The organism is Ensifer sp. LC384 (genome assembly GCF_001695865.1).
Classification (GTDB): Bacteria; Pseudomonadota; Alphaproteobacteria; order Rhizobiales; family Rhizobiaceae; genus Ensifer.
The window spans coordinates 114,847-172,371 of record NZ_MBST01000067.1; the positions used below are offsets into that span (position 1 = coordinate 114,847).

Here is a 57,525-nt window from a genome sequence, read left to right on the forward strand (position 1 = left end):
TCTATGACCGGATCACCATTCCCAACAGCATCTGCTTTTCGCCGGATGGCACCGTTGCCTATTTCGTCGACACCGACATCAACCACCTGATGCGCGTCGATATCGATGCCGAGACGGGGCTGCCGAAGGGTGAGCCGAGCCTGCTTGTCGACGGCAGCGGCGAGGCCGGCGGCATCGACGGCTCGGTCTGCGATGCCGACGGTCTGATCTGGAATGCCCGCTGGGGCAGCGGCACGGTCGACGTTTACCGGCCTGACGGCGTGCGGATCGCGCGTTACGCGATGCCGACGACGCAGCCGAGCTGCACGGCCTTCATCGGGCCGAGGGCCGACCGCATGCTGGTGACGTCGGCTTGGCAGGACCTGGACGAGGCGGCGCGCGCGGCCGATCCGCATGCCGGCAAGACCTTCGATCTCGGCGTCAGCGTCAAGGGTCGGTTCGAACCGTCGTTCCGTCTCTGATCGGAAGCTCTTGGCGAAACGCCAATAAAAAGTCATACAATTCATCCACGCGATAAATCGCATGGTGAGGAGGAAGTTCGCATGAGCGACAAGAAGAAAGAACTGCGCAGCCGTCACTGGTACGGCGGCACCCACAAGGATGGTTTCATCCATCGCTCCTGGATGAAGAACCAGGGATTTCCGGACCATGTTTTCGACGGGCGTCCGATCATCGGCATCTGCAACACCTGGTCGGAACTGACCCCGTGCAACAGCCACCTGCGCATTCTGGCAGAGGGCGTGAAGCGCGGTGTCTGGGAGGCCGGCGGCTTTCCGGTCGAGTTTCCGGTTTCCTCGCTCGGCGAAACGCAGATGCGGCCGACGGCCATGCTGTTTCGCAACCTGCTCGCGATGGATGTCGAGGAGGCGATCCGCGCCCATGGCATCGACGGCGTCGTGCTGCTCGGCGGTTGCGACAAGACGACACCCGGCCAGTTGATGGGTGCAGCGTCGGTGGACCTGCCGACGATCGTCGTTTCCTCCGGACCGATGCTGAACGGCAAGTGGAAGGGCAAGGACATCGGCTCGGGCACCGACGTCTGGAAGTTTTCCGAAGCCGTGCGCGCCGGCGAGATGAGCGTTCAGGAGTTCATGGCGGCCGAGAGCGGCATGTCGCGCTCGCCGGGCGTCTGCATGACCATGGGCACGGCCACCACCATGGCTTCGATCGTCGAGGCGATGGGCCTGTCGCTTCCGACCAACGCCGCCCTTCCCGCCGTCGACGCGCGCCGCATGGCGCTGGCGCACATGACCGGCAAGCGCATCGTCGAAATGGTGCATGAGGACCTGCGCCTGTCGAAGATCCTGACCAAAAAGAACTTCGAGAACGGCATCATCGCCAACGCTGCGGTCGGCGGATCGACCAATGCGGTCGTGCATATGCTGGCGATCGCCGGCCGTGCCGGCGTCGATCTCTGTCTCGAGGACTTCGACCGCGTCGGCGGTCAGGTGCCCTGCATCGTCAACTGCATGCCATCCGGCAAATACCTGATCGAGGATCTCGCCTATGCCGGCGGCCTGCCCGCCGTGATGAACCGCATCCAGCATCTGCTGCATGCGGATGCGCCGACGGTCTTCGGCATGCCGATCAGCCGATACTGGGAAGACGCCGAAGTCTACAACGACGACGTCATCCGTCCGCTCGACAACCCGCTGCGGGCGGCAGCCGGCATTCGCGTGCTCAAGGGCAACCTGGCGCCGAACGGCGCGGTCATCAAGCCGTCGGCCGCCAGCGAACATCTGCTGGCGCATGAGGGCCCGGCCTATGTCTTCGAGACGATCGAAGATCTGAAGGCCAAGATCGACGATCCGGATCTGCCGGTGACAGAGGACACGATTCTCGTGCTCAAGGGCTGTGGCCCCAAGGGTTATCCCGGCATGGCGGAGGTCGGCAACATGCCGATCCCGCGCCGGCTGGTCGAAAAGGGCGTGCGCGACATGGTGCGCGTTTCGGACGCCCGCATGTCGGGCACGGCCTTCGGAACCGTCGTGCTGCATGTCAGCCCGGAATCGAACGCCGGCGGACCGCTGGCGATCGTGAGAACCGGCGACCGAATTCGGCTCGACGCAATGAAGGGCGAGCTCAACCTGATGATCAGCGAGGAAGAGTTTGCAGCCCGCATGGCTGCCTGGCAGCCGCCGGAGCAGAAGTGGACGCGCGGCTACTACAAGCTCTACCAGGACACGGTGCTGCAGGCCGACAAGGGCGCCGACTTGGACTTCCTCGTCGGCGGAAGCGGCAGCGAGGTTCTGCGCGAAAGCCACTGAAGACAGCCGTTGCTACGGCTGAGCTGTCCGACGTTCCTACTGCATAATTCCTTAAATCGGAATCGATCTAAGGACAAAATTATGCAGCAACTCAAAGTGTTACAGCGACCTTTGCGCGTCTAAATAGACGCGCGGCGCTGTAAAGGAACCCCGCCACTTCGGCGGGGTTTTCTTCTATCCTGCCATCGATCGGCGACCGATCCGCAACTCGTTAGAGCGTTTCCGGTCTGGATCGAGCTGCAGAAACACTCTCTAATTTTGCTTCTACGCATTTCCTGACGGAAAGCCGCTTCGCACTTTTCCGGGAAAAGCTCTTGCCGGCGCCGTCGAACGCAGACGCGACCAGGTCTCATAGCCATAGATGGCGAGGCCAACGGCAATGAAGAGTTCCTTATATTCGGTCGGATCCCAGATGCGCACGAGTTCGTGTGCCTGCAGCACGAACAGTTCCTGGATCGCGACGATCAGGATGGCGGCGCCGGTCAGCACGCTGAACTCCCGCCACAGCCCGCTCCGCAGCGCGAGATCGGCAATCACCAAGAGGATGATCACGGTCATCATCACCATCATCTGGGTCGGCAGCATGCTCCAATTGTCGCTGTTGAACGCCGCCATCGGTGCGCTTGCCGAAAGCACCAGAACGCTGGGCGCGAAGGCTTCGAGCCGTCCGAGCGCAAAGCCCTTGCGAAGGTAAAGCCAGATAAAGGGCGCGAGCGTCAACAGCAGGAAGCTGCCAGTATAATAAAGCAGCTCTGAAAAGCCTGTGGAGATGTTGTGCAGGTTCAATTCCTGCTGCTTGTTGAGGCCAAGCAATGCGTCCGGCGTGGAAATGCTGAACACGCGTTGCATCCAGGATATCTCTTCCATGCCGACGATGAAAAGGACAAGACTAAAGAACCCTGCAGCGCAGGCCGCGAGCCATGCGATGCGACCGGCTCCATCGTACGCGCAGCGAAACTGACCGATCGCCGCCAATGCGAAAAAGACACTTGAGGCAAAGATCAACAGGGCGGAAAGCCATTCGAAGATATTGTCCTCGCGGGCCAGGGCGCTGAAGGTCGCGGGATCGACGGTAAAAAGCAGGCCGGCCGCTGCCGAAAGGACCAACATGGCGAGGGAGATCCAGAGTTCGCGGCGCGAAGCCAGCCGTAGGACAGGCGTGCCCAACCAGGACGCATCACGCGTGAACCCCTGGATGGCCGCAAGCGACAGGCTGAGCGCCACCCATGCATGCCAAAGGTTGTAGGGCTCGACCTGTGGCATTCGCTCCGAAAAGTAGCGCACGCCGAACAGGCTGCGCTCAATCCCGACAAGGCAGACCATCACCAAAACGGAAAGCAGGGAAACGGAGAGAAATCGTCGTGGCAGAAACATGGGGGAACCGTCCAGATCAACAGGATGGATTATCCATGATAAGATCCCTGTCCTGCCTTCAGTAAGTATCGGCAAGAACACTCAAGATTTTGTGAATGTAATGAAGCAATCAATAAATCGCTAAAATACAAAGATGGGGCGATGGCGGGCGGACGTCTGGCAAAAAATGCGCCACGGCCGTCGGCGATGTTGATCGACGACCATCGGAAACCGGCGCATGACTTCCCGATTCCCGGCGCGATCATTTCAAAATTTTCTGGAACCGTTTCTGTCGTCGGGCGTTGCTTTGATATCACCGGTGCGGTGGAAACCTGGCGACAATCAGGACCGCGCCTTGATCGACAACGTCAAGGAAAGGCAGTTTGACATGACCAAGAAACTTGTATCTTCCGTTGCGGCCGGTGCGCTTATCGCGAGTGTTGCGTTCGCGCCGATGACCTTCGCTCAGGACGCCACCCAGCCTAAGCCGGCCGAGCCGCAGACGATGGAAATCCAGCCGGTTCCGGGTGCCGAAGCACCTGCCGACATGGCCAAGTCTCACGGGACTTACCTGACCGAGCAGGCCAGCGACCAGATCGCGACCAGCACCTATGTCGGCCAGACCGTCTACAATGCCGGCGACGAAAAGGTCGGCGAAATTAACGACCTGATCATCAAGAAGGACGGCGGCGTCGAAGCCGCGGTGATCGGTGTCGGCGGCTTCCTGGGCCTCGGCGAGAAGAACGTGGCGGTCCCGTTCGATCGCATTCAGATCTCCGAGCAGCCCAATACGGATGCCTTGAAGCTTACGACGACAGAAACCGCTGAAACCTTGAAGGCGGCTCCGGAGTTCAAGACCAAGGCGCAGCAGGTCGCCGAACAGAACGCCAACCAGCCGGTTGACACATCGACGACCTCCTCGACCACCGGAACGGTACCGGCAACCACGATGCAGCCGGCACCGGCTGAGGGTACCCAGCAGTAAGCTGGATCGATAGCCGACCAGGACTGGACCGATAGACGGCCAGGACTGGACCGATAGACGGCCAGGAGATGGAGCGGCGGCGTTTGCACTGCCGCTCTTTTATTCAGACCAGCACGCCGTAGCGCAGCGCATCATAGATGCCGGCATGGATGTTGCGGCTGGCGACGGCATCGCCGATGCGGAACATGTCGAAGCTCCCGCCCGGATTGCGAGGCTTAATCGGGTTTTCGCCCCGAAGCAGCGCCTTGTAGTCGACGGCGCCCAGATTGCTGGAAACCGGCTTCAGCTCGCGATAGAGATCGTCCATCGGCACGGTGCCGTGTTCGACCACCACCTGAGCCACGCGCCGTTCGCTTGATGCCGTATCGGAAAAATCGGAACCGAGCGTCGCCACAAGCCCATTGCCCTCCCGTCGAACCGATCTCAGGCGGGTATTGATCGTCACCCGGACATTGTGGTCGGCAAACGTCTTGGCGTAGGGCACATGGTTCATGCCGCCGACTTCGGGCGCGAACATGCGTTCGGGCGAAACGATTTCCAACTCGACGCCAGCATGCGCAATCAATTCGGCCGCAGTCATGCCGCTATGGGCGCCGTTGTCGTCATAAAACAGCACCGGCCCCTCCGGCTTGACCGTACCGGCAATGATATCCCAGCTCGACACGACCAGATCGCCCCCCGCCTCCAAAGCCGGATTTTGCGCGATGCCGCCTGTGGCGACGACGACGAGATCGGGGGAGCGCTCCAGAACATCGTCGGCACCGGCAAAGACGTTGTAGTGGATCGGCACGCCGAGCCTTTCCAGCTCCGACAGCCGCCAGTCGACGATGCCGATCAGTTCCTTGCGCCGCGGATTGCGCTGGGCAAGCAGGATCTGTCCGCCCGCTTGGCCGGTTGCCTCCAGGATTTCGACGGAATGGCCGCGCTCGGCAAGCACGCGCGCCGCCTCGAGGCCGGCCGGGCCGGCACCGACGACGACGGCCTTTCGCTTCGGCCCGCCGCTTTTGGAGATGACGTGCGGCACGATCGCCTCTCGCCCGGTCGCCGCATTGTGAATGCAGAGCGCACCTCCGCCCTCGTAGATGCGGTCGAGACAGTAGGTGGCGCCGACGCAGGGGCGTATCTGAGCCTCCCGGCCCTCTTCGATCTTCCTGACGATATGCGGGTCGGCGATATGGGCACGGGTCATGCCGACCATGTCGAGCTTGCCCTCGGCGATTGCGTGGCGTGCCGTTGCGACATCGGCGATGCGGGCCGCATGGAAAACCGGAAATTTCGTGGCCTCCCGCACTTCACCGGCAAAATCGAGATGCGGCGACGCGGCCATGCCCTGGATCGGGATGACCTTGGTCAGCGGCGCATCATGATCGATGTGCCCGCGGATGATGTTGAGGAAATCGACCTTGCCGGAGTTTGCCAGGCGGCGGGCGATCTCGATGCCCTCCTGCTTCGACAGCCCCTTGTCCCAATCCTCGTCTGCCACCATGCGCATGCCGACGATGAAGTCCGGCCCGACGGATTTGCGGATCGCATCGAGCACCATGTCGGTAAAGCGCAGGCGGTTGTCGAGCGAACCGCCGAAGTCATCGTCGCGATGGTTTGTCGCCGGCGACCAGAAGCCGTCCATCAGATGGCCGTAGGCCTCAAGCTCGATGCCATCAAGGCCTGCGGCCTGCATGCGGGCGGCGGCTGACGCATAGTCGCCGACAATGCGTTCAATGTCCCAATCCTCGATCTCCTTCGGAAAGGAGCGGTGTGCCGCTTCGCGCACCGGCGAGGCGGAGAGAACCGGCAGCCAGTCGCCCTTGTTCCAGCCGGTGCGACGGCCGAGATGGGTGAGCTGGATCATCACCGCGGTATCGTGCTCGTGACAGTCGTCGGCGATCTTCTTCAGCCAGGGCACGATCTCGTCGGAATAGGCGTGGAGATTGCCGAAGGCGGGTGGCGAATCCTCCGAGACGATGGCAGATCCCGCCGTCATCGTCAGCGCCATGCCGCCCTTGGCCTTCTCAAGGTGATAGAGGCGGTAGCGATCCTTCGGCATGCCATCTTCGGAATAGGCCGGCTCGTGCGAAGTCGACATGATCCGGTTCTTGAGCGTCAGATGTTTGAGGCGATAGGGCTGGAGCAGCGGGTCTTTCGGCAGCGTCATTTCTGTTCCCTTGAGCACCGCTTGTCCGCTGAAGTGGACCGGGGCACTCCATCATTCTTGTTCTGCACGTCCCCAGTGAGGGGGTGGCGTCGGCTCAGTACCAGGCGTCCGCCATGCCGTTCTTGCGGCGAGAGACATAGTCGATCAAAGCATCGTCGATCGCCACGTCCAACGGCGGCGCTTCGTATTCGGCCAGCGTCTTCTTCCAGCTCTGGTTGGCGCGGACCGCCATATCGGTTCCGCCCTCTTCCGCCCATTTCTCGAAAGGCTCGTTGTCGGACAGGGCCGAATCCCAGAAGGCGGTCTGGTAGTTGCGCATGGTGTGGTCGCAGCCGAGGAAATGGCTGCCCGGCCCGACCTGCAGGAAGGCGTCCATGGCCAGCGTGTTGTCGTCGACGACGACGCCGGCGAGATAGGAATGCAGCGCGCCGCAGAAATCCGTATCCATGACGAATTTTTCGTAGGACATCGCCAGCAGCCCATCGACGAAGCCGGCCGAATGCAAAATGAAGTTAGCGCCGCAATGCACCGCTGACAGCATCGACATGACGCCTTCCTGCATCGCTTGCGCATCCGGCAGTTTCGCGTTGGAAAAATTGCCGGCGCAACGCAGCGGCAGACCGAGCCGGCGCGCCAGTTGCCCGACAACCATGCTGCCGATCGCCGGCTCCGGCGTGCCGAAGGTCGGCGAGCCCGAGCGCAACGACATGGACGACAGGAAGTTGCCGAAGATAACCGGCGCGCCCTTGCGCTCGAGCTGGGTCAGGGCGCATCCGGCCAGCGTTTCGGCATAGGACTGGGCGATGGCGCCGGCAATGGTGACCGGCCCCATGGCACCGCCCAGGATGAAGGGCACGATGACCGCCGCCTGATTTGCCCGTGCATAGGCGCGCAACGACTTCGTCATGGTGCCGTCCCAGACGAGCGGCGAGTTGACGTTGACGTTGCCGAGGATGACGCAATTGGCATCGACGAAATCGCGGCCGAAGAGGATGCGCGCCATCTCGATCGAATCTTCGGCGCGATCCTCCGCGGTGATCGAACCCATGAAGGCCCGGTCGGAATATTTGATGTGGCTGTAGACCATATCGAGGTGGCGTTTGTTCACCGGCACATCGACCGGCTCGCAGATCGTTCCGCCAGAATGGTGCAGCCAGGGGCTCGACTGCGCCAGCTTGATCAGATTGCGGAAGTCCTCGATCGTGCCGTAACGCCGGCCGTTGTCGAGATCGGTGACGAAGGGCGAGCCGTAGGCCGGCGAGAACACGACATTGTTGCCGCCGATTTCGATGCTGCGGGCGGGATTGCGAGCATGCTGGGTAAACTGGCGCGGCGCCGAGCGCACGAGCTCCTTCAGCATTCCAGGTTCGAACGTCACCCGGACCCCATCCAGCTTGGCGCCGGCGCGTTTCCAATGATCGAGAGATGCCGGATCGTCGCGAAATTCGATGCCGACTTCGGCAAGGATGCGATCGGCGACCTTCTCGATGCGGGTCAGGCTTTCCTCACCCAGGATATCGTAGGTGGGGATGTTGCGAGTGATGTAGGGGACGCCAAGGCTCTTGGCGCTGACGCCGCCGCGCTGCGGCCTTGAGCCTCTTGTCCGTCTGGGCGCTTCGCCCGCTGTCACAGTCGTCATTTCCATCGACGTCCTCCCATCATTCAAGGTGATGGTATTGGTGAAAAATCACGTTGTAACGCTGGAAAAAATTGAGCCATGCGATAAGCATAAGTTATGGAAAACCTGCGTCGCCTGCTCCCGTCTGCAGCCAGCCTCATCGTGTTCGAGGCGGCCGGCCGCCATCAGAATTTTACCCGCGCCGCCAGCGAGCTCGGCATGACGCAGGCCGCCGTCTCCTACGCCATTCGCGGATTGGAAGAACAATTGGGCGTGCCGCTCTTCCACCGCGTGCATCGCGCCGTCGAACTGACGGAGGCGGGCGAGAAATTCCACGCCGACGTTTCCGTCGGGCTCTCGCGAATTCAGAAGTCGGCGGAAGACATCCGCGCCAAGGGGCGCGAGACCAATGTGACGCTTGCGGCATCAACCGCTTTTGCCTCGATGTGGATGCTGCCGCGCCTCAACCGGATGCGCGAGGACCTGCCGGAGATCGATCTCAGGATCCAGACGAGCGTGCGCGATCTCGACCTCGACGAGGAGCCGATCCCGCTTGGCATCCGCGGCGGAGATCCGAGCCATTGGCCGCGTTACCATGCGGCCCTTCTTGCCGAGGAGGTCGTCAATGCGGTGGCGACACCTGCCTATATCGAGCAGCATGGGCTGCCGAGCACGCCGGCCGACCTGCTGCGCCACAACCTCATTCATCTGGAGGAACCGGTCCGGCGCGCCTGCGACTGGACCGAATGGTTTTCCAGCGCCGGCCTCCCCTACCCACCTCAGGCGCGGCGCCTTGCCATCAACGACTATGTCCTGGTGATCCAGGCGGTGCTTGCCGGCGAAGGCGTGGCGCTCGGCTGGGAGCACCTGACCGATCCGCAGGTTCGCTCCGGCGCCCTGGTCCCCGTCGGCGGCCATGTGCTGAAGACCGGGCTGGCGTTTTACGTCGTCTGGCCGCGCTCGCGCGAGCTGAACAACCAGGCGCGCCGGGTGAGGGATTGGTTGCTGGCGGAAGGCACGAGAAACCGGGCGGAGGGCGCCAAGGACTGACGCCTGGCCTAGGGCAACACCTAGAGCTGAGCTGCGACGTCGCGATAGCGGTCCGAGAGGTAGCGCATTGTCGCGACAGCATCAGCCGGCTTGCCGTAGAAGTAGCCCTGGCCCATGCCGCAGCCGAGCGCCTTCAGCTTTAACGCTTCGGAAAAATCCTCGATGCCTTCGGCGACGACCTCAAGCTCCAGACCTTCGCACATCGAGACGATGGCCTTGATGATATGTTCAGAGGCCCGGTCGGCCGAAATCCGCGACACGAAGGCCCGATCGATCTTGACCTTGTCGAAGGAGAAGTCGCGAAGGCGTCCAAGGCTCGACTGGCCCGTGCCGAAATCGTCGAGGGAGACGCGAACGCCCGCCGCCCGCAACTCGTTCACGATCTTCTGGGCGGTCTCGGCATCGGCCATCACGGCCGTCTCGGTGATCTCCAGTTCCAGCCGCCGCGGATCGAGGCCGATCTGGTTGATAATCGTCAACAGCCGCTGGCTGGTGGCCGGATCCATCAACTGCGCCGACGACAGGTTGAACGACAGGAAGAGCTCCTTCGGCCAGGAAAGTGCCGCGTGCGCCGCCTTGCGCAGCAGCGTCTCGGCCAGCGATTCGATGAAACCGCGCTCCTCCGCCAAAGGCACGAAGACGGCCGGCGAGACATAACCGAGATCGGCATCGCACCACCGCGCCAAGGCCTCGAAGCCGACGACCGCGTCGTTACGCAGATCGACGATCGGCTGGAAATGCACATCCACCTCGTTGGCGATGATCGCATTGCGCAGCGCCTGTTCGAGCTGCGTCGCGCGCTTCATCTCCTGCGCAATTTCCTGGGAATAGACGGTGATCTGGCCGCGACCGCGGCGCTTGGAACGATAGAGCGCCGTGTCGGCGCTTTTCAGCAGATCTTCGAACACTTCGCCGGCGAAGGGATAGACGGCAAAACCGAAAGAAGCCGAAAGACGGACGTTGCGGTCGCCGAGATCGAAGGGCGCCGACAGCACCTCTTTCAGCATCAGGCCGACTTTCTCCGCGCCCTTGCGCTCGAAGACGAGCGGCAGGACGAAGGCGAATTCGTCGTTCTCGGAGCGGATGATCGTTGCGCCCTCTGGCGCGCAGGCTTGCAGCCGATGGGCGACCTGGCAGAGGATCTCGTCGCCGGCGCGTGGGCCGAAAAGGTCGTTGATCGGCTTGAAGCCATCGATATTGGCAAGGCCAATGGTAAAGGGAGCGGGATCGCTGGCGCGCTCTTCGGCCAGATCGCAAACGGTCTTGCGGAGCTGGCGCGCATTGCCGAGCCCGGTCAACGGATCGATCGAGCCGTCCACGACCAGAGGCTCCCTGCCGATGCGGTGATAGGGAGTTTCCCCCGACATCATCGGCCAAGTCCCCGGATCTGAAGTGAGCCCGGCCGTCCACGCCCGGTAGCCGACAAGGTAGGCCGGCCCGCGGAGCAGCGATGCGCTTCCGGCAAGGTTCCGACGTTGACGGCTGAGGGGTTGCGATGCATTCCTGCGGGGCTCTACACTTTTTGGCAATACGCTGCAGACGATCGCAATCGGGGGTTAACAATCCGATATCGCCTCGCTCCAAGATCTGCCATCGACATCCCCAATTCTAGCGAGTTGACACGATTTTCGATCAACCTGTCGTTCGCATCGCCTTTGCCGGCATGAATTTTCGCAGCACGGCCTCGATCATGTCGGGGCTGACCGGCTTCATGATGTGATCATCCATACCCGATGCCTTGCACTGTTGCAGGTCGATGTCGAGGGCCTGGGCGGTCACGGCGATGATCGGTGTTCTCACGCCTTTCACTTTTTCCGCGGTTCGAATGGCAACTGCCGCCTCGAAGCCGTTCATGACAGGCATGGACACGTCCATGAGCACCAGCGCCGGCTGAAGTTCATGCCAGAGTTCGACGGCTTCGCGGCCATTGGCGGCAATGCGGTGCGAGACACCGAGCCCTTCGAGGATCTGGGTAAAGACGAACTGGTTGATCTGGTTGTCCTCGGCAACGAGGACATCGACCTGTGAAACCGGAACGGCTGAAGCAGCTTCGTCCTCGAAGGAGAGCGACCAGTCCGATTGCAGGAGTGGCGAGGCTTGCGGGCGCTCGGCGCAAACACGGAATACCTCCGCAAGCACCGCCGCGGCATCCTGATCGGCTTCGACGGTAACGACGGGGCAGTTGCGCCAGGCCGTCGCGATATGCTCACCATCCGGAAAGGCGCCGTCGAGGAGCAGAACGTCGAGCTTCAGGCCGGCGCTGTCGGACGCCCTACCGAAGGCGGTCAATTCGTCGACGTTGCGCACTGCGCAGGCCTCGAGGCCCGAGCCGCGCAGGCGCGTCACCAGCCGTTCTTCCGTCAGCCGATCGGCAGTCGCAAGCAGAACGCGCAGGCCACGCGCCGGAAGCGTCTCGATCATCGATCCCGCTCCGACCAGTTGCTGCACGTTCAGCGCGCGAAACGGATCATAGAAATTCTGGGCCGGCGCAAAAATGCTGTAGTCGTTGATCTGGAGACCGCCGGAGGGGGCAGGCCCATCCTCGGAGCCATTGTACCAGCCGGCGATATCAGTCACGTCGTTCATGCAACTGACGACGAAATGGCGGCCGGGCATGCCGACGCGATATTTGCGGGTGAGAACCCAGAGATCGCTGCCATCGGCGCGCACGATATGTTCCGCTTCCGAATGCGGCTTGCCGGTTTCAAGCACGCGCCGATCGGACTGCTCGAAACGTTCGGCAAGATCGCTTTCAACCAGATCCCAGGCCGAACGTCCGAGGATCGCCTCCTGGGAAAGGTCGTGGATGAGGCAGAACGCCTTGTTGACGGCGATATAGTTGAGGTTGCGATCCTTGACGCAGATCGGATTGGGCTGAGCGTCGAGGATTTCCTCGGTCAACTCGACCCGCTCGAGATCCGTCTGCAGCTGCTCGTCGCGCTTCCTCTGGTCGGAAACGTCAGTGATCGACAGGATGCCGATACCGCTGGAGAGGCGGCGCTTGCGCATCGACACCCATCGGGTTCGGCCGGAACGCTCGACCTTCTCGTAGCGCTCGCGCCAGTGCAGCGCCATATGCTCGGCAATCCAGTCCTCGCGGTTCGTCCGCCGGCGGCTGTTTTCGGGAACGGTGCCGGGGCGAACGCCGGTGTCGTAGACGGCGCCGAGAAAATCGCGCAGGCGGGTTCCCGGCAGCAGCATCTCGGCAGGTACGGGGAAATATTGCAGCATGGTGCGACTGGCAAAGAGGATGGTGTCGTCCCGGCCGCAGACGAGCATCGCAAAGCCGAGCGCATCGCAGCTCGACTCGAGAATGATCCTGTTGATGTCCGCGCCGTTCGGCGCCCCATCGTTCATTGCGCTGTCCTCACTCGCCTACTGCATGTTTCCTTAGATCGTCTCCCGATTTAAGGAAACATGCAGCCATTCAAAGTGCCACAGCGACCTTGACGCGTCGAATAAGACGCGCGGCGCTGTTGCGGCGGTTTCATTTCGGGACATGCTGGGATGGCCTTGGAAGGCGTCTCTTCGAGCGGGGTGACACGACGTCCAGCAACGCCGCAGTGCTCCAAAGACAAAACCCGTGATCATTCAGGTTGTTGTGGAAAATCGCAGCAGAATGTTAAGGGGCAATTAAATCCTCGTCTCATTTTTTGGTGCACCAATGGGCTGCACAACCAGAATTTGGTGATCGGAGATGCCAGACGGGGACAGACCCGTATTTCCGCTTCCGTTCCGTCGCCGAATCCGGGAAAATAGAGCATGGCCATCAAGCAGCTCTCCGAGACCCTCATCAATCAGATCGCCGCCGGCGAAGTCATCGAACGTCCCGCCAGTGCCGCCAAGGAACTGATCGAGAACGCGCTCGACGCCGGCGCGACCAGGATCGAAATCGCCACCGCCGGCGGCGGCAAGACGCTGCTGCGCGTAACCGACAACGGCGCCGGCATGCAGCCGACCGACCTGGAGCTGGCGGTCAAGCGCCACTGCACGTCAAAACTCGACGACAACCTGTTCGACATCCGCACGCTCGGTTTTCGCGGCGAGGCCCTGCCCTCGATCGGATCGGTTTCCCGGCTTTCGATCACCACCCGGACGGCTGGTGCCACCGAGGGCGCCGTCATCACCATTGCCGGCGGCAGGACGGATTCCGTTCGCCCTTCGCCCGCCAATACCGGTACGGTCGTCGAGGTCCGCGACCTGTTCTTTGCGACCCCTGCCCGGCTCAAGTTCATGAAGTCGGAAAAGGCCGAGGCATCGGCAATTTCGGATGTGGTGCGCCGTATGGCGATTGCCTTTCCGAAGGTGCGTTTCGTACTGTCCGGATCGGATCGAACGACGTTGGAGTTTCCGGCGACGGGCGACGACCGGCTCGCCCGCATGGCGCAGGTGCTTGGCAAGGAGTTTCGCGACAACGCCATAGAGATCGATGCCGAGCGCGAGGACATCCAGCTGACCGGCTTTGCCGGGGTGCCGACCTACAACCGCGGCAACTCGCTGCAGCAATATGTCTTCGTCAACGGTCGTCCGGTCCAGGACAAGCAACTGTTGTCCGCCATTCGCGCGGCCTATTCCGAAACGATCCCGCATGGCCGCTATCCCGTGGCGGTGCTGTCGATCACGCTCGACCCGGCACTCGTCGACGTCAACGTGCATCCCGCGAAATCGGACGTTCGCTTCCGCGATCCGGGCCTCATTCGCGGGCTGATCATCGGTGCCATCCGTCAAGCTCTGGCGCGGGAGGGCGACCGGGCGTCGACGACGGGCGCGAGCGGGATGATGCAGGCGTTCCGCACCGAACCGTTCCGGCCGCGCCAGCCATGGAGCGCGGAAAGCTCGCCCTACCGGCCGACGCATTTCGAGACGATGGATCGCGGCCTGTCCGAGACGCCGCAGGCAAGCTTCGCCGCCTTCACCGCGCCCTCGGCCCGGACGGCAGCGCCTTTGCCCGAGCCTGAGCGGGCGATCGCAGACGCGCCGGCACCACAATCCTTTCCGCTCGGTGCCGTGCGCGCGCAACTTCACGAAAACTACATCGTCGCGCAGACGCAGGATGGCCTCGTCATCGTCGACCAGCATGCCGCCCATGAACGCCTCGTCTTCGAAACCATGCGAACGGCGCTGCATTCGAAGCCCGTCGCCGCCCAGGCTTTGCTGATCCCGGAAGTCGTCGACCTTTCCGAAGACGATTGCGACCGGCTGATGACGCATGCGGACGAACTGGGTCGCCTCGGCCTTGGCATCGAGCGCTTCGGACCCGGCGCCATCGCGGTGCGGGAAACGCCGGCGATGCTGGGCGAAATGGATGCCGCGGGGCTGGTGCGCCAGCTCGCGGACGAAATTGCCGAATGGGACACGGCCAACGGGCTTGCCAGCCGGCTTGAATATCTCGCCGCAACGATGGCCTGCCATGGATCGGTTCGTTCCGGCCGCCGGATGCGCACCGAGGAAATGAACGCTCTTCTGCGCCAGATGGAAGCAACGCCGGGCTCCGGCCAGTGCAATCATGGCCGGCCGACCTACATCGAGCTGAAGCTCTCCGACATTGAGCGGCTGTTCGGCAGGAGCTGACACTGTGAACGGGTCTGCGACGGCGAAATGCGCTGGCATTTTACCGGATGCCGGGCTAGATCAGAGAACCGACCAAGAAGACGAAACAGGCCTTGAAGATGATGAACCGGTTTGAAGGAAGCGCCTCGCGCGAAGCGAAGATCCGTTATCTCGACGGTGACTTTCAGATCGTTCTTGCCGGTTCGCATGTGATCTGCGCGATGACGGGCAAGACCATCCCGGTCGACGAACTGCGCTACTGGAGCGTTGCCCGCCAGGAGCCCTATGTCGACGCGGAAGCCTCTCTCGAAGCGGAGAAGCGCGCGGGCGCCCTGCCCAACCAGCGCCGCTAAAGCCTTTCCAGGGAAAGCGCGAAACGAAGTGATAGAGCGTGTCCAGGACTCCGTTTAAGACGGAAACGCTCTGCCGCGCCGATCAAACGTTATTTCTGCTCCGCTTCCCGCAGCTTGCGGGCGCGTGCCGCCGACAGCGCGGCTGTCACGATCTTCGCCGGCGCCGACGGATCGTCGAAGTGCACGTCGATTTCAATCACCCGGCTTGCCCCAGCCAATTCCGCTGCCCGACCATGACCGGGCTCCAGGCGAACCATGTCCTTGGCCGTGGTCACGAGGACGCAGCCGAGTGCTGAGGCGCGGTCGAGGAGGTCCGATATCTCGTCCTCTGAAAAATGATGATGGTCGGGGAAGCTGCGCGTTTCCTCAATTACGGCTCCGGTCTCACGCACGGTGCGATAGAATTTTTCCGGATCGGCGATACCGGCCCAGGCCAGCACCTTGACTCCGTTCAGCGAGCCGTCGTCGAGGCGCACGACTTCCGCCTCGTAGATCTGCTTGCCCGCCCGTGCGGCACGGCGGATCAGGGCGTCGGCCTCTACCCCGTCACCGATCTTCAACAGCGCCGTTGCGTGGCGCAACTGATTTGAAAGCGGCGCACGCACGGGACCTGACGGCACGAGGTAACCGTTGCCGATACCACGACGGGAATCGATGACGAGTAGCGCGAAGTCGAAGGCGAGCCGCGCGCTCTGGAAACCATCGTCCATGATGATGATATCCGCACCTTCGGCCACCAATCGGCGAGCTCCGTCGACGCGGCGCCGACACACCACCGTCAGCGCCTCGCGCGCCAGCAACAACGGCTCGTCGCCGACGTCACGCGCCCTGTGGTGCTCCAGATCGACGATCGTCGTCACGTCGAGCGACCCACCATAGCCGCGGCTGAGGAACCCCGGCTTCAGACCCTTGGCCCTGACGGCGCGCGCAAGCGCGATCGCCGTCGGCGTCTTGCCGGCACCGCCGACCGTGAAGTTGCCGATGCAGATGATCGGGACCGACACGGACGCCCGGTGGCCGCGATCCATGCGCAGGCCGGCAATACGCCCATAGATCCAGGAAAACGGCCACAAAGCACGGGCACGCCAATCCGCCTTGGTCCACCAGAACGGCGGCGCTTCCGATACCATCTTTGTTTCCGCAGCCCCCGGCCGTCTTTGTCCTTCTCGGAAGGACGGTGCATATCTTGCCTGCCGCTGCCCGAAAAACCATCGGCGGCATGCCTGCCGACAAAAAACGTCAGAACGCGGAAAAAGGCAAGCGGCACAAGACAATGCGGGGTTCCGTACACTTCCTTGGAAGCTTAGGCGGCGCTTTCGACCGCAAGGCCGGCCGCCTTCCAATCCGGAAATCCGCTCTCGAGCCGGCGAACGGCAAAGCCTTTATCCTGCAGTACCGTCACGGCATCGGCTGTCGGCGTTGGTTTTATCGACCCTCTGGTGATCATAGGGCCACGTTAGCAGCCCTTCAGAGTGGCCGCGAAAGAAATGCGGCTCAGCGAAAAACCTAGAGGACGGCTTCGAGTTCGGTGATATCGGCCAGGCAATGGTCGGAGGCATCGGCCAGCGACTGGCGCGAGCCGGTGCCCGTCAGGACAGCGACGGTCATGCCCACGCCGGCGCTGCGGCCCATATGCATGTCGTGATTGTTGTCGCCGACGACCACGACCTGTTGCGGATCGAGCCCCGTGGCCGCGCAGAAGCCGAGCACCATGCCAGGCTGCGGCTTGACACCGTAGCCGCTGTCGTAGCCGGCGATATAATGCAGATAGCCGTCGAAGCCGAAGCGCCTGGCGGTTTCGCGGATAGAGCGCTCATTGTCGCTGGATGCCACACCGAGGCGATAACCCTTGGCATGCAGACCGGCAAAGAACGAACCGAGGTCGGTGACCGGCACCGCATATTCGGCCGAACGGGCAAATAACCCGTCAAACAGCGTCGTCAACGCCTCCACGGTAAACGGCGCGCCGGCAGCGACGAAGCCGGTTGCGATCTCGACCGTGTTTCCGGCGGCAAGCAGGCTGTCGGGCAGCACATGGCCGGTGTCCGGATCCATGCCGCCCGCCTTGAGCAGCGTGCGGGCCAGGGCTTCGTCGCCCTTGGCCGCTATCTTCGCCAGCTCGTAGTTCACCGGCACCCAGCTCTTGGCATAGTCGAGAAGCGTTCCGTCCTTGTCGAACAGGATACCGGCGATGGCTGTCGGTGCGCTCATGGTGATCTTACGTCTCCCGATGCGGTCAGAGGTCGTTGCGCGGTTCAAGCCGCGCCTTTACGACGAGCGGATTGATATAGGGCTCGAGCCCCTTCATCGTCGCCGACAGCGCTCCGCGCATCTCTTGCACGGTTTCAAGGCCGGCATCGATCATCGAACGACGCATATCGTCGTTGGCGAGCAGATAGTTGACGCCCTTGGCCAGCATCTCGACGTCGCGGACGATCTTAGCGCTGCCGTTCTTGGCAAGCATCTGATAGGTCTCGCGAAAGTTCTGGACGTTGCCGCCCGAAAGAACGGCGCAGCCGAGCATTGCCGGCTCCAGCGGGTTCTGCCCGCCTTCGGCAAACAGCGAGCGGCCGACAAAGGCAACCTCGGTCAGACGCAGATAGAGCCCCATCTCGCCGATCGTGTCGCCAAGGAAGACATCGACGTCCGATGTCAGCGGATCGCGGCGGGTGCGGCGCGCGACCTTCAGGCCCTTGGCCGTCAGCGCCGCCTCGATCGCGTCGCTGCGCTCGGGGTGGCGCGGGACGATGATGGTCAACAGGCCGGTGCGCTCCTTGAGGGCACGATGCACGACCCCGGCAGCACTTTCTTCGCCGTCGAAGGTCGAGATCGCCGCCCAGGTCTTGCGGGTGCCGATCTGCTGACGATACTCCTTCAGCGCCTGCGGGTCGTGCGGCGGCGCGTCGGTATCGACCTTCAGGTTGCCCGACACCATCACCGGCAGGGCGCCCAGCGTGCGAAAGCGCTCGGCGTCGACATCCGATTGGGCGATGACGAGCGCCAGGTTCTCAAACAGCGCGTCTGCAAGCGCCGGCCGCTTCTTCCAGCGCGCAAACGTACGGTCGGAAAGGCGGCCGTTGACCAGAACCTGGGGAATGTGGCGTCGCCCAAGCTCGAGGATGGTCATCGGCCAGATCTCGGATTCGGCGATGATGGCCAGATCCGGCTGCCAGTATTCGAGGAAGCGGTTGACCGCCGGCTTGAAATCGAGCGGCACATACTGGTGAATGACCGCCGAGCCGAGGCGCCCGGCCGCGACCCGCGCCGAGGTCGTCGTGCCGGTCGTCAAGACGACATTGATGCCGCGACGATGGATTTCCTTGATCAGCGGGATGACCGCATTGGTCTCTCCGACACTTGCGGCATGGAACCAGACGAGCGGACCTTGCGGGCGCGGCACGCTGGCATGGCCGTAGCGCTCGCGGCGGCGCGCCGGATCCTCCTTGCCCTTCGCAGCGCGCAGGGCAAGATAGGACCACACGAAGGGATAGATCGCCGAACCGATCCAGCGGTAGCTGGAGAGCGCCAGCCGGGCGCGAAAGCTGCTCATGGCCTCAGTCCCCCGCCCAATGGAACGATCGGGCGACGGTCAGGTGCAGCGCGCGCGCGGGAGCGCGCCACGCATGCCGACGGCATCGGCATCAATCGTTTTCCGGATCAAGCAGGCGATGCATATGAACGATGAAATAACGCATATGCGCATTGTCGACGGTCATCTGTGCCTTCGACTTCCAGGCAATGTGCGCGCTTTCGTAGTCAGGATAAATGCCGACGATATCGAGTTTGTCCAGGTCACGGAAATGAACATCGGTGAGGGTGGTCAGTTCACCACCAAAGACCAAATGCAGACGTTGTTTCTTCTCGGAGTCGTGAGCCATTGGAGTTCCATTTTCTTATAGGGTATGGGCGTTGGTTTGCGGCATTCGGCTCGAAAGGTCAATGGCCCTCAAGGGTCCTCGACGCAGCGAGCAATCCCGGCAACGCCGCCGTCGACGCCGCGCAAAGAAGGCCATGAACGACATTGGGGCGATTGTAGGACAGGGCTTGAGATTCAAGCGTCTTGAGCCCCCCGCCTGCCCGTTCGAGAATGAGGTCGGCGGCGGCAAGATCCCAATCGTGAGAGTTCTTCTTGACCACCGTGCCGTCGATCCGCCCGTCCGCAACCATTGCCAGCCGGTAGGCGAGCGAAGGCACATGCGGGACCCGCACGATGCCGTTGCGGTAGGACGGCGCCAAGCTCGCGACGATGTCCTCGGCAACCGCCACATGCAGCGCCCCGCCGTCCTGGACGTCGCGCACGCGAATGCTTGCGCCGTTCTTCAGTGCCGGTCCGTCTGCGGTTGCCTGGAAGATCTCGTCCAACGCCGGCGCATAAAGGACGCCGGCGACGGGCGTACCGCGGTGAACGACGGCAACGCTCACGCACCAGAGATCCTTGCCCGCAATGAAGGCGCGGGTGCCGTCGATCGGATCGACGACGAAGACCGTTTCACAGGACAGGCGGCTGCGATCGTCGTCGGTCTCTTCCGAGAGCCAGCCGTAGTTCGGCCGGGCGAGAAGCAGACGTTCCTTGAGAATGTCGTTGGCGGCGATATCGGCCGCACTCACCGGTGAGCGCCCCATGTTCTTCCAGCGCACGTCGGGCTCGTTTCGGAAGTAACCCAGTGCCGTTTCGCCGGCGGCGATCGCGGCAGCGAGGATCAGATCCAGATCTTCTTTCCACGTCGCGATCGATGTTGCCTTGTCTGACATTCAAATCCTTACGCGCCGGCACATCGCCGAACGCTTTTGTCATGGACGTTTGCGGTTCAGAGACCGGCGAGCGTCATGCCTTCGATGGCGAGCGTCGGTGCGGCAACGCCGAACTTCCTGTCGATGTCGTCGGCCGGCGTGATCGCCATGAACATCTGCTTGAGGTTAGACGCGATCGTGACTTCGGACACGGCAAAGGACAACTCGCCGTTCTCGATCCAGAAACCGGAAGCGCCGCGGCTATATTCGCCAGTCACCATGTTGACGCCCTGGCCGATAAGCTCGGTCACGTAAAAGCCGGTTCCGACACTGCGGATCAGGTCTTCGCGTGAAATCGAACCCGGTTCGAGCGCCAGGTTGGTCGAGGCCGGATTGACCGTCGGACCGCCACGCACGCCGCGGCCGTTGGTCTCAAGGCCAAGTTCGCGCGCTGCCGAGGTCGACAGGAACCAATGGTTCAGCGCGCCATCCTCGACCATCGTCAGCTTGGATCCGCTGACGCCTTCGCCGTCGAATGGACGCGAAGACGAGCCCCGGACGATCAACGGGTCGTCGGTCACCGACAGCCCCGCTTTCATGATCTGCTTGCCCATCATGTCGCGCAGAAAACTGGTCTTGCGGGCGACGGATGCACCGTTGATGGCGCCGGCGAGATGTCCGACGAAACCACGCGCCATGCGCGGATCGAAAACGACCGTGACGTTCCTGGCGGTCGGCACCTGGCGGGGGTTGATCCGCGCCACGGCACGCTCGCCCGCCACCCGGCCGATGTCATCGGCGGCGCGCAGATCGTCGAAATAGATGCGGCTGTCGTAATCGTAGTCGCGCTCCATCTTCGTGCCTTCGCCGGCGATCGCGCTTACCGAGCGGCCGAAGCGGGTCGCCATGTAGGAGCCGGAGAAGCCATGAGAGGTCACGAGCACGAGCCCGCCCATGCCAGCGGAAGCACCGGCTCCGCTGGAATTGGTGACGCCCGACACCGCCAGCGCCGCCTGTTCCGCCGCGAGCGCTGCTTCGGTGAGCGCCTCGGTAGATACTTCGCGATCGTCGAACAGTTCCAGATCCGGGTAGGATTTCGCCAATCGATCCGGATCGGCTAGCGAAGCGAAAGGGTCCTCCGGCGAGGCCTTGGCCATCGCCACCGCCCGCTCGGCCAGTACCTTCGGGTCGAAGCCGGGATTGGCCGAAACGCTGGCGACGCGGTTGCCGACGAAGACACGCAGCGAGAAGTCGTCGCTTTCGGACGCCTCGGTGGCTTCAACCTTGCCGAGGCGAACCGAGACGGAACGGGAACGCCCGCGAACGACAACGGCGTCAGCCGCATCGGCGCCCGCCTTGCGGGCAAGGTCCACCAGTTCGGCGGCGCGTTTTTCGAGGGAGGCGAAATCGATCGTTTCTGACATGATGTGGCCTTTCATTCCTGCCCCATTTATTGTGCACTGAAGCATGCATCAAGGGCATTGGCATGATTCCCGCCCATACACTGCCCGATACACTGCAATGATACTCCCGCCGAAACCTCCGTCCGCCCGGGCAGGACGAGGCAATATCGAAAGCCGCACGCATGACGACGACCCCGATCATCTACTCCCAGGCGCTGATGCTGCTCGGTGGCGCCGTGCTTGCTGCACCGTTGTTCAAGCGTCTCGGGCTCGGCACTATCCTCGGCTATCTCGCGGCTGGCATCCTGATCGGCCCGGTTGCCCAGAGGATCACCGAAGGCGAAGAGATCCTGCATGTCTCCGAGCTTGGCGTCGTCTTCCTGCTGTTCATCATCGGGCTGGAACTGAAGCCTTCGCGGCTCTGGCAGATGCGGCGCGATATCTTTGGCCTCGGCACGGCGCAAGTCCTGCTGACCGGCGTGATCCTCTCCTACGGGATCGCCTTGACCGGACTGCTCGATCATGCCGGCAGCATCGTTGCCGGCTTCGGCCTGGCGCTGTCTTCCACGGCCTTCGCCATGCAGATCCTCGACGAAGGCAACGACCGCAACACGCGCTTCGGTCAGCGCGCCTTCTCGATCCTGTTGCTGCAGGATCTGGCGATCGTTCCCCTGCTTGCCCTGATCCCGCTGCTGGCTGCGCAAATGCCGGAGGATACGACGACACCACTCGAAGACTTCGCAATCGCGATCACGGCGGTCGCTATTCTTGTGGCCGCCGGCCGCTATCTGCTCAATCCACTGTTCCAGATCATCGCCCGTACCGGCGCGCGCGACGTGATGATTGCTGCCGCTCTGCTGGTGGTCATGGGCGCGGCAACGCTGATGCAGCTGGCCGGCCTCTCCATGGCCATGGGCGCCTTTCTTGCCGGCGTACTCCTGGCCGAATCCTCCTACCGCCACGAGCTCGAGGCCGACATCGAGCCGTTTCGCGGTATTCTGCAGGCGCTGTTCTTCATGGCCGTTGGCCTGTCGCTGCAGCTCGGCGTCATCATCGACAAATATTTGGTGATCATCGTCGCCGTACCGCTGCTGATGCTGGTGAAAAGCTTCGTGCTCTACTGGCTTAGCCGGCTGGCGCGCTCCCATCACAACGACGCGGTGCGCATCAGCCTGCTGCTGCCGCAGGGCGGAGAGTTCGGTTTCGTGCTGTTCACGGCGGCGGCGGCAGCCGGCGTCTTCTCACAGGGCGACGCCTCGCTGCTCGTCGCTATCGTTACGCTCTCGATGGCGTTGACACCGATCGCCTCCATGCTCGCACCGCGGCTGATGCGCGAACAGGACGAGATGACCGACGAAATGGAAGAGGACTTCGAAGGTGCGGACGCCGACGTGCTGATGATCGGCTTTTCGCGCTTCGGTCAGATCGCCGCGCAAATCCTGCTTGCCGGCGGTCGCGACGTCACGATCATCGACCACTCGGCCGCCCGAGTTCGCCAGGCAGCGACCTTCGGCTTCCGCATCTACTTCGGCGACGGCAATCGGCTCGACGTGCTGCGCGCCGCCGGCATCGAGCGGGCAAAGCTCATCGCCGTCTGCACGCAGAAGAAGGAAACCACCGACAGGATCGTCGATCTGGTCCAGGCCGAGTATCCCGATGCCCGTATCTTCGCTCGCTCCTACGACCGACTGCATACGCTCGAACTGAGGGCAAAGGGCGTCGACTACGAACTGCGCGAAACCTTCGAGTCCGGCCTGCTGTTCGGCCGAAAGACACTGGAGGCACTTGGGGTCGGAGACGACGAGGCGATTGCCATCATGGACGATATCCGCAAGCGCGACGAGGCGCGCCTGGTGCTGCAGGAGGCGGAGGGCATCACCGCCGGCCGCGACATGCTGCATTCGCAGCCCGTGCGTCCCGAGCCGCTGGTCAAGCCCAAGCGCGATGTCGATCATTCCTCGGAAACGGGAGAAAGCATCCTGCCGGATTTGCCGGCCGACGCGCGGGAAAGTGCCTAACCGGGATCGGGACCGGTCGCGACCTCATCCGGAGACGCTGGCTGCCTTCATTCGCTCTTCCAGCGTCCGCTTGAATTGATCCTTGACGACGGCAGTCGCCGCCAACACTTCCTTTGCGCGCAGAAAATCCATGACCCGGTAGCGACCGACGTCCGGCCGCAGCAGGATATCCGGCGCACCTTCCTTCAGTTTCATGGCGATGATCGACTGCATCATCAGCTGGCTGGCGCCAAACAGGCTGTCGATGCGGCTGGGGATCGTCTTGCCATCGCCGTCCGGGCCACCGACGACGTCGACGGCGACAACGATCTCGGCAAGGCCGCGCAGATGATCGAAGGGAATGGGATTGTAGATGCCGCCATCGATCATCACCCGTCCTGCGATCTTCACCGGCATGAAGACCGCCGGCAGAGCCGCCGTTGCGGCCAGCGCCTTTTGCAGATCGCCTGTCTCGCAGATATGTTCCGTCTGGCCATAATAGTCGGTGACGACAACCTTGAGCGGGATATCCAGTTCTGAAAACGTCGCGGGGATGGCTTCGGGCAGGAACGCCTTCAACACGCGTTCGATGTTGAACTGACCGAAACGAAAGCCGGTGTTCATCGCTTCCGACCAGCTTGCCGGCCGCAGCCGCCACAAACGATTGACGACCTCGCGACGGTGACCGATCGTTGCAAGCGTGTGCTCGCGGATTGCCTCACCGCTGAGGCCCGCCGCCATGCCGGCACCCATGATGGCGCCGATCGACGAACCAGCGATCACGACCGGGCGAATGCCCAACTCGTCGAGGGCCTCGATGACATGGATATGGGCAAGCCCGCGGGCACCGCCGCCGCCGAGCGCCAGCGCGACCGACGGTTCACTCGCACTTGGCGGCGACATATCCGCGGTGGAAACGTCCTGCTTCATCGACCTGCATCCCAGTTCAATCGGCAGTCTAGCCTTGCAAGCGAATCAAAAGTGTGACGTCAGACGCCACGGAAGCGGTAGAAATGCATGCGGGTATCGCCGAACACCCTGACGTCCAACCGTTCGAAAACGGCGGTTGGTGCCGGCTGAACGTCTGCACGCTCCTCCAGCACGACAAGGGCACCGGGAACCAGCCAGTTGCCGAGAGCCGCCGATTCCAGCGCCCTCTCCCCCAATCCCTTTGCATAGGGTGGATCGGCAAAAACCAGATGGAACGGTTCCATCGTGCCGACGGAACCGAGACTGGTGGCGTCCCGACGGAAGACCTTGGCACGTCCCTGAAGACCGAATGCCTCGATATTGTTTTGCAGGAGGCCCCGCCCCTCGACGCCCTGCTCGACGAAGAGTGCCTGGCGGCACCCCCGTGACAGGGCCTCGAGGCCCACGGCCCCGGTGCCGGCAAAGAGATCCAGCACGCGCGTGCCATCGAGAGCCTCCGGATAGGAATGGCTCAGGATGTTGAACAGGCTTTCGCGCGTCCGATCGGTCGTCGGGCGGATATCATTCGACTTGGGCGTGGCCAGACTGCGGCCACGGAACTCTCCGCCGACGATGCGCACGGCCGCTTAGTTTCCTCTGCCGCGCGGCTTGCCGCCGGCCGGACGTCCACCGCCGCCAGGACGGCCGCCACCACCGGGCCTGCCGCCGCCGCCAGCTGGTTTTCCGCCACCGGGCTTGCCGCCACGCGGAGCGCCCGAGCGTTCACCAAAGGATTTGCCGCCAGACGGCTTGCCGCCGAAGGACTTGCCGCGGGGCTTGTCGCCGAACGGGCGATCACCACCTTCGCGGCGGGCCGGACGATCGCCCTCGGCGCGCGGGGTTCTCGGCTTGTCGGAATAGCTGCGTGGCCCCCCTTCGGCGCGGGCCGGGCGATCGCCACGCGGGCGGTCGCCGCCCTCGCGGCGCGCGGGCCTGTCGCCCTCGGCGCGCGGGAACCGCGGCTTGTCGGAATAACTGCGCGGGCCGCCTTCTGAGCGGGCAGGCCGGTCGCCGCCTTCGCGGCGCGCAGGACGGTCACCATGATCGCGCGACCTGCGGTCGCCGGCATCGCCCGACTTGCGCCGGCCGAAGCCGCCATCGCGACCTTCATCCTTGCCGCGACGTGCGGGTTCGCTGGCGCTGATCCATTCGCCCTCTTCGTCCCGACGCTTGACCGGTGCGGCGGACGCCGGACGGTCGGCGCGGTCGAAGTCCCTGGATGCGCCGCCCTTGCGGTCCGGATCGAACTTGCCGGATGACTTCGTCGCAAAACCATCCTTCGTGCGGCCATAGCGCTTGGTCTTCGGAGCGCCTTCGGGGCGCTCGCGACGGGCGGGCTTCGCCGTGGCATCGCCTTCAGCGGATTTCGACTTCTTCTCGGCCAGCGGACGGGCGCCCGGCGCCATCCAGACATTGGCCGTACGGGCGCGCTGCGCCGGCGTGCGCTTCGGCCGATCCTCGAACTTGGCGTCGCCGCGGTCTTCGCGGGGGCCGCCCTTGCCACGGGGGCCCTCCTTGCCGCGACCACTGTCGCGGCGATCGTCACGACGGGTGTCGAGGCGGGAAAGCGCGCGTTCGCGCTTGTCTTCCGGCTTTTCCCAGCGGCCGGCGCGTTCGGGCTTGCGCGTATCGGAGCCTTCGGCCTCCGACGCTTCGCTTGCAACGGTTGCCGACTGATCGTTGTAGAGCGGCGCGTCGAAATTCGCCTTGGCGTCTTCGATCAGACGTGGTCCGAGCTGGTCGCGCAGCGTCCGGCCCCGGATTTCCTGCACGTGGCCTTCCGGCAATTCGCCGAGCTGGAACGGGCCGTAGGAAATACGGATGAGGCGGTTGACGTCGAGGCCGAGCGCGCCGAGCACGTTCTTGATCTCGCGGTTCTTGCCTTCGCGCAGGCCCATCGTGATCCAGACGTTCGAACCCTGCACACGGTCGAGCGTCGCTTCGATGCCGCCGTAGAGCACGCCGTCAACGGCGATGCCTTCCTTCAGCTTGTCCAATTCGTCCTGGTCGATTTCGCCATGGGCACGCACGCGGTAACGGCGCAGCCAGCCGGTCGACGGCAGTTCGAGCACGCGGGCAAGGCCGCCATCATTGGTCAGCAGCAGCAGGCCTTCAGTGTTGATGTCGAGGCGGCCGATCGAAAGAACGCGTGGCAGCTCGCCCGGCAGGTTGTCAAAAACCGTCGGGCGGCCTTCCGGGTCGGCATTGGTGGTCACCAGTCCGGCCGGCTTGTGGTAGAGCCACAGGCGTGTGCGCTCGATGCCACGGATCGGGTTTCCGTCGACTTCGATGTCGTCGGCGAGCGTCGCGTTGACAACAGGCGTATCGAGGATGACACCGTTGAGCTTGACCCGGCCTTCCATGATCATGCGCTCGATATCGCGGCGTGAAGCGACACCGGCGCGCGCCAGGATCTTGGAGATGCGCTGCGGTTCGTCGGCGCTTGCGGCGGCGGGTTTCGGGCCTGCCTTGGGCGGCCGCGAGGCACGGGCCTCAGGCGCTGCCGCCTTCTTGCCAGCGAAATGAGGTTTCTTGTCCCGGCCGGCGGGCTTGCCGCCAGGCCGCGTGGGCTTGTCTTTGGATGTCATTTGTGTTGCCTGCCTTTTGCGGCTGTCCTATCAGGTCGGAGCCCGTGGGTTAAGAGAAATTATTGTTTGAGCGATGACTGATACGACACGCTTCATGGATGCGGCCCTCGAAGAGGCAAAAAAAGCGGGCCAACGCGGCGAAGTGCCGATCGGCGCCGTCATCGTTTTCGATGGCGAAATCATCGCGCGCGCCGGAAACCGTACCCGCGAACTCAACGATATTACCGCTCATGCCGAGGTCGTGGCGATCCGCGAAGCTTCCATGGTGCTCAACGACGAAAGGCTGACGGGCGCCGATCTCTACGTCACCCTGGAGCCATGCACCATGTGCGCGGCGGCAATCTCCTTTGCCCGCATCCGTCGCCTCTATTACGGTGCCGAAGACCCCAAGGGCGGCGCGGTCGACAGCGGCGTGCGCTTTTACGGCTCGCCGACATGCCACCACGTGCCCGATGTCTATTCCGGGCTTGCCGAGCGTGAAGCCGCGGACATTCTCAGGGATTTCTTTGCCGATAAGCGGTGAGACGCCGATTATGCCGTGGCTTCAGCCGGCGGCAAAGGTCTCCAGTGCCGCGCCCGCAAGCCGGTAGCGCGTCCACTCCGACATCGGCTCGGCGCCGACTGCCTCGTAAACGCGGATTGCCGGCTCGTTCCAGTCAAGCACGCTCCACTCGAAGCGGCCACAGCCTTCCTCGACGGCGATCTTGGCGAGATGCTTCAACAACATCTTGCCGGCGCCGGAGCCGCGGCAATCCGGAGTGACATAGAGGTCTTCGAGATAGAGCCCCTTGCGCGCCTGCCAGGTGGAGTAGTTGTAGAACCACATGGCGAAACCGGCCGGCTTTCCGTCCATCTCGCAGATGACCGCGCGGGTGAGCGCGTTCGGGCCAAAAAGCGAGGCATGCAACTGCTCGACGGTCGCCTCGACTTCGTCGGGGGCCTTCTCGTAGATGGCAAGTTCAGTGATGAAGCGCAGGATGGTGTCCGCGTCTTCCGGTCGCGCGTCGCGAATGCTGATCGTCATGATTTAGAAGGGCCAGTACCACTTGCTGCCGGAATTCTTGACCTGCGCTTCCTTCTTGCGGCGGCGCTCCTTGACCTTCTCCGGTTCGCCCAGGTCAGCCTCGGCACCTTCCGGCAGGCGGCGGTATTCGAGCGGCGGATCGCTCAAGAAGCGGCGCTTGTCGGCGTAGGCGCCCATCTCGATCTTGCGCGCTTCGCGATAGGCTTCCTGCTGCTCCTTGGCCGAAAGACGGCGACCATTGGCGCTGGCCTTTGCAAGCGGCGAGACATAGTTCGGGTTGTTCTTGTTGGCGTCGGCTTCTTCGCGCAGGCGGTTGCGTGCCTCTTCCGGGGACTCGACCCATTCCGGATTCGCTTCGCGGCTTGCGAGCGACTTCTGCGGCTCCACGAGGGCGGTCTGTTGGCCGGACGGCGGCAGCACCAGGCCGGGGCGCGGCTGATACTTGACCTGGTTGCCCTGCTTCGGAGCAATGCTCACAGCGCTTCCGAGGTCGTCCATCAACTGTTCGCCGGCCGTCTTGTCGGTGCCGTAGGTCGGGCCGCCGATGCAGCCCGAAAGCACCAGGCCGCTCGTCATAATGGCGGCAACGCTAGCAAACAGTCGCAACTCTCGCGTCATTTCCATGAGATTCCTTCTAGCCGGCCACCGTCACGTGCGCGGCCATTCAGCGCCCATGGCGGAGAAATCCGCCAAATTTCGGGCAGGTTTTACCGGATGAATGCGGTAAGCGCAATTCATCCGGTAAATGATCCCTTAAGCCTTGAAGCCAAGTTCCCGCAGTGCGGCGGCATCACGGGCAGACACCTCAGGGTAGAGTGCATCCGAACCGACGTCGGTCGTGATCCGCCAGGAGCGGGCGCACTTGCGGCCAACGGCGCCCTTCGGCACGACGCTGACCTTGGCGACCTCAGGCAGACGGAAGGCGTCGGCCGGGCCTTCGCCCGCCTCGACAGTGATCGACGAGGTGATGCAGATCTCGGCGAAGTCTTCGCCTTCGAGCGCCTTCAACAGCTCCGGATCGGCGATGGAGACGACGGGAGCCGCCTCCAGCGACGAACCGATACGCTTCTCGCGACGTTCGATCTCAAGCGCGCCGGTCACGACCGTACGCACAGCGCGGATCTTTTCCCACTTCGCCTCAAGCGCGTCGTTCTTCCATTCCGCCGGGATCGCCGGGAACTGCTCGAGATGGACCGAGACCGCGTCAGGCTTGCGCGACAACCAGGCCTCTTCGCAGGTGAAGGGCAGCATCGGCGCAAGCCACAGCGCCAGGCAATCAAACAGCTTGCGGATCACGGCAAGCGCAGAGCGGCGGCGAAGGCTCGACGGTGCGTCGCAATAGAGCGCATCCTTGCGCACGTCGAAATAGAAGGCGGAGAGTTCGACGTTCGAGAAATCGATCAGCGCGCGCGCGATCCTCTTGAAGTCGAACGCGTCATAGCCCTCGCGAACGACCTGATCGAGCTCGGCCAGGCGATGCAGCATCAGCTTTTCCAGCTCGGGCAGATCGGCGTAGGCGATCTCCTCGCCCTTGTCGTGCGCCAGCGTGCCCAGCATCCAGCGGATGGTGTTGCGCAGCTTGCGATAGGCGTCGATATTGGTCTGGATGATCGTCTTGCCGAGGCGCTGGTCTTCCCAATAGTCCGTGGTCATGACCCAGAGGCGCAGGATGTCGGCGCCGGCATCCTTCATCACCTCCTGCGGCGTGACGGTATTGCCCTTCGACTTCGACATCTTCTCGCCCTTCTCGTCCATGGTGAAGCCATGGGTGACAACGGCGTTGTAGGGCGCACGACCGCGCGTCGCGCAGGATTCGAGCAGCGACGAGTGGAACCAGCCGCGATGCTGGTCGGAGCCTTCGAGGTAGACGTCGGCCGGCCACTTCAGGTCCGGACGGTCTTCGAGCGTGAAAGTATGGGTCGAGCCCGAGTCGAACCAGACGTCGAGAATGTCCATGACCTGATGCCACTTCTCGTGGTCGTGGTCGTTGCCGAGGAAGCGGTCCTTGGCACCGTCGGCAAACCAGGCATCGGCGCCTTCCTGCTCGAAGGCTTCGAGAATACGGGCATTGACGGCTTCGTCGACGAGGATCTCGCCCTGGTCGTCGGCAAAGATCGCGATCGGCACGCCCCAGGCGCGCTGGCGCGAGAGCACCCAGTCCGGGCGTCCCTCGATCATCGCACGCAGGCGGTTCTGGCCGGCACCCGGCACGAAGCGGGTGTCGTCGATCGCCGACAGTGCGCGCGAGCGCAGCGTCGTGCCGTCGCCGAAGCCCTTGTCCATGTAGACGAACCATTGCGGCGTGTTGCGGAAGATCACCGGCTTCTTGGAACGCCAGGAGTGCGGATAGGAGTGCTTCAGCCGGCCGCGGGCAAACAGCGCATGCCGGCCGATGAGCGCCTTGATGACGCGATCGTTGGCGTCGCCCTTCTTGCCCTTGTCGTCGAGCACGCGTCCGGCACCACCTTCGGCGTCCGGGCCGAAGCCATGGGCATCGGCGGTGAAGTAGCCGGCGTCGTCGACGGTAAACGGGATCGCCGACGAGATGCCGCGGGCTTCGAGCGCGCGGGCATTGTCCATCCAGGCGTCAAAGTCCTCGCGGCCGTGGCTGGGCGCCGTATGCACGAAGCCGGTGCCGGCGTCGTCGGTCACGTGGTCACCATCGAGCAGCGGCACCTTGAAGGCGTAGCCGCCACCGAGGCCATGCAGCGGGTGGGCGCAGGTGACGGCCGCCAATTCAGCGCCTTCGATATCGCGAACGAAATTGAAGCTGAGCTTGGCCTTGGCCGCGGACTCGTCAGCCAGACGCTTGGCGAAGATCAGCTTCTCGCCTGGCTGCGGGCCGAAGTCATTCTCGGCGGTCGCAACCTCATAGAGGCCGTACGCATACCGCGAGGAGAAGGCGATCGCGCGGTTGCCGGGGATGGTCCAGGGCGTGGTCGTCCAGATCACCACGAAGGTGCCGGCAAGGTCGTCCGGACCTTCGGTGACCGGGAACTTCACCCAGATCATGTCGCTCTCGACATCGGCATATTCGACTTCGGCTTCGGCCAGCGCCGTGCGCTCGACGACCGACCACATCACCGGCTTGGAGCCGCGATAGAGCTGGCCCATCTTGGCGATCTTCATCAGTTCGCCGGCGATGCGGGCTTCGGCATGGAAGTTCATCGTCGTGTAGGGGTTGTCGAAGTCGCCCTCGATGCCGAGGCGCTTGAACTCTTCCGCCTGGATCTGGATCCAGCCGGCGGCGAAGTCGCGGCATTCCTTGCGGAACTCGTTGACCGGAACCTCGTCCTTGTTCTGGCCCTTCTCGCGATACTTCTCCTCGATCTTCCACTCGATCGGCAGACCGTGGCAGTCCCAGCCGGGCACATAGTTGGCGTCGAAACCGCGCATCTGGAACGAGCGGTTGATGACGTCCTTGAGGATCTTGTTCAGCGCGTGGCCGATATGGATGTTGCCGTTGGCATAGGGAGGACCGTCATGCAGCACGAACTTTTCGCGGCCGGCGGCCGAGGCGCGCAGCTTCTTGTAGAGACCCATCTTCTGCCAGCGGGCAACCGTTTCCGGCTCCTTCTGCGGCAGGCCGGCGCGCATCGGAAACTCCGTCTGCGGCAGGTAGAGGGTGGAGGAATAGTCGATCTTCTCAGCGGTATCTGTCATGGTCTTTGCAATCATCTTTTCCGCGCGGATCGTCGCGCATGCGAAAGGGTGGTATCTGGCGCATGACCCGCAAATCGGGATCGATCTTCGGAAAGGATCATGCGCAGCTTCAAAGTGTTAGAGCGACCTTGGCGCGCTCAGGAGACGCGCGGCGCTCTAGAGATGACTGGGGCGTTGGAAACGCCGAAATCCCGGACCTTCCGGCGGCCTAGTGCGCGCGGAAAGCCGGGCCAATAATTCGCTGATCGATGGTCAATCGACGGTGCCGGGTCATGGTGGCCGGTTGTTTAAGGCGTTTTCGGCCTTTTGAAAAGGTCCGCCGCTTCGACGCGACGGATTTCTTTAGGCAAAGTTGATCCGGCGATCGATGTCGCTCAGGGGCGTGACACCGGAGAGCAGCGCCCTCGCCTCTTCTTCGTCCTGGCGGATCTGCGCAACCAGCGGGTCGAGCCCGTCGAACTTCAGCTCGTCGCGCAGGTGGCCGAAGAACGAAACCGAACAGACCTCACCGTAAAGATCGCCGGAAAAATCGAAGACGAAAGTTTCGAGCAGGGCCTCGCCGTCACTGTCGACTGTCGGGCGCCGGCCGAAGCTGGCAACGCCATCATAGAGCGAGCCGTCCGCCCGGCGGAAGCGCACGGCATAAATGCCGGTTCTAAGTTCGACCTCGGCGGGCAGGCGCATGTTCGCCGTGGGATAGCCGAGGCTACGTCCGAGCTTCTTGCCGTCGATCACTTCGGCCTCGACCGTGTAGCGATAGCCGAGCAGACCGGCTGCGTGTGAAACGTCGCCCTGCCCGAGCAGCGACCGGATGAAGCTCGACGAGATCACCGAAGCGTTCTCGTCGCGAAAGGCGTCGACCAGAGTGACGCCGAAACCGTTTTCACCACCCGCCGCCATCAGGAAGGCAGGACCGCCTTCGCGCCCCTTGCCGAAATGGAAATCGAAGCCGGTGACGACATGCGAGGCATGCAGCCATTCCAACAGCACCCGATGGATGAAATCGGACGCGGAAAGTTCGGAGAAGGTGCGATCGAACGGATATTCGATAACAGCGCCAAACCCCATGCCTTCGAGGATACGGGCCTTCAGCGGCGCGGGCGTCAGCCGGAACACCGGTGTATCCGGCCGAAAGACTGTGCGCGGGTGCGGCTCGAAAGTCAGCACCAGAGCGGGCACGCCGCGCGCCTTGGCTTCTTCCAGCGCTCGTTCCAGCACCGATTGGTGGCCGCGGTGCACACCGTCGAAATTGCCGATCGCGACAACGCCGCCGCGCAGGCGCTCGGGCAGCGGGTCACGGGTCTCGTTGCGATGAAAAACCGTCATCTCAATCTTCCCGTCAGGCGAGCCTGGGCATCCACCACTTCGGCGAGGCGCCCTCCTTTTTCAGGAAGGCTGCAAGCTTCACCTCGTCGGTCCTGCTTTCGTTCATGTATTCCTGGGCGTGAATGCCGGCACTGATGTAAAGCAGATCGAAGCCGGCATCCTGGGCGCCCTTGACGTCGGTCGGCATGCCGTCGCCGATGGCAATGACACGCGACAGATCGAGCGCACCGCGCACCGCCTTGGCTTCGCCGAGCGCCGCCCGATAGATGGCGATATAGGGCTTGCCGGCGATGCGCGCTTCGCCGCCGAGCTCTTCATAGAGCTTGGCAATGGCACCGGCACAGGGGATCAGCCGGTGGCCGCGCTCGACCACCAGGTCAGGATTGGCGCAGATGAACGGGATCTTGCGCTTGGCAAGACCGGTCAGTGTCGCGCGGTAGTGTTCCGGCGTTTCGGTTTCATCATCGTAGAAGCCGGCGCAGACGACGGTCTTGGCATCTTCCGACGACACGATCTCGGTACCAAGGCCCTCGAGTAAGGGCAGGTCGCGTTCAGCACCGATGAAGAAGATCTTCTTGTCGGCAGCAGCGATCAACGCGCGGGTCACATCGCCCGACGTGACGATGCGATCATAGGCTTCATCGGGAACGCCCAGCCCGCGGATCTGCACCTTGACGCTCGGGCTCGGCCGGGGCGAGTTGGTGATGAGAACAACCGTCAGTCCTGCAGCACGCGCTTCCGCCAGGGCCTCACAGGCCGACGCAAACGCCTGAACGCCGTTGTGCAGAACACCCCAGACGTCACAGAGCACGACGTCATAGCGCCCTGCGATTTCCCGAAAACTGTTGATCCTTGCGGCCATGCGGGCTTCCTGCAAACTCGGTTTCCGGCTTGCATCGCAAGGAAGGGGCGAGAATACAAGCCTCGGCCCCAGAAAAACGCCGCCATTCCCAAGGATTCGACGACCGGCTGCCCCTTCCGCCTCGAAGGGACCGACGGACAGCCGGACCTCGACAAGGCACTGCTTGCGCGGCGGAAACCTCGTCGGGCAACAGGACGAAACAAGCCTTCAAGACCAAGCTTCGCCCAAATTCCGACTGCTTCGCGCCGCAAGGATGCGCGCGTGCCCACCCCGGCCCGGCAGCCGTTCGTCTCCAGTCATGCCCCGCCGATAACCATGTCGCCTGAAATTTTTTGAACGGCCAATCCTTGACTCGTCCAGGACCCAGCCTTATCTCGGCCTCGCTAGCACTCGACAAAAGGGAGTGCTAACACCCATCCATCGGGTCGATGAGCGATCCGTAATGTCATTTGATCGAGGGATTAGACTAATGGCAAGCACCAATTTCCGCCCGCTGCACGACCGCGTTGTCGTCCGCCGCGTCGAGTCTGAGGAAAAGACCAAGGGCGGCATCATCATTCCGGACACCGCTAAGGAAAAGCCGCAGGAAGGCGAAATCGTCGCTGTTGGCTCGGGCGCCCGTGACGAAAGCGGCAAGGTTGTTGCTCTCGATGTCAAGGCTGGCGACCGCGTTCTGTTCGGCAAGTGGTCGGGCACCGAAGTCAAGATCAACGGCGAAGACCTTCTCATCATGAAGGAAGCCGACATCATGGGCATCATCGGCTGATCAGCCGTCGTCCACACCTTTCCATGACAACCAATGGGCAATGAGCCCAGGAGTTTTCTCAAATGGCTGCAAAAGAAATCAAGTTCGGCCGCACCGCGCGCGAAAAGATGCTGCGTGGCGTCGACATCCTCGCTGACGCGGTAAAGGTCACGCTCGGCCCGAAGGGTCGTAACGTCATCATCGACAAGTCCTTCGGCGCTCCGCGCATCACCAAGGACGGCGTATCGGTCGCCAAGGAAATCGAACTCGAAGACAAGTTCGAAAACATGGGCGCCCAGATGGTCCGCGAAGTTGCTTCGAAGACCAACGACATCGCTGGCGACGGCACCACGACTGCAACGGTTCTCGCCCAGGCTATCGTTCGCGAAGGCGCCAAGGCCGTTGCTGCCGGCATGAACCCGATGGACCTGAAGCGCGGTATCGACCTCGCTGTCACCGAAGTCGTCAAGGATCTCCAGGCCAAGGCCAAGAAGATCAACACCTCGGAAGAAGTCGCACAGGTCGGCACGATCTCGGCCAACGGCGAGCGTCAGATCGGCCTCGACATCGCAGAAGCGATGCAGAAGGTCGGCAACGAAGGCGTCATCACGGTTGAAGAAGCCAAGACCGCCGAAACCGAACTCGAAGTCGTCGAAGGCATGCAGTTCGACCGTGGCTACCTCAGCCCCTACTTCGTCACCAACCCGGAAAAGATGGTCGCTGACCTCGACGACGTCTTCGTTCTCCTCCACGAGAAGAAGCTGTCGAACCTCCAGGCCATGCTCCCGGTTCTCGAAGCCGTCGTTCAGACCGGCAAGCCGCTCCTCATCATCGCTGAAGACGTCGAAGGCGAAGCTCTTGCTACGCTCGTCGTCAACAAGCTGCGTGGCGGCCTGAAGATCGCGGCCGTCAAGGCTCCGGGCTTCGGCGATCGCCGCAAGGCCATGCTCGAAGACATCGCCATCCTGACCGGTGGTACCGTGATCTCCGAAGACCTCGGCATCAAGCTCGAAAACGTCACGCTCGACATGCTCGGCCGTGCGAAGAAGGTTTCGATCTCCAAGGAAAACACGACGATCGTCGACGGCGCCGGCCAGAAGAGCGACATCGAAGGCCGCGTTGCGCAGATCAAGGCCCAGATCGAAGAAACCACTTCCGACTACGACCGCGAAAAGCTGCAGGAACGTCTTGCCAAGCTCGCCGGCGGCGTTGCCGTGATCCGCGTTGGCGGTTCGACAGAAGTCGAAGTGAAGGAAAAGAAGGACCGCATCGACGACGCTCTCAACGCGACGCGCGCTGCTGTTCAGGAAGGCATCGTACCGGGCGGCGGCGTTGCCCTGCTGCGTTCTTCCGTCAAGATCACCGTCAAGGGTGTGAACGACGACCAGGAAGCCGGCATCAACATCGTTCGTCGCGCGCTGCAGGCTCCGGCCCGCCAGATCGCCGAGAACGCTGGTGACGAAGCTTCGATCGTTGTCGGCAAGATCCTCGACAAGGACCAGGACAACTTCGGCTACAACGCCCAGACCGGCGAATATGGCGACATGATCTCCATGGGCATCATCGACCCGGTCAAGGTCGTTCGCACCGCCCTTCAGGACGCAGCTTCGGTTGCTGGCCTCCTCGTCACGACGGAAGCCATGATCGCCGAACTGCCGAAGAAGGACGCTCCGGCAATGCCGGGCGGCATGGGCGGCATGGGCGGCATGGACATGATGTGATAGGGCGACAGCCCAATCGCAGCATCGTCCATAAAGCTTCGCCCATGCACTAAGAGCGGTTCAGCGCGCCAAGCGCGCTGAACGGGCGGCATGGACATGATGTGATAGGGCGACAGCCCAATCGCAGCATCGTCCATAAAGCTTCGCCCATGCTCTTATAGTGGTTCAGCGCGCCAAGCGCGCTGAACGGGCGGCATGGACATGATGTGATAGGGCGTCAGCCTTATCGCGGACCTGTTCAAGCAGATCCACGATGATCCATCCGGATCGGAAAGGGCGACCCTCGGGTCGCCCTTTCTTGTTTTTGCAGCAGTGCACCGGCTGCATCTCACGTGCACGTCAAAGCTGTCTGCCGGAAAAATTACCCGGCAGCTGCAGCGGCTCTAAAAAAGCGTTGAAGTCGAAAAAAAACGAACTATAACACCGCCCCAAGTGGACAGAGATTCACGAGAGACTGGATGACAGGCCTAAAGGGAGCGAAAAATCGCTCAAACTTTTCATATTAACTGTGTGTCCAAGCGCTCTTTGAGAACGTCACGCAAAGCATATAAGTATTTAATCGCAAATTAAGCCGGCCTTTCCTGCGAAATCATTTCGCTTGGCGAGCTACGTCACAGTTTTGTGACCTTTCCGTACAGAAAGACACAAACGACTTATCGTGCGTGTTCTTCCTCCTATGGGTCGATGGCTGGCGAGGGTTGTATATTGGGGATATGCCTGCCTGGTCGGACGACGACATTCGCCAGGGGCCGTTCTGGGGTAGACCGTGTTTAAGATCACGAGAACAAATTCAGTTCCCCTCGGTGTCCCCGGGCAGATGCATGCCGGCCTTCCGCGCCAGGAATTCCTGGAGCAGTTCTGCGTCTCCGAGGGTTGGTCTGGCGACCTGTCGACGGGCCTGTTCCGGTTGGGCGAGAAGGCTTCGGCGATTCACGGCCTCAATGAGAGCGAATGCGGTCTGCTCAACTTCGTGCGCTGCTACGACCCTGCCGACCGCAACCACGTGCTCGAGCTTTTCGAGCAGGCGGCAACCAGCTGCTCGTCCTTCTGCTTCTCGACGACGATCAGTCTCGAATCCGGCCACAAGCAGCCGGTGTTCTGCATCGGCGAATCCTCGGGCCTTGAGGAGCGCTATTCGGGCACGATCCACGGCATCTTCTTCTTCCCGCGCTTCCTTGTCGAAGGCGCCGGAAAGATGCTGCTGCGCCAGTAGGCGCATCCTCGACTTGAACTGATTTTTTTACTCCGCCAGAGACGTGTCGCAGGGGCGTAAAGGCGCGGCGAGCCTCAGGCTGCTGCCACCTTCACCTTACCTGTAACGAGGGTCGAGATCGGTGCCGGCCTGCCGAGCAGGTAACCCTGTGCCTCGTCACATCCTTCCGCCTGCAGGATATCGAGCTGCTTCTGCGTCTCGACGCCTTCGGCCAGGACGGGAACGGAGAGGCTCTGCCCGAGGGCCAGGATGGCGCGGACGATCGCCTTGGCCTGCGGGCTTGCCTCCACCTCCCACATGAAGCTCTTGTCGAGCTTGATCTTGTCGAACGGGAAGGACCGCAGCGTCTCGAGCGACGAATAGCCGGTGCCGAAGTCGTCGATCGCGATGGTGACCCCAAGCTCCTTGATCTGGCGAAGGGTCAGAAGCGCGCGCTCCTTGTCGTCGATGATCGTCGATTCGGTGATTTCGAGTTCCAGCCGCTTCGGGTCGAGCCCGGTTTCGGAAAGCACCTCCTCGACCAGGCTGACGATGTCGCCATTGGCAAGCTGTACGGGCGAGAGATTGACGGCGATCTTGTGGGTGCTTTGCCAACCCGCGGCCTCGCGGCAGGCCTCGCGCAGAACCCATTCGCCGATCGGCAGGATCGCGCCGCATTCCTCTGCAAGCGGAATGAACTCGTTCGGGGGCACCATGCCGCGTTCGGGATGGTGCCAGCGCAGAAGCACTTCATAACCGATGACGTCGCCGGTCATCACCGACTTCTGAACCTGATAATGCAGCGCCAGCTGTTTCTTCTCGATCGCATCCCACAGGTCGTTGGCAAGGCTACGCCTTTGGCGCGCCGCCTCATCCATCGAAACTTCGTAGAAGCAGACAGTCTGGTTCAGCGCAGCCTTGGCGCGGTACATCGCAAGGTCGGCATTGTTGATCAGCGTTTCCGCCGTCTCGGCGTCCTGCGGATAGATGGCGACACCCATGCTTCCGCCGGACTTCAACTCGAAGTCGCCGAACCGCATTTCCTCATGCAGGCTCTTCTCGATGCGGCGGAGGAAGTCGTTAAGTTCGGACAGTTCCTCGAAGCGCTTGACGGCTGCGAACTCATCGCCGCCGAAGCGTGCCACGAATTCGCCTTCCTGCAGCAGCGATTTCATCCGCTGGGCAATCGTCACCAGCACGAAATCGCCGGCGGCATGGCCGTGCAGATCGTTGACTTCCTTGAACTTGTTAAGGTCGAGACCGATCACGGCAACCTTGCGCGAGAACCAGGCGGCCGCATCGAGCTCTTCTTCCAGATAGCTGCTGAACTGCAGCCGGTTCGGAAGGCCCGTCAGGCTGTCGTGGCGCGCGAGGAACGAAATCTGCTCCTCGCTGTCCAGGCGTTCGGTAATGTCCTCATAGGTACTGACCCAGCCGCCATCGGCAAGGGTGCGATGCTTGGTCAGGATCGAGCGTCCGTTCGGCAGCTTTTCGACGATGTCGCCACCGCCCTTGCCGACCATGTCGACACGATGCTTCTGATAGAGCTCGTCCGACTTCGCCCGGGCGATTGCCGGGTCGGAGTAAGTGCGGGCAAAAACTTCGTCGAGGATCTGGCGGAACGTCAGGCCCTTTCCAGCCAGCGTCTCGGAGAAGCCGAAGATCTCGCGGCAACGCCGGTTCGAAAGCAGCAGATGGTCGCCGCTGTCGAAGAGGCAAATGCCTTGCGACATGTTCTCAAGCGCAATGTCGAGATTCTTGCTCACTTCGGCGATGCGATCCGCATCGACCTTCTCCTTGGTGATATCCTTGGCGATCTTGATGAAGCCCGCATGCGTGCCATCCTCGTGCAGGAAGGGGTCGATCACGACATGCGCCCAAAAGCGCGTGCCGTCTTTGCGATAGCGCCAGCCCTCAGACTCGAACTTGCCGTTAGCCCATGCTTCGTCGAGTGCCTGTTGCGGCACGCCTGCCCGCTGCTCTTCGGGCGAATAGAAGCAGGCGAAACTTTTGCCGATGATTTCGTCGGCTGTATAGCCCTTGTTGGCTTCGGCGCCGGCATTCCAGCTCGCGACGTGGCCTTTCACGTCGAGCATGTAGATAGCGTAGTCCTTGACGCTTCGCACGAAGCGGGCGAATTCGCGCTCGGAAGCGGCGGCCGAAAGCTCAGCATAGTGCGCAAAGCCCGCGGCAAGCAAAACCATGGTCAGCAGGAAGAAAGCGGTTCCGGCGATGACGAAGACCAGAAAATGCGGCTGTATCATGCCCTCGGGCGACGCCAACGACAAATCGGCCTCGATCGTCACGGCGCCCATCGCCGTGAAGTGCAAGGCGACGATGCCGAGCGTCATGAACAGCGTCGAAAGAATTTTCGCCTTCAGCGGCCGATCGATGTGGGTGATCGCCCGCAAGGCACCGATATCGAACAGGGAACCGGCGACGACGGAGACGGCGACAAGCGTCCAGTCCCAGCGGATGCTGCCTGGAACATCGAGCGCCGCCATGCCGAGGAAATGCATGCAGGCGACACCGGAGCCGAGAACGATGCCGCCAGCAATCCAGGCGACAGCGCCCTGCGCATAGGTGGCAATCAGCAGCGCCATCGTCGTCAGAACGACCGCGACGCCAAGCGACAGGGCCGTCAGATCGATCTGATAGCCGAGCACGACGCCTGGATCGTAGGCAAGCATGGCGATGAAGTGGGTGGCCCAGATGCCGAAGCCGCTGGCGATGCCGGCAGCCACTGCCCATATCGCCCTCGCCTTGCCCACGGAGGAGCGTCCTCGCTGAAGCAAGGTCACCGCGCCGTAGCTCGAAAGGAAGCAGATGAGGGCGGCGAGCACGACCAGCTTGGGATTATGCTCGACCACGAGGCATGTAAGAACCTTGAACATCGCCAAACGCCTAAATGAAACTTCTGGTCCGGAAAGGGATCTCCCACTTCCGGTTTATCGCTTCTGTTGGCATCGGGCGGTTTAAGGAATGATGAAAGTCAGCGCGCGACTGACGTTTCGAAACAGGACAGCGCTTTCGTCCTTAACGAAGGCTGAAATGCCACCGCCTTGTAGTTGAACATTTCAAACAGGCGCAATGACACCGTGACGGTCGCACCGCTAAGCCTAGGCCAGAAGCGCTTTCAGGTCCGATTGCGGATCGGCTATCACCGCCCTGTCCGGGTGGATGCCCGTCTCCAGAAGCTTCTTGCCGGTGACATAGGCCTTGGCGTCGTTGATCGCGTCGACGGCCAAGAGCTTTCCCTCCCGGAAGTACCAGACGGAAACGCTGCCCTCGCGCTGGCCGGGGCGAACGATGGTTTCGTCGTGACCGAGGCCAAAGCCGGCAATCTGCAGTTTCACGTCGTACTGGTCCGACCAGAACCACGGCTTGGGAGCATAGGGCTCGACCCCGCCGGCAATGACGGCCGCCACCGCCTCGGCCTGATCCACCGCATTCTGAACCGATTCAAGGCGGATGCGCATGTTGTCCCACGGCTGGACGGCGCAATCGCCCATCGCGAAAATTGCCGGATCGGCGGTGCGACCGTGGCTGTCGACAACGATGCCGCCGGCCGTTTCGAGGCCGGCGGCATGCGCCAGGTGATCGTTGGCCGTCACGCCGATGCCGACGATGACGAGGTCGACCGGAAGCACCGCCCCGTCGGACAGCTCGACACCGGTCACGCGATCGTTCTCGCCGACCAGCCGGTTGAGCCCTGTTCCCTCGCGGATATCGACACCGCGCGACTGATGGATCTCGCGCACGATGCCCGACGTCGCGGCGGACGCTACGCGCTGCAGGATGCGGTCCGCCATCTCGATCACGGTGACCTCAAGCCCGAGCGTGCGCGCAACCGCCGCGGCCTCGAGGCCGATATAGCCGCCGCCGACGACAAGCGCCCGCTTGCGCGGCTTCATCTCTTCGGCCAGCAAGTCGGCATCCCTGAAATCGCGGACGGTGAAAACGCCGGCGAGGTCGCCGCCGACCGAGGCCGGCAAACGACGTGGGGCGGCGCCGGTTGCAAATGCCAGGGTCTCGTAGTCGAGCAAAGCGCCGTCGCTCAGCGTCACGCGCCTGGCAGCGCGGTCGAGCTCCGTCACCGTGGTCGAAAGCCGGATATCGACGTTGTGCTCGCCGTACCAGGCTTCCGGCCGATAGAGCAACCGATCGAGGCTCATCTCACGAAGCAGGTACTTCTTGGAAAGCGGCGGGCGCTGATAGGGCAGGCTTGCCTCGGACGCGACCATGGTGATCGGTCTTTCGTCCTTCAGCGCCCGCAGTTTGGCGACCAACGCAAAGGCGGCCTGACCGCCACCGATAACAACAAGCCTTCCGGACACGCTCTCACCCGTCGTTTATTCGTTTGTACAACAAGGCGTAGCCTTTCCACCCGAGCCACGTCAACTCGCACGAACGGCCACACCGCCGGCCGCTCAGACCCTGGCCGGGATTTCCATCCCTTTTTGAGCCGCCGGGCGCGCCAGCCCGCGGTCGACCCAAGCCATCACATTCGGGAAACTCCTGTAGTCGAGCACGTCGGCGGCGCCGTAGAATCTGCGTGCGCCTTCGACCCACGGATAGGTGGCGATATCGGCGATCGTATACTCGTCGCCCATCAGCCATTGCCGTCCCTGAAGCCGTCCTTCCAGCACTCCGAGCAGCCGCTTCGATTCATCGCGGTAACGCTCGACCGGATAGGAATTGTTGGCAACCTTGTCGGCAGCGAATTTGAAGAAGTGGCCGAATTGCCCGAGCATCGGTCCGACGCCCCCCATCTGAAACATCACCCAGCAGATCGTCTCATAACGTCCGGCCGCGTCGGAAGGCAGAAGTCTTCCCGTTTTTTCCGCGAGATAGGTAAGGATGGCGCCAGACTCGAACAGTCCGATCGGCTTGCCGCCCGGACCGTTCGGATCGACGATCGCTGGAATGCGGCCATTGGGATTGAGCGAAAGGAACTCGGGCGATTTCTGCTCATTGCTGTCGAAGGCGACGCGATGCGCCTCATAGGGCAATCCCAGCTCTTCAAGCGCTATGGAGATCTTTACGCCGTTCGGCGTCGGCAGGGAATAGAGCTGGAGAATATCCGGGTTCTTCGCTGGCCAGCGCGTTGTAATCGGAAAGGCGGAAAGATCGGCCATGAAATTCTCCTCGAAACGAATGGCGGGAACGGTGTCCGCCGCCTGCGCGGCGTAGATAAGGTCATTCGCGGGCGTTTGTCAGCGGGTGAGGCAAAATTTACCGCGTTGCGGCAATCGCTGCGCCCGGGAGAGAACGATGCGCCGCGTTCGCCGGCGAGGATCGATGAGGAAGACATGACAGACAAGACCATCCGATGGCTCGCCCTTGTCGCACTGATGGCCCGCGCCCAGCCGCGGGCCACGATCGCGTGCTCGTGATGGACATCGATCGCGAGTGGTACGTGCCCTACTGGACCTCGACCGAAACGCTGTTCAAGGCCATGCGGCACCCTGCGCCGAAGGACCAGGGCGTGCTCGCCGGCGAGACGGGCGGCCGGGTGCACGTCTCGAAAAACCAACGGTCAGAGCGCCCCGCGCACGGCTGAGATGATCCTGTCGACGACCGGATCGCCATCGTGCGCCGGCTTGCGCGCGCGCACCAGGCAGGCTTCCGACCGCAGGATGACGCCGTCGGCAAGGATCTTCAGGTGGTTGGCGTGCAGGGTCGAGCCGGTCGAGGTGATATCGACGATGATATCGGCGGAGCCGGAGGCCGGCGCGCCCTCGGTCGCCCCAAGGCTCTCGACGATACGGTAGAGCTGGATACCGTGACTGCCCGAGAAATGGTTCTGCGTCAGCCGCCAGTATTTCGTGGCGATCGCCAGCCGCCGGCCATGGCGGGCGCGGAAGTCGGCAGCAACGTCACCGAGGTCAGCCATGGTATCGACGTCGTACCAGATCTCCGGAACCGCGACGACGACATCGGCATGACCGAAGCCGAGGCGGGCGCAGAACTCGACGCGGGCATCGGCATTGGCAAGGCCCTCGCGCACGAGGTCCTCCCCCGTGACGCCGAAATCGATCGAGCCGTTGCCGAGTTCGCGCGAAATCTCCGAGGCCGACAGGAAGGCGACCTCGACATCGTCCCAGCCTTCGACCCGGCCGCGATAGGAGCGGTCATTGCCGACGGCAACGATCTTCATGCCGGCGCGCTCGAAGATCGCGGAGGCGTCGTCCTTCATCCGCCCCTTGGACGGCAGTGCGATGGTGATGGTCATGCGGCACCTCCGCTGGCGGCGATCGCCGCTTCGATCCGGTCGAGCCAGAGCGAGAAGCCGACGGCCGGAATATGTTCCCGCGCGCCAAGCAAGGTCAGGAGCCGATCGAAGCGTCCGCCACCGGCAAGCACGGCCGGTGTCCCCTCGACTTCGACTTCGAAAACGAGGCCGGTATAATAATCGAGCGGGCGGCCGAAGGCGGCGCGGTAGCGAATGACACCGACATCGGCGCCGATATCGGCAAGCGCTGCCACCCGCGCATCAAAGCGCGCCAGCGCTCCATCGAGCGTCAGGCCGGTCTTCTCGGCAAAGCGGAAGAGCGCTGCCGGCGCTTCGCCAAGCGGCATATCGAGCGCCAGGAATTCGCGCACGAGGTCCAACGTTTCCGGATCGAGCCGGGTATTCGCCAGCTCCATCTTTTCTTTCAGGCGGCGGGCAATGTCCTGCGGCGAGCGGCTGGCATTGGTGGAATAGCCCGTCGCCTCCATGGTTTCGCCGATATGGGCGACAAGCCGCGCCTCGTCATCGAGCATGCCGCTGATCGCCAGCCGTTCGACCTCCGGGCCGAACACGCCGGCGGCCCTTGGATCGGCAAGCTCGGCAAGCAGCTTCTGCAGATGCTTCTGGTCGCCGAAGGCATGGATCAGCCGTTTCTGCCAGCCGCCCGGCAGGCCGCAGGCACCGACGACCGCTTCGAAGACGGACTGGTCGCCGAGCGTTACCGCCAGGCGCCGGCCAGGCAGACGATTGGCAACCACCCGCATGGCATTGCCGACCGCACGCGCGTCCGACGCGGCGATATCGGTATCACCGAGATCCTCGATGCCAGCCTGATAGAATTCATTGCCGCCTTCGCGGCGCTGGCGGAACACCTCGCCGAGATAGGCATAACGCTTGGGCGTGCCGGTCGCGGTTTCGATGTGGCGCAGGCAGACGGGAATGGTGAACTCCGGCCGCAGGCAGAGGCTCTCGCCGGTCTCGCTCTCGGTCATGAAGATGCGGCGGCGAAGGTCTTCGCCGGCCATGGCGAGAAACGGCTCCGCCGGCTGGATCACCGGCGTATCGACCCTGAGCGTGCCGAGACTTTCGAACTCGGCAAGCAGATCTGCGGAGAAGGCGGGAAGGTTGATCAGAGGCATCGCCGTCAGCCAGCCCTCGCCCGGTCCTCGGCCTGTGCCGCGAGCATTTCACGCACCTTTTCGACAAGGTCGCTGACGGGCACGGAGACCTGCGCGACCCGCGCCTCGCGCCATGCGGCGTTGTCCTCGATTTCGCCCGACAGGCGCTTGCCCTCGATCAGGTCCTTGATCTGCACCAGACCGGCCGCGCGCTCGTCACCGCCCTGGATGATCGCCAGTGGCGCCCCGCGGCGGTCGGCATATTTCAGCTGGTCGCCGAAATTCTTCTTGTTGCCCTGGTACATCTCGGCGCGGATGCCGGCATGGCGAAGCTGCTGCACGAAGCGCTGGTAGTGGCCCATGCTGTCGATGTCGCGGTCCATGACGCAGACGACGACCGGCGCGACCACCTCCGACGAACCGAGCTTGCCGAGGTTCTTGAGCGCGGTCATCAGGCGCGAGACACCAATCGAGAAACCGGTGGCCGGCACCGGCTGGCCCATGAAGCGCGAGACGAGACCATCGTAACGACCGCCGCCGCCGACCGAACCGAAGACGATTTTTTCGCCCTTTTCGTTGGTCACGGCAAACTGCAGCTCGGCCTCGAAAACCGGGCCGGTATAATATTCGAGACCGCGAACGACCGAGGGGTCGATCTTGATGCGGTCGGCCTCATAGCCGGCGCTCAGCACCAGGCTGCGGATGGTGTTGAGCTCGTCGACACCCTCGCCGCCCTTGGCCGTGCCGGCAACGAGCGCTGCGAGTTCGGCAGCACTTTCGGCGTAGTCCTTTATGCCGACGAAGAACAGAACCTTGTCGATCTGCTCGGCGGCCAGACCGGCGCCCTTGGTGAAATCGCCGCTCTCGTCCTTGCGACCTTCGCCGAGCAGCAGACGCACGCCTTCGGTGCCGAACTTGTCGAGCTTGTCGATGGCGCGCAGCACCGTCAGGCGCGCATTCGCCTTGTCGTCGCCGCCAAGCCCGATCGCCTCCATGACACCGTCGAGAACCTTGCGGTTGTTGACCCGGATCACGTAATCGCCGCGCTTGATGCCGAGCGCTTCCATGGTGTCGGCCATCATCATGCACATTTCGGCATCGGCCTGGACACCGGCGGCACCGACCGTATCAGCGTCGAACTGCATGAACTGGCGGAAGCGGCCCGGGCCCGGCTTTTCGTTGCGGAAGACGTAGCCGGCGCGATAGGTGCGGAAGGGAAGCTGGATCTCGTTGAAGTTTTCGGCCACGTGACGGGCGAGCGGCGCGGTCAGATCGTAGCGCAGCGACATCCACTGGTCGTCGTCATCCGTCAGCGAGAACACGCCCTCGTTCGGGCGATCGCTGTCGGGCAGGAACTTTCCGAGCGCATCGGTGTATTCGAACAGCGGCGTTTCGACCGGATCGAAACCATAACGCTCGTAGACTTCGCGGATCTTGACGATCATCTCGTCAGTTGCGCGAATATCGGCAGCCGTTCGATCGACAAAGCCGCGCGGCAGGCGCGCCTTGAGCTTCTGCGGTTTCTTTTGTTTCTCGGTCATGGGAAGCATTCCGGACTATCAGCAGGTTTGGAGCTTTCCCTATCGGATCAAGGCATGGGCGGCAAGGGTTTGCGCGGCGCAAAGCATCCCCTTGCGGGCAGCACTGGCTTTAGCAGCCTCGCCTGAGGGTCGCCATGGCACAGGCCGAACGCGAACACGGGAAGGATGACGTGTTCCGTGCAGGCGTCGTCAAACAGTCGATCTCAAATTCTCAGGCCATTTGAGCCATGGGCCGCGAGAGGCTCTGCCTCAACCCCTCGACCGCGCTCCGGCAATGGCAACCCTCGATATGATCGTTGACGAGGCCCATGGCCTGCATGAAGGCGTAGATCGTCGTCGGGCCGACAAAGGTCCAGCCGCGCTTCTTCAGGTCCTTGGAGATCCGCGTCGAGGTCGGCGTCGTCGGATTGGCGGCGATCACCTCGTAGCTGACGAATGTCGGCCGCTCGCCCGGGCCAGGTTCGTGCGACCAGAAATAGGCGGCAAGCGAACCGAACTCGGCCTGAAGCTCCTGGGCCCGCCTGGCGTTGTTGATGGTCGAGACGATCTTGCCGCGGTGACGCACAATGCCTGTATCGGCAAGGCAGCGTTCGATGTCGGCATCGCCGAACGTCGCGACCTTGTCGAAATCGAAGCCGGCGAAAGCGGCGCGAAAGGCCTCGCGCTTTCTCAAGATCGTCAGCCAGGAGAGGCCGGATTGAAACCCTTCCAGGCAGATCTTCTCGAAAAGGCGCCGGTCATCGGTGACCGGCCGTCCCCATTCCTCGTCGTGATAGCGCTTGTAGTCATCGAGATTGCTCTGCCAGGCGCAGCGCCCAAGGCCGTCATCACCGATCATTATGCCCTTGGTTGTCATCGTCCGCCCCGTTTCTTCCTGTTCTCAAGCATTTACCATTCACAAACCAGATTCCTAAAGCGACGGATAACCCTACCCAAAGCTTTATCGACGCTTCGGGCCTTTCACGGGCTGCCGTTTACCATTCCGTGGCGCCACGATGACACGATCGCGCCATTGCCAAGGCGCATGCCGTCCGTCCGAGCGTCCCGTTCCCCGGCTGGCCGCGCCCCTTTTTGATACGTTTCGGCGAAAGGTAGCGAGTCCGTCCGATGTTGAAAAAATCATTTCTTGTAGCCGCATCCATCCTCACCCTCGTCGCAGGCCAGGTGGAGGCCCAGGACCGGTATCAGAACCGACCGCCGGTGATCGTCAGCCCCGACCTGACCGCCCCATGGGTGATGCAGCTCGGCGGCCAGCCGCAGCAGGCGCGCCGGGTCATCTACCGTCAGCAGATTCCGACCACCACCCGAAAACAGTATTATCAGGGCCAGACCGTACGCCCACAGGCCAAGCGCCGTACTGGCGCGCCGCTGGTGCAACCGGTCAACGCCACGCGCGCCCAGCGCCCCATCAAGTCGAAGTTCGACCCGCAGTACCTGCCGCAGACCGTCGCCTACGACGGCAAGGAAAAGCCGGGCACTGTCGTCATCGATACCAACAACCGTTTCCTCTATCTCGTCACCGGTAACGGCCAGGCACGGCGTTACGGCGTCGGCGTCGGCAAGCCAGGGTTCGAGTGGGCCGGCGCGCACAAGGTCACACGCAAGGCGGAGTGGCCGAGCTGGACGCCGCCGAAGGAAATGATTTCGCGCGAAGCCGCCAAGGGGCACTACCTGCCGGCACGCATGGACGGCGGCCCTGAAAATCCGCTTGGCGCGCGCGCCATGTATCTCGGCTCGACGCTTTATCGCATCCACGGCACTAATGCGCCCTGGACGATCGGCTACGCGGTCTCCTCAGGCTGCATCCGCATGCGCAACGAGGACGTCGTCGATCTCTACGAACGGGTGAATGTCGGCACCAAGGTTATCGTCATATAATTGGCGCATTGCATAGAATATTCCCCTCCGCCCATACGTGTTGCGGTTGCCTGCTCGTGATCTTCAGGCAACAGGCGGGTCTCAAGATACAAAATCCGTCATCACGTTCGATCGATCGGATGTATCCCGGACTTGAACTTCGGGCCGTTTTGCATAGCCTGCCTGCAACGAGGGCTGAGAGGGAATCGTATATGAAACGTCATGCCAGCAATTTGGTCGCGATCGCCATCGCGACCAGCACTATTCTTGCCGCCGCCAGTGCCCAGGCTTTCGCGCCCGCGCCGACATCCGGAACCACTGCCAAGAACAGCGATGTCGTCCTCGTCGCGGCACAGAAAAAGCCGCCGAAACAATTCTGGCGCACCAAGGTTCGCTTCAGCACCGACGAAGCCCCCGGCACGATCATTGTCGATACCAATAACAAGTTTCTCTATTACATCGACGGCCCGAACCGCGCGACCCGATACGGCATCGGCGTCGGCCGCGAAGGCTTCGGTTGGTCCGGCGTGGTGAAGGTGGGACGCAAGGCGGAATGGCCGACCTGGACGCCGCCGGCAGAAATGCGCGTGCGCGAAGCGGCCAAGGGCCGCATCCTGCCGGTCACGCAGGAAGGCGGCATCGACAACCCGCTCGGCGCGCGCGCCATGTATCTCTACAAGGGCGGCCGCGACACCATCTTCCGCATCCATGGCACCAACCAGCCGTGGACGATCGGCCAGAACATGTCATCCGGCTGCATCCGCATGATGAACGCCGATGTCGAGCATCTCTACGACCGGGCCGACGTCGGCACCAAGGTGATCGTCATCGGCCCCGGCAGCAAGACCGGCGACACCTACTTCAACGATCGCGGCGTCGATATCTTCCGCCAGATCTTCGGCGGCTGATACTCTCGCCAGAGATGAAAATGCCGGCGCCTTACTGCATAATTCCTTAAATCGGGATCGATTTAAGGGCAAAATTATGCAGCAACTCAGAGTGTTGCAGCGACCTTTGCGCGTCTAAACAGACGCGCGGCGCTGCAGCGCGGGCATTTTTCGTTTCACAATCCCGCCGGTTTCGCTCCGCCATAGGCCCAATCGAGCAGTTCGACGGTATGGACGATGGGGATCGCCGTGCCGGTGGCGATCTGGGTGATGCAGCCGATATTGCCGGTGGCGATCACGTCGGGCTTCGTCGCCGCAAGGTTCTTGACCTTGCGGGCTTTGAGCTTTTGCGAGATCTCCGGCTGCAGGATGTTGTAGGTGCCGGCCGAACCGCAGCAGAGGTGGCCCTCGGCCGGTTCGCGCACGACGAAACCCGCCCGCTTCAACAATTGCTTCGGCGCCATGGTGATCTTCTGGCCATGCTGCATCGAACAGGCGGAATGATAGGTGACGGTGATGCCGCGCGGATCCTGCACCGGAAGATCGAGCGAGAACAGATACTCGGTAATGTCCTTCGCCATGGCCGAGACCCGTGCTGCCTTTTCCGCATAGGCGGGGTCGAGGCGCAGCATGTGGCCATAGTCCTTGATCGTCGTACCGCAACCGGATGCGGTGATGATGATCGCATCGAGAGACCCCTCATCCGCCACGCTCAGCCAGGCATCGACATTGCGCCGGGCTGCCTCGAGCGCCTGCTCCTCCCGCCCCATGTGGTGTACGAGGGCGCCGCAGCAGCCCTCCCCGGCTGAGACGACCACCTCTATGCCGAGACGGGTGAGAAGGCGGATCGTCGCCTCGTTGATCTCCGGCTTCAGCACTGGCTGCGCGCAGCCGTTCAAAAGCGCGACGCGGCCGATGCGCTTGCCGCTGGCGGCATGGGTGCCCGGCGTCGCGGTCGGTGACGGTTCCGGCACCGTCTTCGGCGCCAGATCGAGCATCACGCCGAAGGTCTTGAGGGCGGCCGCCCGTTTCAGGATGTTGGCAAAGGGCCGCCCGAGAGCGGCCGCCTTCAAGGCAAGGCGAAACCGCGCGGGATAGGGCAAGACCTGCGCGAGCACCGCGCGGACCAGCCTGTCTTTCAACGGCCGTTTGTAGGTCTTTTCGATATGGACACGGGCATGATCGACCAGATGCATGTAATCGACGCCCGACGGGCACGTGGTCGTGCAGGCGAGACAGGACAGACAGCGATCGATATGCGTTACCGTTTCCTTGTCGGCCGCCCGTCCATTCTCCAGCATGTCCTTGATGAGGTAGATGCGGCCACGCGGGCTGTCGAGCTCGTCGCCGAGCGTCACATAGGTGGGACAGGTGGCGGTGCAGAAGCCGCAATGCACGCATTTGCGCAGGATGGCCTCGGATTCGGCCACATGCGGATCGGCAAGCTGCGCGGGCGTAAAATTGGTCTGCAAACGCTTACTCCAATATCGGGGCTCTGCCCCTGAAGCGCGCGGCGATCTCTAGGGACGGCCTGCGGCACTTCAAGTTCTTGTTTTCGCATGTCGTTATCGCAAACCCGCTGCGCAGTTTTGCGCGAGATGCTTCAGATCATCCAGCTTTCGGGGTTGCTGATCGGTTCCTCGCGCGCGGCGCGCTGCAGGCCGACGATACAGCGCACGACGATCCACACCGCGGTGGCGATAAACCCCAGGAACCCGATCAGCAGCACCATCAGCAGCGTCGAGATGACGCTGAACAACAGCGCGATCCAGAACGTGCGGATTGCCCAGGTATAATGCGTCTGGACCCACACCGCACCCTTGCCGCGGTTGAGATAGGCGAGCACCACCCCGATGATAGCCGTGATCCCCACGGCGAACGCCACGAGATAGAGCACATAGATGACCTGGACGTTGACCTTCCCAGGTTCCAGCCAGCGATCGATCTCCCTGGGAAGCGGAGCCTGCGGACCATTGTCACCCATCGATACCTCCCTCTCTCGTCATTTCCCCGTGTCTCAGGAAACGGCCTGCATCCGGCCGGGATTGAAGATCCGCTGCGGATCGAACTTTTCCCGGACGCGTTCGCTCAAGAGCGCCGCGGGCGCGGGTTGCGGTTCAAACGATGGAATAGTCGCACGAAGGCCGTCGCTTGCGCGAACGAGCGTCGCATGGCCGCCGCCAAGCGCCTTGATATAGCGGCGCACCAGCGCCGCCTCGGGATCGGATTCCATGCGCAGCCACACGAGCCCGCCCTGCCAGTCGTAGAAGGCATCGACGCCCGTCTGCAGTCGCAAGGCGGCAACCAGCTGATGGCCGGCCGAGGGCGCGACCGAGACACGCCAGAGCGGCCGATCCGTGCCATCGGCATAGGGTCTCACATCACGGATCTCCGACCAGAGCGTCGCCGTCTGCGCCGCATCGAGCCGCGATACCGCACCAAACCTTTCGAGCGCCGTCGCCAGTTTCTCCGCACGGATCGAGACCGAGGCCTGCAGGCCTTCGAGCCGCAGCACCGTTGCCGCACCGTCCGGCAATCCACCGCCGACGAACCGGCCGCGCACGCTCTCGGCCAGATGGGCCGCGCCGGAAACCTCGACCGTTTGCGCCATGGCTTCCGCCATCACCGCCGCCGCTTCGGCATCGTTCAACCCGGATACCACAACCGTCTCGCTGGCTGGCGGCTTCGGCAGCACGCGGAATGTCACCTCGGTCAGAATTCCGAGCGTTCCGTGAGAGCCCGCCAGCAGTTTTACCAGATCGAGGCCGGTGACATTCTTCATCACCCGGCCGCCGGCCTTGATCGCGTCGCCCCTGCCATTGACGAAACGGACGCCGAGCAGGCTGTCGCGCGCGGCACCGGCGACGATGCGCCTAGGTCCCGAGACGTTCGCTGCGAAGACGCCGCCGATCGTCGGCTCTCCGCTCGTTGCAAAGATCGGGCGGTGGTCCATCGGCTCGAAGGAAAGCATCTGCCGGTTTTCGGAAAGGGCCGCCTCGATCTCGGCAAGCGGCGTGCCGGCGAGCGCACTGACGGTCATTTCCGCCGGATTGTAGCTGACAATACCGGAGAGGCGACGGGTGGACAGCACCCGGTCGGCACGCACGGGATTGCCGAGGCCGGATCGCGTGCCGCCGCCGATGACGGCAAGCGACGCCCTTTCGGTGGCCATCGCCCGGACGACGGTCGCGATACCCTCTTCGCTCGCGGGCTCGAAATGCACGATCATGCGGCGGGGCGTCCTTCGAGCGGAAAGACCTTGGACGGGTTCAGGATCCATTGCGGATCGAAGGCGGCGCGCGCCGCCATCTGCTGGTCCAGATCGGTCTGGGTGAACTGATGCAGCATGAGATCGCGCTTCTCGATACCGACGCCATGTTCGCCGGTCAGGCACCCGCCGGCATCGACGCAAAGCTTCAGGATGTCGTTACCGGCGCTTTCGGCACGCGCCGCATCCTCGGGATCGTTGATGTTGTAGAGGATCAGCGGATGCATATTGCCGTCACCGGCATGAAACACATTGGCGACGCGAAGGCCGTAGGCAGCGACGATCTCGCCGGTTCGGCGCAGAACATGGGAAAGCTGGCTGAGCGGCACGGTGCCGTCCATGCAGATATAGTCGGCGATGCGCCCGGTCGCGCCGAACGCCGATTTGCGCCCCTTCCAGATCAGCGCCGCCTCGAGCGCCGACTGGCTTTCCTTGATGGTGGTGACCCCATGGCGGCGGGCAACGTCGATAATGCTTGCCAGCATCGCGTCCATTTCGGCTTCCGAGCCTTCCACCTCGACGATCAGCAAGGCCTCCACATCCAAGGGATAGCCGGCATGGGCAAAGGCTTCGCAGATCTCGATTGCTGGCTTGTCCATGAATTCGATGGCGACCGGAATGATGCCCGAACCGATGACGTCGGCAACGCAGGCGCCAGCGGCCTCGGAGGAGGCAAAGCCGAACAGCACCGGGCGCGCGCCCTCGGGCTTGGCGATCAGCCGCACCGTCGCCTCGGTGACGATGCCGAGCTGTCCCTCGGAGCCGCAGACCAGACCGAGCAGGTCATAGCCGGCCGCATCCAGCGCCTTGCCGCCGAGATCGATGATCGTGCCGTCGAACAGCACCATCTTCACCCCCAGCAGATTGTTGGTGGTGACGCCGTATTTCAAGCAATGGGCGCCGCCGGAGTTCATGCCGATGTTGCCACCGATGGTGCAGGCCAGCTGCGAACTCGGGTCGGGGGCGTAGAAGAAGCCGTCGGCGGAGACGGCCTCGGAAATATTGAGATTGGTCACACCGGCCTGAACCGTCGCGGTGCGGTTGAAGAAATCGACATCGAGGATGCGCGACATCTTCGAAAGGCCGATCACCACAGCGTCTTCCTGCGGGATAGCGCCGCCGGAAAGAGAGGTGCCCGCGCCGCGCGGCACGACGGGAATGCCGTAGCGACTGCAATATTTGAGCACTGCGGCGACCTGTTCGGTCGTCTCGGGCAGGGCGACGGCGAGCGGCATGCGGCGATAGGCGATGAAGGCATCGGTCTCGAACGGCTTCAATCCGCGCTCGTCGCTGATGAGACACTCGGCCGGCAACAGATCTGCCAGATCCGCGGCGATCTCGCGGCGGCGGGCCATGACGGCTGGCCTTGGTTGCAGAAAGCCGATCGTTTCCGCCATCAAATCCTCCGTCCACATGTCAATTGGTTCATTTTCTTTACCACTAGGATAGCCCCCTCGCAAATGCTATTGAGCTTTTCCATTTCGGAAACAATGGCAACGATTGATGACGAATTTAGGCGATCTTGAGATTTTTGCACGCGTCGTTTCCTCCGGCAGCATGTCGGCCGCCGGGCGGGCGCTCGGATTTTCGCCGGCGGTCATCTCCAAGCGCATCAAGCGGCTGGAGGATCGGCTCGGCACCCGCCTCTTGCAGCGCACCACCCGGCAGATCTCGCTGACCGAGGCGGGCCAGGGCTTCTACGACCGTGTCCTCGGCATTCTGACAGGCATCGAGGAGGCAGAGGCCTATGCTTCGGGACGGTCGTCGCAGGCGCAGGGCGTGCTTCGCATTTCGGCGCCGACCTCCTTCGGCCGCATGCACATCGCGCCGCATCTGACGGGCTTCATGAAGGACCACCTGGACCTCAAGCTGCACATCGTCCTGACCGACGACTTCACCGATATCGTCGCCGAGGGCTTCGACATGGCGGTGCGCATCGGCGAGCTGACCGATTCGAGCCTGGTGGCGCGCAAGCTCGCGCCGGTCCGCCGACTGCTCTGCGCCTCGCCAGATTACGTTGCCCGCAACGGCGCCCCGAACGAGATCGGCGACCTCGCCAGGCATTTCTGCCTGCCCGCCCACAACAACGACAATTGGAAGCTCGAAGGCCCGGAGGGCTCGCTCGTCTGGCACCCCGAGGGACCGCTTGTGACCAACTCCTCGGAAATCGTGCGGGCGGCGGTGATCGCCGGCGCGGGGATCGCGCTCCGCTCCACCTGGGACATCGGCCCGGAACTGCGCAACGGCCAGCTGGTGCAGGTGCTGCCGCAATGGGAAGGCTCGAAGAACCTGACGCTTTCGGCCGTCTATCCGAGCCGCCAGTTTCTGCCGGCCAAGGTGCGCCTGTTCATCGATTATCTCGCCGCCCTTTACGGGCCCGTCCCCTATTGGGAGCAATAGGGGCTATTTGTGCTCGCCGTCGCCGTGATGGTGGCGAATGCGGCGAACGATCAGCCAGACGCCGACGACCGCGAAAGGCACGGCAAGTCCGGTCAAAAGGCCGGGATCGATCGGCAGCTCGTGGCTGACCGCCTTGGCGAGATAGCCGAACAGGCCGACGACATAATAGGAGATCGCGGCGACCGATAGGCCCTCGACGGTCTGCTGCAGCCGCAGCTGCAACTTTGCGCGCCGATCCATCGAGTTCAAGAGCGCGCTGTTCTGTCGTTCCAGTTCGACATCGACCCAGCTGCGCAGGAGCGCGGTGGCGCGCGCCAGCTTGCGCGACAGGTTCGCCTGTCGTTCTTCCACCGATTGACAGGTGCGCATCGCCGGCGCCAGACGACGCTCGAGAAAGGTGCCGATCGTCTCATAGCCTGGGAGCGCCGTCTCGGCCAGGGTCCGGATGCGTTCCTGGACGATGCCGTAATAGGCGCGGCTGGCGCCGAAGCGATAGAGGCTGAGTGCCGCACCTGCCTCCAGATCGGCAGCAAGCCGGGTGATCTCCGCCAGCATGTCGTCCGCCTCTTCGCGCACGTTCTCCTTCATGCGCTGGGTGATCGCCGTCAACCCGTCTTCGGTGCGCCTGATCTCCGGCGACAGCGATTGTGCCAGCGGCAGGCCGATCATCGCCAGCGTACGATAGGTTTCGATATCGAGCAGACGCTGGATCAGGGCGCCGGTGCCGGCCTCGGTCATGCCGCGGTCGATCACCAGGATCTGCGTCAGGCCGTCGCCGTTCTGGCGAAAATCGGTGACGAGGATCGCCTGGCCGTTTTTCGTCTCGCTGTAACAGAGGCTGGTCGGATCGAAGGCCTTGATCGCTTCGCGGGTCTCCGGCGAATCGGCGCGGATCTCGAGGCGGATACCCGAGATGAGTGAACCGGGTGGCGAAAAGCCGTCGCCGAACGGGTGGATCGCAACTTCGCCGCCGAACTGCTCCGGCGCCGGCCCATCCCAGAAATAGGTGGAGAACTCGGTGTGCCGCTCCCAACGCAGCGTGCCCTGCCCCCAGGCCATGGCGTGGTGGTTGGCGTCGCGCCCGGGCGGGGCGATGCCACGCGAACGGGACAATTCCGACAGCACCGCATGGTCGACGATCGAGCCGCCTTCGGTCATGAAGGCGAGCTGAAAGATCACGCGCGGCGTCGCCACCAGGGCATAAGGCCGCGAATGGACCTCGCCCAGTGCCTGCGCTCGCATCGGCGCGACCGGAAATGCAAAACTTCCCTTTGCCATGAAGCGCTTTGTCCCCCTCACGCGTTCATCATGACTTTCTTATCAACCGAACGAGCAAAAGCAAAAGGACGCATTGCCGCAGTTTGACTTTTGTCACAACGGCCGAAGTGGACAAGGAAATTGACCAGTTGGTCGCACATGCCTAGATTGCCCCGCATGGGAGACCCAAGCGTGACCGAAGACCAGATCGACCTCTATGCCCGCATCAGCCACAGCCGCACCGCGGACGAGGTGGTCCAGCAGATCGAGCTTCTCATCCTCGAAGGCATCCTGCGCGACGGCGACCGGCTGCCGGGCGAAAGGGAGCTGTCGAAGCGCTTCGACGTGTCGCGACCGATCCTGCGCGAAGCGTTGAAGGAACTGGAGACGCGCGGTCTCGTCGAGAGCCGCCACGGCGGCGGCACCTTCGTTGCCGATGTCGTCGGCGAAGTCTTCTCCAAGCCGCTGATCGAGCTGATCGGCCGCCATCACAAGGCGACGCAGGATTATCTCGAATATCGCCGCGAACTCGAAGGGTTGACCGCGGAACTGGCTGCGACGCGCGCCACCGATTTCGACCGGGACATCCTCACGCGCATCATCGAGCGCATGCGAACCGCGCACCGTAGTGGCGATTTCAACGACGAGCTGGCCTCCGACGTCGAATTGCACCAGGCGATCGGCGAAAGCGCCCACAATATCATCCTGATGCACACGTTGCGCGCCTGCTACCGGCTGCTGACGCAGGGGATCTTCTTTCACCGCAATTCGGTGTTCGATGCCCCGGGCGCACGCGACCGGCTGCTGGCGCAGCACGAAGCGATCTACGACGCGATCATGGCCGGCGACCCGAAAGCGGCCAAGGCGGCAGCCCAAAGCCATATCGATTTTGTCGCCGCCTCCACCCGCGAGGCGGAGCGCACCGGCGAGTGGGCTCGCATCGCCCGGCTGCGGCTGCAGCAACGCGACCAGGCGGGCTGAAGCCGGGCCAACGCCCGGTTGCCGCCTCACTGGCAATGCCGGCGCGAAGACACCATATTCTGTCGCATAGGGACCACAGTTTGCAGCGAAGCTGACCGCATATCCGGCAGCCGACGAGACGCGACATTTACACGCAACGCGACGCTGGCATACTGGCGGGAACGTCAAACGAATACTGATTCGCTAAGAGGAGAGCAAACGACCTTGAACTTCCTGAACCGGCTCGCATCCGATGTGCAGCTCATGCTGCGGCGACCGGCGCGCATGCAATATGCGGCGCTGTGTTTCCGGGTTCGCAAGAAGTCCAGGGCGCTTGAGATTCTCCTGATCACCAGCCGCGATACCGGCCGCTGGGTCATTCCCAAGGGATGGCCGATGCAGGGCAAACGCGCCCATGAGGTGGCCGAACGCGAAGCCTATGAAGAGGCGGGG

At 62.8% G+C, this 57,525-nt stretch carries 48 protein-coding genes and 1 pseudogene (2 of these 49 cut by a window edge); 18 read left to right on the forward strand and 31 right to left on the reverse strand.

Annotated features, from left to right (window positions below):
- Both BC363_RS29780 and BC363_RS29785 read left to right on the forward strand, forming a co-directional pair.
- Window positions 1–461, forward strand: the 3' portion of a protein-coding gene (locus BC363_RS29780) for an SMP-30/gluconolactonase/LRE family protein (protein WP_065782800.1). 424 nt of this gene lie to the left of the window's left edge; 461 of the gene's 885 nt are visible here — the last part of the coding sequence; its start codon lies off the left edge, out of view; its stop codon occupies window positions 459–461.
- A gap of 81 nt (window positions 462–542) precedes the next feature.
- Window positions 543–2,267 carry an IlvD/Edd family dehydratase gene (locus tag BC363_RS29785; protein ID WP_065782802.1) on the forward strand — a complete coding sequence of 575 codons (1,725 nt, stop codon included), beginning with the start codon at window positions 543–545 and terminating at the stop codon, window positions 2,265–2,267.
- 264 nt (window positions 2,268–2,531) lie between these two features.
- On the opposite strand, the gene BC363_RS29790 is transcribed toward BC363_RS29785, so the two are convergent.
- The gene (locus BC363_RS29790; RefSeq protein ID WP_065782805.1) at window positions 2,532–3,641 is read right to left on the reverse strand and encodes a hypothetical protein; all 1,110 of its coding nucleotides are present in this window, start codon (window positions 3,639–3,641) and stop codon (window positions 2,532–2,534) included.
- A gap of 141 nt (window positions 3,642–3,782) precedes the next feature.
- Here BC363_RS29790 and BC363_RS34905 point away from each other — a divergent pair, with 141 nt between their 5' ends.
- Both BC363_RS34905 and BC363_RS29795 read left to right on the forward strand, forming a co-directional pair.
- Window positions 3,783–4,007, forward strand: a complete 225-nt coding sequence (locus tag BC363_RS34905; protein WP_141690483.1) for a hypothetical protein — start codon at window positions 3,783–3,785, stop codon at window positions 4,005–4,007.
- Between the two features lies 1 nt (window position 4,008).
- Window positions 4,009–4,605, forward strand: a complete 597-nt coding sequence (locus BC363_RS29795; protein WP_065783038.1) for a PRC-barrel domain-containing protein — start codon at window positions 4,009–4,011, stop codon at window positions 4,603–4,605.
- A 103-nt stretch (window positions 4,606–4,708) separates the two neighbouring features.
- Here the strand turns inward: BC363_RS29795 and BC363_RS29800 are convergent, their stop codons facing one another.
- Window positions 4,709–6,757 carry an NADH:flavin oxidoreductase gene (locus BC363_RS29800; protein ID WP_065782806.1) on the reverse strand — a complete coding sequence of 683 codons (2,049 nt, stop codon included), beginning with the start codon at window positions 6,755–6,757 and terminating at the stop codon, window positions 4,709–4,711.
- 94 nt (window positions 6,758–6,851) lie between these two features.
- On the reverse strand, window positions 6,852–8,402 hold the full coding sequence (locus BC363_RS29805) for a trimethylamine methyltransferase family protein (RefSeq protein ID WP_065782807.1): 1,551 nt from the start codon (window positions 8,400–8,402) through the stop codon (window positions 6,852–6,854).
- Between the two features lie 90 nt (window positions 8,403–8,492).
- Between BC363_RS29805 and BC363_RS29810 the strand changes: the two genes are divergently transcribed.
- On the forward strand, window positions 8,493–9,425 hold the full coding sequence (locus BC363_RS29810) for a LysR substrate-binding domain-containing protein (RefSeq protein WP_065782808.1): 933 nt from the start codon (window positions 8,493–8,495) through the stop codon (window positions 9,423–9,425).
- Window positions 9,426–9,445: 20 nt separating this feature from the next.
- Here BC363_RS29810 and BC363_RS29815 read toward each other — a convergent pair.
- Together BC363_RS29815 and BC363_RS29820 are read right to left on the reverse strand one after the other, a co-directional pair.
- Window positions 9,446–10,729: pseudogene (locus BC363_RS29815) on the reverse strand (EAL domain-containing protein); the annotation flags it as partial.
- 328 nt (window positions 10,730–11,057) lie between these two features.
- The gene (locus BC363_RS29820) at window positions 11,058–12,782 is read right to left on the reverse strand and encodes a response regulator (protein WP_065782809.1); all 1,725 of its coding nucleotides are present in this window, start codon (window positions 12,780–12,782) and stop codon (window positions 11,058–11,060) included.
- A 405-nt stretch (window positions 12,783–13,187) separates the two neighbouring features.
- On the opposite strand from BC363_RS29820, the gene mutL reads away from it, so the two are divergent.
- Both mutL and BC363_RS29830 read left to right on the forward strand, forming a co-directional pair.
- The gene (mutL, locus tag BC363_RS29825) at window positions 13,188–14,996 is read left to right on the forward strand and encodes a DNA mismatch repair endonuclease MutL (RefSeq protein WP_065782810.1); all 1,809 of its coding nucleotides are present in this window, start codon (window positions 13,188–13,190) and stop codon (window positions 14,994–14,996) included.
- Between the two features lie 98 nt (window positions 14,997–15,094).
- Window positions 15,095–15,328, forward strand: a complete 234-nt coding sequence (locus BC363_RS29830) for a DUF2093 domain-containing protein (RefSeq protein ID WP_053250845.1) — start codon at window positions 15,095–15,097, stop codon at window positions 15,326–15,328.
- A gap of 89 nt (window positions 15,329–15,417) precedes the next feature.
- Here BC363_RS29830 and lpxK read toward each other — a convergent pair whose 3' ends face one another.
- The 6 genes from lpxK to BC363_RS29860 all read right to left on the reverse strand — a co-directional run bounded on the left by lpxK (window position 15,418) and on the right by BC363_RS29860 (window position 21,483).
- The gene (gene lpxK, locus BC363_RS29835) at window positions 15,418–16,458 is read right to left on the reverse strand and encodes a tetraacyldisaccharide 4'-kinase (protein WP_065782812.1); all 1,041 of its coding nucleotides are present in this window, start codon (window positions 16,456–16,458) and stop codon (window positions 15,418–15,420) included.
- 376 nt (window positions 16,459–16,834) lie between these two features.
- On the reverse strand, window positions 16,835–17,539 hold the full coding sequence (locus BC363_RS29840; RefSeq protein ID WP_065782818.1) for an HAD family hydrolase: 705 nt from the start codon (window positions 17,537–17,539) through the stop codon (window positions 16,835–16,837).
- 25 nt (window positions 17,540–17,564) lie between these two features.
- Window positions 17,565–18,878 carry a lipid IV(A) 3-deoxy-D-manno-octulosonic acid transferase gene (gene waaA, locus BC363_RS29845; RefSeq protein ID WP_065782820.1) on the reverse strand — a complete coding sequence of 438 codons (1,314 nt, stop codon included), beginning with the start codon at window positions 18,876–18,878 and terminating at the stop codon, window positions 17,565–17,567.
- A gap of 91 nt (window positions 18,879–18,969) precedes the next feature.
- A complete protein-coding gene (locus tag BC363_RS29850) occupies window positions 18,970–19,206 on the reverse strand; it encodes a DUF4170 domain-containing protein (RefSeq protein WP_053250851.1) in 237 nt (78 codons plus the stop codon).
- Window positions 19,207–19,264: 58 nt separating this feature from the next.
- A complete protein-coding gene (locus BC363_RS29855; RefSeq protein WP_065782822.1) occupies window positions 19,265–20,080 on the reverse strand; it encodes a 3'(2'),5'-bisphosphate nucleotidase CysQ in 816 nt (271 codons plus the stop codon).
- Window positions 20,081–20,136: 56 nt separating this feature from the next.
- Window positions 20,137–21,483 (reverse strand): TldD/PmbA family protein, encoded by a 1,347-nt coding sequence (locus BC363_RS29860; protein ID WP_065782824.1) that lies wholly within the window; start codon window positions 21,481–21,483, stop codon window positions 20,137–20,139.
- Between the two features lie 161 nt (window positions 21,484–21,644).
- Here BC363_RS29860 and BC363_RS29865 point away from each other — a divergent pair, with 161 nt between their 5' ends.
- The gene (locus tag BC363_RS29865; RefSeq protein ID WP_065782826.1) at window positions 21,645–23,480 is read left to right on the forward strand and encodes a monovalent cation:proton antiporter-2 (CPA2) family protein; all 1,836 of its coding nucleotides are present in this window, start codon (window positions 21,645–21,647) and stop codon (window positions 23,478–23,480) included.
- 24 nt (window positions 23,481–23,504) lie between these two features.
- Here the strand turns inward: BC363_RS29865 and BC363_RS29870 are convergent, their stop codons facing one another.
- From BC363_RS29870 to BC363_RS29880, 3 genes are read right to left on the reverse strand one after another with little or no spacing between them, the layout of a single operon-like run.
- Window positions 23,505–24,389, reverse strand: coding sequence for a patatin-like phospholipase family protein (locus BC363_RS29870; RefSeq protein ID WP_065782827.1), 885 nt, complete (start codon window positions 24,387–24,389; stop codon window positions 23,505–23,507).
- A 59-nt stretch (window positions 24,390–24,448) separates the two neighbouring features.
- Window positions 24,449–25,009, reverse strand: coding sequence for a 16S rRNA (guanine(966)-N(2))-methyltransferase RsmD (gene rsmD, locus BC363_RS29875; protein ID WP_065782829.1), 561 nt, complete (start codon window positions 25,007–25,009; stop codon window positions 24,449–24,451).
- Between the two features lie 6 nt (window positions 25,010–25,015).
- Entirely contained in the window at window positions 25,016–27,016 is a 2,001-nt protein-coding gene (locus tag BC363_RS29880) for a pseudouridine synthase (RefSeq protein WP_065782831.1), read from the reverse strand.
- 73 nt (window positions 27,017–27,089) lie between these two features.
- Between BC363_RS29880 and BC363_RS29885 the strand changes: the two genes are divergently transcribed.
- The gene (locus BC363_RS29885; RefSeq protein ID WP_053250858.1) at window positions 27,090–27,539 is read left to right on the forward strand and encodes a nucleoside deaminase; all 450 of its coding nucleotides are present in this window, start codon (window positions 27,090–27,092) and stop codon (window positions 27,537–27,539) included.
- Window positions 27,540–27,560: 21 nt separating this feature from the next.
- On the opposite strand, the gene BC363_RS29890 is transcribed toward BC363_RS29885, so the two are convergent.
- The 5 genes from BC363_RS29890 to BC363_RS29910 form a co-directional block, all read right to left on the reverse strand.
- Window positions 27,561–28,040, reverse strand: a complete 480-nt coding sequence (locus BC363_RS29890; RefSeq protein ID WP_065782833.1) for a GNAT family N-acetyltransferase — start codon at window positions 28,038–28,040, stop codon at window positions 27,561–27,563.
- Window positions 28,041–28,043: 3 nt separating this feature from the next.
- Window positions 28,044–28,664, reverse strand: a complete 621-nt coding sequence (locus BC363_RS29895) for a hypothetical protein (RefSeq protein WP_065782835.1) — start codon at window positions 28,662–28,664, stop codon at window positions 28,044–28,046.
- 129 nt (window positions 28,665–28,793) lie between these two features.
- Window positions 28,794–31,703: an isoleucine--tRNA ligase gene (gene ileS / locus BC363_RS29900; RefSeq protein WP_065783040.1), complete on the reverse strand. Its 2,910-nt coding sequence runs from the start codon at window positions 31,701–31,703 to the stop codon at window positions 28,794–28,796.
- A gap of 342 nt (window positions 31,704–32,045) precedes the next feature.
- Entirely contained in the window at window positions 32,046–33,029 is a 984-nt protein-coding gene (locus BC363_RS29905; protein ID WP_065782836.1) for a bifunctional riboflavin kinase/FAD synthetase, read from the reverse strand.
- Between the two features lie 13 nt (window positions 33,030–33,042).
- On the reverse strand, window positions 33,043–33,891 hold the full coding sequence (locus BC363_RS29910) for a TIGR01459 family HAD-type hydrolase (RefSeq protein ID WP_065783041.1): 849 nt from the start codon (window positions 33,889–33,891) through the stop codon (window positions 33,043–33,045).
- A 469-nt stretch (window positions 33,892–34,360) separates the two neighbouring features.
- Between BC363_RS29910 and groES the strand changes: the two genes are divergently transcribed.
- From groES to BC363_RS29925, 3 genes are all read left to right on the forward strand, one after another.
- Window positions 34,361–34,657, forward strand: coding sequence for a co-chaperone GroES (gene groES / locus BC363_RS29915; RefSeq protein ID WP_004675403.1), 297 nt, complete (start codon window positions 34,361–34,363; stop codon window positions 34,655–34,657).
- A 62-nt stretch (window positions 34,658–34,719) separates the two neighbouring features.
- Window positions 34,720–36,357 carry a chaperonin GroEL gene (gene groL, locus BC363_RS29920; RefSeq protein ID WP_065782838.1) on the forward strand — a complete coding sequence of 546 codons (1,638 nt, stop codon included), beginning with the start codon at window positions 34,720–34,722 and terminating at the stop codon, window positions 36,355–36,357.
- 817 nt (window positions 36,358–37,174) lie between these two features.
- Entirely contained in the window at window positions 37,175–37,570 is a 396-nt protein-coding gene (locus tag BC363_RS29925) for a hypothetical protein (RefSeq protein WP_244519975.1), read from the forward strand.
- Between the two features lie 74 nt (window positions 37,571–37,644).
- Here the strand turns inward: BC363_RS29925 and BC363_RS29930 are convergent, their stop codons facing one another.
- From BC363_RS29930 to BC363_RS29940, 3 genes are all read right to left on the reverse strand, one after another.
- On the reverse strand, window positions 37,645–40,443 hold the full coding sequence (locus BC363_RS29930; RefSeq protein WP_065783042.1) for an EAL domain-containing protein: 2,799 nt from the start codon (window positions 40,441–40,443) through the stop codon (window positions 37,645–37,647).
- Between the two features lie 225 nt (window positions 40,444–40,668).
- Window positions 40,669–41,886 (reverse strand): FAD-dependent oxidoreductase, encoded by a 1,218-nt coding sequence (locus tag BC363_RS29935; protein ID WP_065782842.1) that lies wholly within the window; start codon window positions 41,884–41,886, stop codon window positions 40,669–40,671.
- Between the two features lie 93 nt (window positions 41,887–41,979).
- Window positions 41,980–42,687 carry a glutathione binding-like protein gene (locus BC363_RS29940; RefSeq protein WP_065782844.1) on the reverse strand — a complete coding sequence of 236 codons (708 nt, stop codon included), beginning with the start codon at window positions 42,685–42,687 and terminating at the stop codon, window positions 41,980–41,982.
- Between the two features lie 257 nt (window positions 42,688–42,944).
- Between BC363_RS29940 and BC363_RS34910 the strand changes: the two genes are divergently transcribed.
- The gene (locus BC363_RS34910; RefSeq protein ID WP_161952500.1) at window positions 42,945–43,112 is read left to right on the forward strand and encodes a hypothetical protein; all 168 of its coding nucleotides are present in this window, start codon (window positions 42,945–42,947) and stop codon (window positions 43,110–43,112) included.
- On the opposite strand, the gene hisG is transcribed toward BC363_RS34910, so the two are convergent.
- The 4 genes from hisG to BC363_RS29960 form a co-directional block, all read right to left on the reverse strand.
- Entirely contained in the window at window positions 43,089–43,784 is a 696-nt protein-coding gene (gene hisG / locus BC363_RS29945) for an ATP phosphoribosyltransferase (protein WP_065782846.1), read from the reverse strand. The two genes, BC363_RS34910 and hisG, sit on opposite strands and share 24 nt — an antisense overlap.
- On the reverse strand, window positions 43,781–44,923 hold the full coding sequence (locus BC363_RS29950; RefSeq protein WP_065782847.1) for an ATP phosphoribosyltransferase regulatory subunit: 1,143 nt from the start codon (window positions 44,921–44,923) through the stop codon (window positions 43,781–43,783). The genes hisG and BC363_RS29950 overlap by 4 nt, the downstream gene beginning before the upstream one ends.
- Window positions 44,924–44,928: 5 nt before the next feature.
- Window positions 44,929–46,443, reverse strand: a complete 1,515-nt coding sequence (hisS, locus tag BC363_RS29955; protein WP_065783043.1) for a histidine--tRNA ligase — start codon at window positions 46,441–46,443, stop codon at window positions 44,929–44,931.
- Between the two features lie 211 nt (window positions 46,444–46,654).
- Window positions 46,655–47,299 carry a DNA-3-methyladenine glycosylase I gene (locus BC363_RS29960; protein WP_065782849.1) on the reverse strand — a complete coding sequence of 215 codons (645 nt, stop codon included), beginning with the start codon at window positions 47,297–47,299 and terminating at the stop codon, window positions 46,655–46,657.
- Between the two features lie 251 nt (window positions 47,300–47,550).
- Between BC363_RS29960 and BC363_RS29965 the strand changes: the two genes are divergently transcribed.
- Both BC363_RS29965 and BC363_RS29970 read left to right on the forward strand, forming a co-directional pair.
- A complete protein-coding gene (locus BC363_RS29965) occupies window positions 47,551–48,321 on the forward strand; it encodes a L,D-transpeptidase (RefSeq protein ID WP_065782851.1) in 771 nt (256 codons plus the stop codon).
- Between the two features lie 191 nt (window positions 48,322–48,512).
- The gene (locus BC363_RS29970; RefSeq protein ID WP_065782853.1) at window positions 48,513–49,208 is read left to right on the forward strand and encodes a L,D-transpeptidase; all 696 of its coding nucleotides are present in this window, start codon (window positions 48,513–48,515) and stop codon (window positions 49,206–49,208) included.
- 155 nt (window positions 49,209–49,363) lie between these two features.
- Here the strand turns inward: BC363_RS29970 and glcF are convergent, their stop codons facing one another.
- The 4 genes from glcF to BC363_RS29990 form a co-directional block, all read right to left on the reverse strand.
- Window positions 49,364–50,659: a glycolate oxidase subunit GlcF gene (glcF, locus tag BC363_RS29975; RefSeq protein WP_065782855.1), complete on the reverse strand. Its 1,296-nt coding sequence runs from the start codon at window positions 50,657–50,659 to the stop codon at window positions 49,364–49,366.
- A 131-nt stretch (window positions 50,660–50,790) separates the two neighbouring features.
- Window positions 50,791–51,171 (reverse strand): hypothetical protein, encoded by a 381-nt coding sequence (locus BC363_RS29980; RefSeq protein ID WP_065782857.1) that lies wholly within the window; start codon window positions 51,169–51,171, stop codon window positions 50,791–50,793.
- A 33-nt stretch (window positions 51,172–51,204) separates the two neighbouring features.
- Window positions 51,205–52,416 carry a glycolate oxidase subunit GlcE gene (gene glcE / locus BC363_RS29985; RefSeq protein ID WP_065782859.1) on the reverse strand — a complete coding sequence of 404 codons (1,212 nt, stop codon included), beginning with the start codon at window positions 52,414–52,416 and terminating at the stop codon, window positions 51,205–51,207.
- A complete protein-coding gene (locus BC363_RS29990; protein WP_065782861.1) occupies window positions 52,413–53,852 on the reverse strand; it encodes an FAD-linked oxidase C-terminal domain-containing protein in 1,440 nt (479 codons plus the stop codon). The genes glcE and BC363_RS29990 overlap by 4 nt, the downstream gene beginning before the upstream one ends.
- 106 nt (window positions 53,853–53,958) lie before the next feature.
- Between BC363_RS29990 and BC363_RS29995 the strand changes: the two genes are divergently transcribed.
- The gene (locus BC363_RS29995) at window positions 53,959–54,855 is read left to right on the forward strand and encodes a LysR family transcriptional regulator (protein ID WP_065782863.1); all 897 of its coding nucleotides are present in this window, start codon (window positions 53,959–53,961) and stop codon (window positions 54,853–54,855) included.
- Window positions 54,856–54,858: 3 nt separating this feature from the next.
- On the opposite strand, the gene BC363_RS30000 is transcribed toward BC363_RS29995, so the two are convergent.
- Window positions 54,859–56,133, reverse strand: a complete 1,275-nt coding sequence (locus tag BC363_RS30000) for a DUF3422 family protein (protein WP_065782866.1) — start codon at window positions 56,131–56,133, stop codon at window positions 54,859–54,861.
- Between the two features lie 171 nt (window positions 56,134–56,304).
- On the opposite strand from BC363_RS30000, the gene BC363_RS30005 reads away from it, so the two are divergent.
- Window positions 56,305–57,093 carry a FadR/GntR family transcriptional regulator gene (locus tag BC363_RS30005; protein ID WP_244519976.1) on the forward strand — a complete coding sequence of 263 codons (789 nt, stop codon included), beginning with the start codon at window positions 56,305–56,307 and terminating at the stop codon, window positions 57,091–57,093.
- 204 nt (window positions 57,094–57,297) lie between these two features.
- A protein-coding gene (locus BC363_RS30010) for an NUDIX hydrolase (RefSeq protein WP_065782870.1) crosses the window boundary here: on the forward strand, window positions 57,298–57,525 show its beginning. 279 nt of this gene lie beyond the right edge of the window; only the first 228 of its 507 coding nucleotides appear in the window; it begins with the start codon at window positions 57,298–57,300; its stop codon lies off the right edge, out of view.

Bases quoted from the DNA above. Each gene is read 5' to 3' on its own strand.
- BC363_RS29810 (WP_065782808.1), top strand. From the start codon at position 8,493: ATGGAAAACCTGCGTCGCCTGCTCCCGTCTGCAGCCAGCCTCATCGTG.
- BC363_RS29960 (WP_065782849.1), bottom strand. From the start codon at position 47,299: ATGACAACCAAGGGCATAATGATCGGTGATGACGGCCTTGGGCGCTGC.
- BC363_RS29995 (WP_065782863.1), top strand. From the start codon at position 53,959: ATGACGAATTTAGGCGATCTTGAGATTTTTGCACGCGTCGTTTCCTCC.
- BC363_RS29895 (WP_065782835.1), bottom strand. From the start codon at position 28,664: ATGGAAATGACGCGAGAGTTGCGACTGTTTGCTAGCGTTGCCGCCATT.
- BC363_RS29905 (WP_065782836.1), bottom strand. From the start codon at position 33,029: ATGACGGTTTTTCATCGCAACGAGACCCGTGACCCGCTGCCCGAGCGC.
- BC363_RS29950 (WP_065782847.1), bottom strand. From the start codon at position 44,923: ATGCCTCTGATCAACCTTCCCGCCTTCTCCGCAGATCTGCTTGCCGAG.
- BC363_RS29990 (WP_065782861.1), bottom strand. From the start codon at position 53,852: ATGGCGGAAACGATCGGCTTTCTGCAACCAAGGCCAGCCGTCATGGCC.
- BC363_RS29885 (WP_053250858.1), top strand. From the start codon at position 27,090: ATGACTGATACGACACGCTTCATGGATGCGGCCCTCGAAGAGGCAAAA.
- BC363_RS29795 (WP_065783038.1), top strand. From the start codon at position 4,009: ATGACCAAGAAACTTGTATCTTCCGTTGCGGCCGGTGCGCTTATCGCG.
- BC363_RS29800 (WP_065782806.1), bottom strand. From the start codon at position 6,757: ATGACGCTGCCGAAAGACCCGCTGCTCCAGCCCTATCGCCTCAAACAT.
- groL (WP_065782838.1), top strand. From the start codon at position 34,720: ATGGCTGCAAAAGAAATCAAGTTCGGCCGCACCGCGCGCGAAAAGATG.
- BC363_RS29865 (WP_065782826.1), top strand. From the start codon at position 21,645: ATGACGACGACCCCGATCATCTACTCCCAGGCGCTGATGCTGCTCGGT.
- hisS (WP_065783043.1), bottom strand. From the start codon at position 46,443: ATGACCGAGAAACAAAAGAAACCGCAGAAGCTCAAGGCGCGCCTGCCG.
- BC363_RS29970 (WP_065782853.1), top strand. From the start codon at position 48,513: ATGAAACGTCATGCCAGCAATTTGGTCGCGATCGCCATCGCGACCAGC.
- BC363_RS29860 (WP_065782824.1), bottom strand. From the start codon at position 21,483: ATGTCAGAAACGATCGATTTCGCCTCCCTCGAAAAACGCGCCGCCGAA.
- BC363_RS29850 (WP_053250851.1), bottom strand. From the start codon at position 19,206: ATGGCTCACGACTCCGAGAAGAAACAACGTCTGCATTTGGTCTTTGGT.
- waaA (WP_065782820.1), bottom strand. From the start codon at position 18,878: ATGAGCAGCTTTCGCGCCCGGCTGGCGCTCTCCAGCTACCGCTGGATC.
- BC363_RS29830 (WP_053250845.1), top strand. From the start codon at position 15,095: ATGATGAACCGGTTTGAAGGAAGCGCCTCGCGCGAAGCGAAGATCCGT.
- BC363_RS29855 (WP_065782822.1), bottom strand. From the start codon at position 20,080: ATGTCAGACAAGGCAACATCGATCGCGACGTGGAAAGAAGATCTGGAT.
- ileS (WP_065783040.1), bottom strand. From the start codon at position 31,703: ATGACAGATACCGCTGAGAAGATCGACTATTCCTCCACCCTCTACCTG.
- groES (WP_004675403.1), top strand. From the start codon at position 34,361: ATGGCAAGCACCAATTTCCGCCCGCTGCACGACCGCGTTGTCGTCCGC.
- BC363_RS30000 (WP_065782866.1), bottom strand. From the start codon at position 56,133: ATGGCAAAGGGAAGTTTTGCATTTCCGGTCGCGCCGATGCGAGCGCAG.
- mutL (WP_065782810.1), top strand. From the start codon at position 13,188: ATGGCCATCAAGCAGCTCTCCGAGACCCTCATCAATCAGATCGCCGCC.
- BC363_RS29870 (WP_065782827.1), bottom strand. From the start codon at position 24,389: ATGAAGCAGGACGTTTCCACCGCGGATATGTCGCCGCCAAGTGCGAGT.
- BC363_RS29790 (WP_065782805.1), bottom strand. From the start codon at position 3,641: ATGTTTCTGCCACGACGATTTCTCTCCGTTTCCCTGCTTTCCGTTTTG.
- BC363_RS29965 (WP_065782851.1), top strand. From the start codon at position 47,551: ATGTTGAAAAAATCATTTCTTGTAGCCGCATCCATCCTCACCCTCGTC.
- BC363_RS29785 (WP_065782802.1), top strand. From the start codon at position 543: ATGAGCGACAAGAAGAAAGAACTGCGCAGCCGTCACTGGTACGGCGGC.
- glcE (WP_065782859.1), bottom strand. From the start codon at position 52,416: ATGATCGTGCATTTCGAGCCCGCGAGCGAAGAGGGTATCGCGACCGTC.
- BC363_RS34905 (WP_141690483.1), top strand. From the start codon at position 3,783: ATGGCGGGCGGACGTCTGGCAAAAAATGCGCCACGGCCGTCGGCGATG.
- BC363_RS29820 (WP_065782809.1), bottom strand. From the start codon at position 12,782: ATGAACGATGGGGCGCCGAACGGCGCGGACATCAACAGGATCATTCTC.
- BC363_RS29890 (WP_065782833.1), bottom strand. From the start codon at position 28,040: ATGACGATCAGCATTCGCGACGCGCGACCGGAAGACGCGGACACCATC.
- BC363_RS29880 (WP_065782831.1), bottom strand. From the start codon at position 27,016: ATGACATCCAAAGACAAGCCCACGCGGCCTGGCGGCAAGCCCGCCGGC.
- hisG (WP_065782846.1), bottom strand. From the start codon at position 43,784: ATGACCATCACCATCGCACTGCCGTCCAAGGGGCGGATGAAGGACGAC.
- BC363_RS29940 (WP_065782844.1), bottom strand. From the start codon at position 42,687: ATGGCCGATCTTTCCGCCTTTCCGATTACAACGCGCTGGCCAGCGAAG.
- BC363_RS34910 (WP_161952500.1), top strand. From the start codon at position 42,945: ATGGACATCGATCGCGAGTGGTACGTGCCCTACTGGACCTCGACCGAA.
- BC363_RS29910 (WP_065783041.1), bottom strand. From the start codon at position 33,891: ATGGCCGCAAGGATCAACAGTTTTCGGGAAATCGCAGGGCGCTATGAC.
- BC363_RS29805 (WP_065782807.1), bottom strand. From the start codon at position 8,402: ATGGAAATGACGACTGTGACAGCGGGCGAAGCGCCCAGACGGACAAGA.
- BC363_RS29980 (WP_065782857.1), bottom strand. From the start codon at position 51,171: ATGGGTGACAATGGTCCGCAGGCTCCGCTTCCCAGGGAGATCGATCGC.
- BC363_RS29840 (WP_065782818.1), bottom strand. From the start codon at position 17,539: ATGAGCGCACCGACAGCCATCGCCGGTATCCTGTTCGACAAGGACGGA.
- lpxK (WP_065782812.1), bottom strand. From the start codon at position 16,458: ATGGTATCGGAAGCGCCGCCGTTCTGGTGGACCAAGGCGGATTGGCGT.
- BC363_RS29925 (WP_244519975.1), top strand. From the start codon at position 37,175: ATGCATGCCGGCCTTCCGCGCCAGGAATTCCTGGAGCAGTTCTGCGTC.
- BC363_RS29930 (WP_065783042.1), bottom strand. From the start codon at position 40,443: ATGTTCAAGGTTCTTACATGCCTCGTGGTCGAGCATAATCCCAAGCTG.